The following is a 57039-nucleotide window of genomic DNA, read 5'->3' as shown; positions in this document are numbered from 1 at the left end:
TTTCAACCGCACCACCGAGCACCGCAAGGCGATGTTCGCCAACATGTCCGCCGCGCTGATCAAGCACGAGCAGATCGTCACCACCCTGCCGAAGGCCAAGGACCTGCGTCCGGTCATCGAGAAGCTGATCACGCTGGGCAAGACCGACAGCCTGCATGCCCGCCGTCTCGCCATGTCGCAGATCCGCGACGAGGCCATGGTCCGCAAGCTCTTCGCCGTGATCGGCCCGCGCTACAACACCCGTCCGGGCGGCTATTGCCGCATCATGAAGGCCGGCTTCCGCTACGGCGACAACGCCCCCCTGGCGGTCATCGAGTTCGTCGACCGTGACGTCGACGCACGCGGCAAGGATTCCGGGCGGGTGCTGGTGGACGACGCGGCGTAAGAAACGCTTCTCTCCAGAGATCCAGAAGGCGGCCTCCGGGCCGCCTTTTTCGTTGCGCGATACGCTGCCTCAGGCGGCCCGGTCGAGGAGGCGCGAGACCTCCGCCGCGAGATCGGCCGATTCGAAGGGCTTGCGCAGCACCGGCAGGTCGGCCGGGATCGGAATCGCCTCGGCATGCCCGGTCACGATGAGCACGGGCACGTCCGACCAGCGCGCGCGCACGATCTCGGCGAACTCGACGCCGGTCATTCCCGGCATCGCCAGATCGGCCACGACGAGGTCGAACCGGCCCTGCTCCATCAGCGACAGGGCGGTCGAACCGTCGCTGGCCTCGCGCTCGCTGTAGCCGAAGCTCGACAGGAAGGAGGCCGTCACGTGCCGGACCTCGGGGTCGTCGTCGACGACGAGGATGCGCGCGCTCCGGCCGGGGGCGATGGCTGCGCCGGGCCGCGCCGCCTCGCTCGGGCTCGCCGCCTCGACCCGCGGCAGGATGATCTGCACGCGGGTGCCTTCCCCGGGCACGCTCTCGATCCGCAGGCGCCCATGGGATTGCTGGGCGAGGCCGAACACCATGGCGAGGCCGAGGCCCGTGCCCTGGCCCACGGCCTTCGTCGTGAAGAACGGCTCGCAGACCCGGGCGAGGATCTCCGGGGCGATGCCGCTGCCCGCATCGGTGATCTCGACGGACAGGTAGGCCCCGGCCGGCAGGTCGGGATCGTCCTCGAGGGCGAGGCTGCGGGTGGCCACGACGATCCGGCCGCCCTCGGGCATCGCGTCCCGGGCGTTGATACAGAGGTTCAGGACCGCGAGTTCGAGCTGGTCCGGATCGACGCAGGCGGCGGGCGCCTCGGGCGCCAGGATCGTCTCGACGGTGACGAGGCCGCCGAGGCTGCCGGCGAGGAGGTCGTTCATCCCGGTGATGAGGTCGTTCACGTCGACGGCGCGGGGGCGCAGGTCGCGGGAGCGGCTGAAGCTGAGGAGGCGCTTGGTGAGGGAGGCGCCGCGCTGGGCCGCCTGCATCGCGTTGCCCACCAGGCGCTGGACCCGCGGCTGGTCGGCGACCTTCGGCGCGACGAGTTCGAGGCTGCCGAGGATCGCCATCAGCAGGTTGTTGAAATCATGGGCGATGCCGCCGGCCAGGGTGCCCAGCGCCTGCATCTTGTCCGACTGGCGCAGGCGCGCCTCCAGGGTCTTCTGCTCGGTGACGTCCCGCTCGATGGTGGCGAGGTGGGTGATCTCCCCGGCCGCGTCGCGGATCGGCACGCGGATGACGTGGCGCCAGTGCTCGGCGCCGATCGCCCCTTCGGCGACCAGGCTTTCGCTGGGTTCCCCGGCGGCGATGGCGGCGTCGTCCGCGCTGCGGATCGCCTCGCCATCACCCAGGATCGCGCCCTCGGTGCGTCCGAGGCAGCCGGCGACCTCGTCGCCGAGGCCCGCGGCCTTGCGGGCGTTGAGGCGCACGAAGCGCCCCTCGGCATCCTTGAAGGAGATCGCGTCCTCGGCGTTGTCGAGGAGGCCGCGCAGGAGCGCCCGCTCGGTGGCGAGGTCGCGGCCGAGCTGGTGGCGCTCATAGGCCTGCCGCACGGTGTTGCGCAGCAGGTTCGCGTCCCAGGGCTTCGTCGCGTAGCCGGTGATGCCGCCCTGGTTCAGGGCCGCCACCACCGCGCTCATGTCGGCGTACCCGGTCAGCAGGATCGCCTGGGCGTCATGGCGCTTGCGCGCCTCAGCCAGCATGGCGTCGCCGGTCATGCCGGGCATGCGCTGGTCCGAGAGGATCACGGCGATGTCCGGGTTGTCGGCCAGGATCTGCAGCGCCTCAACCGGCTTGGTGGTCGTGAGGACGCGGTACTGGTCTTCGAACAGGTCCTCGAGGGCGATGAGGATGTCCGGTTCGTCGTCGACGGCGAGGATTGTGCCCTGTGACATGCTCAACCCGCCTGCCGTGGAATGCCGATCACGAAACAGGCCCCGCCTCCGGGGGCGGCCTCGACACTGAGCGTGCCGCTATGCGCCTGCACGACACTGTAGGCAATCGCGAGGCCGAGGCCCGTCCCCGAACCGACGGGTTTCGTGGTGAAGAACGGTTCGAAGATCTTCTCCCGCAGCGTTTCGGGAATGCCGGGTCCGGTATCGCTGATCCGGATGATGTCGGTGTCGGGGAGACTGCGCGTCTCGATGGTGATGGTGCCGGGCTCGGGCATCGCGTCCGCGGCGTTTCCGAGGATGTTCATGACGACCTGGTTCAGCAGGGCGGGCGTGCAGTGGATCTCCGGTCGGCCGGCGAAATCCCGGACCACCGCGATCCGTTCGCCGAGCTTGTGCTGGATCAGGGCAAGCACGGTCTCGATCGCCTCCGGCACGTGCACCAGGGTGCGCTCGCCCTCGTCCAGGCGGGAGAACTTGCGCAGGTTCAGGACGAGGTCCTGGATGCGGGTCAGGCCCATGCGCATCGCCCCGACGCGGTCGCCGCATTTCTTGAGCCGGCGCGGGCTGTCGGGAGAATCCGGGGCGGCGGCGACCTCGCCGAGGATGCGCTCCACGGTACCCTGGTGGGCGAGGATGAAGGCCAGGGGGTTGTTGATCTCGTGGGCGATGCCGGCCACCAACTCGCCGAGGGAGGCCATCTTGGCGGCCTGGACGAGCTTGGCCTGTGCATCGGTGAGCTTGCGGTTGGCGGTGGCGAGGTCGGCATTGGCCTGTTCGAGGGCCCCGGCGAGCGCCGCCCGCGCCTCGGCGGCCTCGGCCTCCGCCCGGGCGCGCTCCAGGGCCCGCTCGCGGGCGCCGAATTCCCCGGCGATCCGCCGGTTGTCCTCCTCGAGGAGCTTGCGGCGCACGAGGCTGCGGACCCGCATCACCAGGATCTCGCCATCGGATTTCGAGACGACGTCGTCGGCACCAGCCGCGAAGGCCTCGACGAGGAAGTCCTTGGTCGGGTTCGAGCCGGCAATGCCCACGACCTGGAAGGTCGGCGCGCCGGCCTCGCGGCCCGCCAGACCGGCGTTGCGATGGTCGCTGATCGCCCGGCACAGGGCGAGGCCGTCATAGGTCGTGGCGAGGAGGTCGATCGTCACGCAGTCGAAGGCGGCACCTTCCGCCGCGAGGGCTGCCAGAGCTGTGGCGTGGCTGTCCGCGGTGGTGACCTCCTGGCCCTCGTGGGCGAGCAGGCCGGCGAGGAAGGTCCGGTAGGTGGCGCTGGCATCGACCACGAGGACGCGGCCGCGGCGGAAGGCGGAGATGCCCGGTCCGTCGGTGCCGCCCATGCGCTCGCGCAGAAGGGCGCGGATGCGCAGCACGAGGAGATCCCGGTCGGCCGACTTCGCCACGTAGGCGTCGGCGCCGCTCTCCAGGCCCTGGCGCTCGCCGTCGCGGGCGCCGGTGAGCATCAGGAGGGGCAGAGCGCGGGTGCGCAGGGACAGCCGGAGCTGGCGGGCGAACTCGTCGCCGTTCATGCCGGGGAGATGGTGGTCGGCCACCACCAGATCGGGCAGGCGGGTGTTGAGGTGATCGAGGGCGGCCTCGGCGGTGGCGCAGCGCTCCACCGCGAAGCCCTTGGATTCGAGCAGCAGCCGCAATTCCAGCGCCTGGGTCTCGGAATCCTCGACCAGGAGGAGGCGGGGCGGGACGGCCTCGGTCACGGCGCGGCCTCCGCGACGCGGGCGAGATGGGCGGCGATCCGGTCCAGGGGCAGGACGGTCCCGGCGGCCGACAGGCGGATGGCGGCGGCCGGCATGCCGAACACCACCGCGGTGCTCTCGTCCTCGGCCACGGTGAGGCCCCCGGCCCGGCGCAGGTCGAGCAAGCCGAGGGCGCCGTCCTCACCCATGCCGGTGAGCAGCACGCCGATGCCGCGCGCGCCGGCGTGCCGCGCGACCGAGCGGAACAGGGCCGTGGCGGCCGGGCGCTGCCCCCCCACCGGGGCAGCGTCGGTGATCCGCAGGTGACCGCCGCCGCCGAGTTCGAGGTGCCGGTCCCCCGGCGCGACGTAGACGCGGCCGGCCTCGGCGCGCTCGCCGTCGCGGGCGAGGCTCACCGACAGGCCGACGACTCCATTCAGCCAGCTGGCGAAGCCCTCCATGAAGGCGGGGCCCATGTGCTGGACCACGAGGACCGGCAGGGGAAACCGCGCCGGCAGAGCTCCGATGACGCGGGCGAGGGCAGGCGGCCCGCCGGTCGAGGCCGCGATCGCCAGCACGCTGGCGGCCTCCGGCACCTTGAGCGCGGCCGCCACGGGCGGTGGGCTGGCGAGGCGGCCGGCCCATTCGGAGCCGATCGGCCGGCGCCGGATCACCGGCACGGCGGCCATGATGCGCAGCTGCGTGCAGATCTCGCTGGCCGCGGCGTCGTAGCCGGCATTGGTGGTCGCCACCGGCTTCTCCACCACCGAGAGGGCGCCGGCGCGCAGGGCATTCATCGAGATCCGCAGGGACGAATCCTCGATCGCGTCGGCGATGACCACGATGGGCGTCGGCCGCTCGGCCATGATCCGCCGAGTCGTCTCCAGGCCGTCGATGCCGGGTAGGCGGATGTCCATCGACACGACGTCGGGCCGGACCTGCCCGATCGTCGCCAGCGCCTCCTCGCCCGAGGCCACGGCCGCGACGACCTCGAGGCGCGGATCCCGGCCGACGATGTGGATGAGGAGCTGGCGCACCACCAGGGAATCCTCGACCAGCATCACCCGTATCCGCGCGGGCGCCCCCGGCGTCGATCCGTCCCGCTCGTGTCCGATCACAGCAATTGCCCGATGGTGTCGAGGAGCTTGCGCTGGTCGAAGGTCTGCTTCGTCAGGTAGGCGTCCGCGCCGAGGTCGAGGCCGCGCGCCACGTCCTCCGCGTCGCCGCGCGACGTCATCAGGATGATCGGGAGATGCGCGAAGGCCTCCTCGGCACGCAGAGCCTTGAGCAGGCCGAAGCCGTCGAGGCGCGGCATCTCGACGTCGGCGACGACGAGATCCACCGGTTCGATGCCCGCGCGCAGGCGGTCGAGTGCATCCTGGCCGTCGACGCAGACGACGACGCGGTACCCTGCCGCTTCCAAGATACCCTTCTCCAAGGTTCGCGTGGTGATGGAGTCGTCCACGACGAGGATCGTCGAACGTGGCGCCTGGGCGATCGTTCCGCGGTGGCCTGTGGGTTGCGGCGCCGCAGTCCCGCCGGTCTCGGCCGCCCGGGCGATCAGGCCGTCGGCATCGAGGACCAGGGCGGGCCGGTCCCCCGGCAGGATCACCGTTCCGGTGATCAGGCGCGGATCGGTCCCGATCGGCGGCGCCGGCAGCACGCGCAGGGTCGTCACGTCGGACAGCGCCTCGACGGCGAGCACGCAGCGGCGCCCGTTGCCCCGGAGCAGGATCGCCGGGCAGGGCTCCCCGGCTTCCCGAGCGCTCTCCGAAAGGCCGAGGAGGCCCGCGAGGTCGAGGACCGGCAGGCTGACGGAACTGCCCTCGATTTCCACCTGTGCCACGGTCCGGCCCATGACCTGGGCGAGGGCGCTCCGGTCCAGGCGCAGTAGCCGCTCGGCCGAGGCGCTCGGGATCGCGTAGGTGATCGCCCCGGCCTGCACGAGAAGCATCGCCCGGCGCGCGGCCGAGAGGGGCAGCGTCATGACGAGTTCGGTGCCGAAGGGCTCGCGCGGCGCGAGCCGGACGGTGCCGCCGAGGCGGCGCGCCGCATCCGCCACCACCGAGAGGCCGATGCCCCGGCCCGAGAGGGTGTCGATCGCGGTGGCGGTGGAGAAGCCCGGCTCGAAGACCAGGGCGAGGAGCGCCTCCGGCCCCGGATCGGCATCGGCGTCGAGCAGGCCGCGGCGGCGGGCGGTCTCGGCGATGGCGACGAGGTCCGGTCCGCGCCCGTCGTCGTGGATGCGGACGACGAGGCGCCCGCCCTGGACCTCGACGTCGAGACCGATGGCCTGGGCGTCCGGCTTGCCGAGGCGCCGGCGCGCCTCCGGCGGTTCGGCCCCATGGCTCAGGGCGTTGCGCAAGGCGTGCAGGACCGGGTCCTTGAGGACCTGGAGCATGCCCCGGTCCAGGGGGAGGTCGAGGCCGCGCACGGTCACCTCGATGGGGCGGTCGGCCTCGCGGGCCTGGTCGCGCAGCGCCCGCGCGAACCCGCCGAAGGCACTTTCGGCGGGGACGAGGGCCAGTCGCTCGGCCTCGCCGGCAACCCGGTTCATGGCGCCGTCCACGGAGGAGGCGAGAGCGCTGCGGACCCGGACGAGGTCGGCGGCGTCGCGCGCCAGGGCGAGGAGCCCGGTCTCCAGGCTGCGCGTATCCGCTTCCGGCTCCGATCCGCGGGCGCCGCGTCGGCGCTCGGCGAGGCGGACGAGGTCGGTGGCCCGCCGGCCGAGACGGGCGATGCCCTCCGCCAGCACGGCCTCGCCACCGAGGGCGCTGGCCAGTTCGTGCGTCGCCCGCGTCAGGGCCTCGATCGCATCGGCCGGGACCCGCAGGAGCGTCTGCGCGGCCTCGGCGGGCGCCTCCGCCTGAGCGGGCTTCGGCGGCAGGGCAACGGCCGGGGGCGGGGCGGCAGCCGGAGCCGGAGCCGGATCCGACGCCTGCGGATCGAGGGCGCGATCGAGTGCCGCGAGGGCGTCGGCCGGCATGTCCGGTCCCGCCCCGTCGGTCAATCCGGCGACGTAGGCCTCGATCCGGTCGAGGGCGAGGTGCACGGCTGCGGCGGCCGGGCGGGTCAGGCCGCCCTCCTGCGCCACGATGCGCTCGAACAGGGTCTCCAGGCGATGGGCGACGGCCTCCACCGCCGGCAGGTCGACGGCCCGGGACGCGCCCTTGAGGCTGTGCGCCCTCCGGAAGACGTCGTTCCAGTCGGGCGCATGCTCGCCGGCTTCGCCCACGAGGGCGGCGCGGATCGCATCGATGTGCTCGCGGTGCTCGACCTCGAACGCCGCGAGAAGAAGCTGGCGAATGTCCATCCGTCGCCTAAGGCCGCCCCAGGGTTGCGGCGGTTTCCCTACCTTCGGAAACCGCGCGAAGCCATTCGTGAACCGTGCGCTTTCGGCTTTTCCCAGATAGCCGGACGCCGTGTCAGTGTCGGTAGCGCTCGGCCAGCGTCATCAGGGCCTGGGCGAGCTCGGTGAGGTTGGCGGACGCGGCCTCGACCTCGCGCGTGCCGGCCGCCGTCTGCTGGCTCGCCTGGCGGATGTTCTGCAGGGCGCCCATCACCTGCTCGATGCCGAGCTGCTGCTGGTTCGTCGAGGCGACGATCTGCTGGAAGGTCTGGACGCTCTCCTCGACCCGGGCGGTGATCTCCTCGATGGTCCGCTGCGTGGTGTCGGAGCGGGCCTTGCCGGTGGCGGCGCGCTTGACCGCCTCCTCGGTGAGCATGACCGAGGTGTTGATGCCGCGCTGGATCTCGCCGAGGATCGTGCGGACCTGCCCGGTGGCCGCCTTGGCCTGGTCGGCCAGGATTTTCATCTCCGAGGCGACCACGGCGAAGCTGCGCCCGCTCTCGCCGGCCGCCGCGGCCTCGATGGCGGCGTTCAGCGCCAGGAGGTGGGTGCGCTCGGAGATGTCGTTGACCGTGGTGATGATGTCGCCGATCGCCTGGGTCTTCTCGGAGAGGGCGACGATGTTGCCGGCGACCGCCTCGGCCTGCTCGCGAATCGAATCCATCGCCCGCGCGGTGTCGGCCACCGCGCGCAGGCCGGCCCGGGAGGTCTGGGCGGTGGACTGCGCGGTGGCGATGACCTCGCCGGCGCGCTTGCCGATCTGGGCGCCCGAATGGGTGATCTCGTCGACGGTGGCGGCGGTCTCCTGCACGGCGGCGAACTGCTCCTCGACGCTGGCCGCCTGCTCCTGGGCTGAGGCGCGGATCTCGGCCGCCGCGGCGTTGAGGTCGGAGGTCGCGGCCCGGTTCGTCCGGGCGAGGTCGGCGAGGCCCGCCACCATCCGGTTGAGGGTGCGCCCGAGCCGTCCGATCTCGTCCTTGCCGCGGGCGTCGAGGGTGCCCGAGAGGTCGCCCTCGCCGACGCGCTCGGCGAAGGCCATCACGGCCTCCAGGGGGCGCACCACGGCGCGACTGATCAGCAGGGTGATGAGGATGCTGAGCAGGATGCAGGCGCCCAGCGTCAGCAGGATCGAGAGCCGGCTGCGCTCGTAGAGGTCGGCGACGCTGCGCTGCCCGGCGGCGATGCCCTCGTCGAGGGCGTTGCGGGTCCGCTCGATGTCGTTGAGGAACATCTCCTGGCTGCGGTTGAGCGCGTCGTTGCGCGCCTCGACCCCGTCGACGTCCTTGGCGGCGACGGCGGCGAGCTGCGCCTCGCTCGCGCTGCGCAGCTCGCGCAGCTCGGCCATGGCCTCGATGGCGATGCCGTTGATCTTGCGCCAGGCGAGGGCGCGTTCCTCGGAGACCGATCGAGCCCGGTAGGCGTCCGTCGCGCGGACGAGTTCGGTCAGGATCGCGTCGGCTTCCGTGGCGGTCCGGCGCCAGGAGGTGGAGCCGTCCTCCCGCTCCGGCCCGCCCCGCGCCCGCATCAGCAGCGCGATGATCGCGTTGCGGCGCTGCAGGCCCATGTCGCGGGCCTTGTTGGCGAGGTCGTCGAGCTGGCGCGCCACCGTGAGGTCGCGGGTGACGATGCCATCGGTGGTGTCGCGCACCACGCCGATCTGCCCGAGGGCATAGAAGCCGAGCGCCACGATGACGATGGTGATGGCGACGAAGCCGAGGAGGATGCGTTTTCCGATCGAGATCGACACGTGGGGCTCCAGGCTCCGGGAATTCGGCCGAGACCGGGGCGGGGGTACCCCGGGTCAAGGCATCGCGAGACGTCTCACCGCCGGAGCGGCATCGGGGCAGGCGCGGTCACGGCAGGTACCGGCGCAGCAGGCGCGGCACGTCAACGACGACGAAGCCGGGTTCCCCGTCCGGGCCGGCACCGGGCGGGGCATAGCCCGAAACCGCCTCGGTGCTCAAACCGGCCTCGCCGAGAGCCGGAGCATCCGCCGCCAGGGTGATCTCGGCCACGCCAAGGACGCGGTCGACCGCCAAGGCCACCGGGACCCCGGCACCTCGCAGCAGGACCACGTGGCCTTCGCCGCTCGCCACCTCGGCGCCGCGCCCGAGGGCGCGGGCGAGGGCGATCAGGCTGACGACGCGGCCGGAGATGGCGATGAGACCGAGCACGGCCGGCGGGGCGCCGGGCAGGGGGGTGACGGGCCGGGCCGGCAGCACCTGGGCCACCTGCGCAAGGGCGAGGGCGAAGCGGTCGCCGCCGCAGTCGCAGACGAGGAAGGCGCGGGTCGGCCGCGCGACCTCGGTGGTCGCGCGGACCCGCCGGGCGAGCAGGCGGGAACGTTCGGCGCGCAGGGCCTGCAGGCGGGCGGCGGGGGCTTCGACCCGGGTCTGCGTCACGGCCCTTCTCCTGTCACGCCGGCGCGGGCGAGGGCGGCGCTGCGCGCGAGCTCGCGCGGGCCGAGCCCGTCGCCCTCCGCCACCACCGCATCCGGCGCCAGGGATTGGGCCAGACGGATCGCGTTGTCGAGGGCCCGCACGGCCTCCATGCGTCGGCCGAGGCCGATCATCAGCAGGCCGAGCTGGTAATGCGCCATGACGAAGGCCCGGTCGAGGTAGAGCGCGCCGCGCCAGGCCCGCTCGGCCTCCGCCTCGCGCCCGAGGCTGCGCGCGAGAAGGCCGTCATAGTAATGCAGGGCGGCGTCGGTCGGCGCGGTCCGGATCGCGGCCCGCACCGCCCGCCAGGCCTCGGCCGTCTCGCCGGCATCGGCCAACGCCCGGATACGCGCCAGTTCGTTCGCCGGCCCGACGGGCTCCGGGGCGGCCGGCCCCGCCTCTTCGGGCGATCCGATCTCCACCGGAGCCGAAGCGGGCGTCGCGACGACGACGGGGGTGGAGGCGGGAGCGGGGGCGGGGGCGCTGTCGGGGAGCAGCACCGGCACCCAGGGCGGCGTGACGATCGCCGGGACCGCGCCGCGCGGACGGTAGGCGACCGTCCCGGGCAGGTTCACGGGCTCCAGCATCGCCGCGATGGCGGGGTTCGGCTCGGCATGCCCGATGAGGAGCCAGCCCTCCGGCGTCAGGCGCCGGCCGAGGGCGCGCACGATGCCCAGGACGGTGTCGGCCTCGAAATAGATGAGCACGTTGCGGCAGAGGATGAGGTCGAACTCCGCCAGGGGCGGGGTGCCCCGGACGTCCAGGAGGTCCATCAGGTTGCGCCGCTCGAAGCGCACCATGCGTCGGAATTCCGGTCGCAGGGCGTAGGTGCCGTCCCGACCCGGCCCCGCGACGGCCGGGCCGGGCACGAAGTAGCGCAGGCGCTCGCCCGGCGGCAGGGTGCGCAGGGCCCAGCGGCCGTAGATCCCCGCTCGCGCGGTCGCCAGGGCGGCGGTGCTGATGTCGGTGCCGAGGATCGAGACCCGCCACTCGGGCAGGGCGGTCCCCAGGAGTTCGTGCAGCAGGATGGCGATCGAATAGGGCTCGGCCCCGGTGGAGCAGCCGGCGCTCCAGACACGGAGCGTGCGCTCGGCCGCGCGGCCGGCGAGGAGGGCCGGCAGGATGGTGGTGCGCAGGGCCGTGAACTGCTCGGCGTAGCGGAAGAAGAACGTCTCGCCGATGGTGATCTCGGCCTCCAGGGCCGCCCATTCCGGGCCGCCGGTCAGGCGATCGTCGAGGCAGGCGCCGTAGGCCGTCGCATCGGCGACCCCGAGGGCCCGGAAGCGCTTGCGCAGGCGGTCGAACAGCAGGTCGTCCTTGTCGGCATAGTAATGGTGGCCGGTGCGGGCGATGATCCGGGCCTTGAGGGCCGGGAAGCCCGGATCGACCTCCGGGCCGGAGCGCGGCGGACGGGTCATGGGCGCTGCGTGCCGGGTCGCGATCGGGCTCAGGCCATCGGCAGTGCGGCGAGGCGCTCGGCCGCCGCATCGGCCAGGGCCGAGAGCCGCGCCCGCTCTTCCGCCGTGAGGAGGTGGGCCAAGCCGAGCACGTGGATCAGCCCGTCGTCCCGGGCGATCTCGCCGACGACACAGCCGTTCAGGGTCCGCTCGGCCGCGACCGGACGGAGCGCGGCGGTCTCGACCGTGATCAGGTCCTCGACGCGGTCGACCAGGAATCCGGTGGTCCCCGGCGCATCGAGCAGAATGTGCCGGTAGGCCTCGATTTCCGGGCGGACGGCCTGCGCCCCCAGGCCGAGGAGACGAGCGAGGTCGACCACCGGGACGGGGCTTCCGCCGAGATTGAGGAACCCGGCGAGCGGGCCGCCCCCGGCCGGCGGCGCGTGCAGCTCCGGCAGCGGCAGCACCTCGCTCATGGACGTCCGCGCCAGCGCACAGGTCACGCCTGCGACGTCGAGGAGGAGGAAGTCGCTGGTCTCGGACAGGGGCGGGGTCCTCGCAGGCGGGGCGGGACCGGAGAGGGCGGCCCAGGCTTCCTGTCGTGATAGGACGGCGATGCCCGGCTGGGCAAACACGAATCCGTGCCCCAATCTCGCCCGTGCCCTCGCGGGCGCCACCACGCATACTCAGAGATCTTCAGAGCCCAGCGCCCCTGCGCCGGGACGACCCGCCCCAGGAGTTTCCGCATGTCCCGACCCGCCCACGCCCTCCTCGCCGCCCTGACCGTCGCCCTGCTCGCCGTCCCGGGCGCGGCGTCGGCCGAGACACCCGGCGCGGACTGGCTCACGCCGGCCCAGACCAGACAGGCCCTGAAGAGCGCGGGCTACAGCGAGATCACCAAGCTCGAAGCCGATGACGGTCATTGGGACGGTGAGGGGATCAAGGACGGACGACGCATGCGATTCGATGCGGACCCGAAGACCGGCGCCATCCTCGGCGAAGTTCCCGTCGAGTAATTCGGCCTGCAACCGTCGCCCGTTGCCCGGTAGTCTGCGACGCCGGAACCGGCAAGATCGTGCGCCTCGGCGTTGACCGGTGTCGCCACCTTCGGTAAGACACCCCTCACGATTTTTCGATTCGCCCGGTCGGGCGGACGAACGAGGCGAACGAAGACGCGATGCGTGCCATCCTTATCGTAACGGAAGCGCCACCGACGGGGCGGACCTGACAACAGGGTCCGCGATCCGAACGGTGGCGCATGCAGGGTCCCTCGGGGCCCTTTTTTATTGCCGCGACGCGCCGGACGACACGAGCAGCACAGACAGTTTCAAGGAGCAGGACGATGGGCGGCGAGGTCATGACCGGGGCCGAAATGGTCATCCGGGCGTTTCAGGATCAGGGTGTCGACACGCTGTTCGGCTATCCCGGCGGCGCGGTGCTGCCGATTTACGACGCGCTCTTCCACCAGGAGACCCTGAAGCACATCCTCGTGCGCCACGAGCAGGGGGCGGTCCACGCGGCTGAAGGCTATGCCCGCTCGTCCGGCAAGGTCGGCTGCGTCCTGGTCACCTCGGGGCCCGGGGCTACCAACATCATCACCGGCCTGACCGACGCGCTGCTCGATTCGATCCCGCTCGTCTGCATCACCGGCCAGGTCCCGACGCACCTGATCGGTACGGACGCCTTCCAGGAATGCGACACGGTCGGCATCACCCGCCACTGCACGAAGCACAACTACCTGGTCAAATCGATCGACGACCTGCCGCGCATCCTGCACGAGGCCTTCTACGTCGCCGCCAACGGCCGCCCCGGCCCGGTCGTCATCGACCTGCCGAAGGACGTCCAGTTCGCGTCCGGCGTCTACGAGCGCCCGACCCAGAATGGCCACAAGACCTACAAGCCGGCCTTCAAGGGCGATGCGGCGCAGATCCAGGCGGCGATCGAGCTGATGGCCTCGGCCCGCCGTCCGATCCTCTACACCGGCGGCGGCGTCATCAATGCCGGCCCGCACGCCTCGACCCTGCTGCGCAGGCTGGCGGCCGAGACGGGTTTTCCCGTCACCTCGACCCTGATGGGCCTGGGCGCCTTCCCGGCCTCGGACGACCAGTTCCTCGGCATGCTCGGCATGCACGGGACCTACGAGGCCAACCTGGCGATGCATGATTGCGACGTCATGGTCTGCATCGGCGCCCGCTTCGACGACCGCATCACCGGCCGCCTCGACGCCTTCGCGCCGTTCTCGAAGAAGATCCACGTCGACATCGACGCCTCCTCGATCAACAAGGTCGTCAAGGTCGATGTCGGGATCGTCGGCGATTGCGGCTCGGTGCTCGAGGACATGCTGGCCGCCTGGAAGGCGCAGCCGCGCCAGCCGGACAAGGGCCGCCTGGAGGATTGGTGGACCAAGATCCGCACCTGGAAGGCGCGCGACTGCCTCGCCTACTGGCCGTCGGGCACGATCATCAAGCCGCAATACGCCGTCCAGCGCCTCTACGAGGCCTGCAAGGACCGGGAAACCTACGTCACCACCGAGGTCGGGCAGCACCAGATGTGGGCGGCCCAGTACTTCAAGTTCGACGAGCCGAACCGCTGGATGACCTCCGGCGGCCTCGGCACCATGGGCTACGGCCTGCCGGCGGCCATCGGCACGCAGCTCGCCCACCCGGAGGGTCTCGTCATCGACATCGCCGGCGAGGCCTCGATCCTGATGAACATGCAGGAGCTGTCGACGGCGGTGCAGTACCGCCTGCCGGTCAAGATCTTCATCCTGAACAACGAGTACATGGGCATGGTGCGCCAGTGGCAGGAACTGCTGCACGGCTCGCGCTACTCGCAGAGCTATTCCGAGAGCCTGCCCGACTTCGTCAAGCTGGCCGAGGCCTACGGCGCCAAGGGCATCCGCTGCGAGAAGCCGGGCGACCTCGATGCCGCGATCGCCGAGATGCTCGACTATGACGGTCCGGTCGTCTTCGACTGCATCGTCGACAAGAAGGAGAACTGCTTCCCGATGATCCCGTCGGGCAAGGCGCACAACGAGATGCTGCTGTCGGACTACCTCGGCGAGACCGGGGTCGAGCTCGGCGACGTCATCTCGGAAGAGGGCAAGATGCTGGTCTGAGCCTCCGGACCCATCCAGACGCAACCGGACCGGGCGCCGCCGCGCCTGGTCCTTTTCCGATCGGCCCACCGGGCCACCGAAGACACGCGATCGCAGACGAAGATCCGGGGCACGCCATGAACGCCATGAACACGCACTATCCCGATGCCGGCCGGGTCGAGCCGATCAACCGGCACACCCTGGCGGTGATCGTCGACAACGAGCCCGGCGTGCTCGCCCGGATCTCGGGCATGTTTTCGGGCCGCGGCTACAACATCGAGAGCCTGACGGTGTCGGAGACCGAGGTGGCGCGTCACCTCTCCCGCATCACCATCGTCACCGCCGGCACCGACGCGGTGATCCAGCAGATCAAGGCGCAGCTCGACCGCCTCGTGCCCGTGCACCGGGTCGTCGACCTCACCCTCCAGGGCAAGGCCCTCGAGCGCGAGCTCTGCCTCGTGAAGGTGGCGGGCACCGGCGAGCACCGTACCGAATCGCTCACCCTCGCGGCGGCCTTCGGCGCCAAGACCCTCGACGCCACCCTGAACTCCTTCGTGTTCGAGGTCACCGGCACCACCGAGGAGATCGACCGCTTCATCGGCCTGATGACGGTGATCGGCCTCGTGGAGATCTCCCGCACCGGCATCGCCGCCATGGGACGCGGCGCCGAGCCGATGTAGGGTTCGGGGCCTCGTAGACCCAGGTAGGCCTTGGCCGCGGGATCGCGCTATGATGGCGGTGATCCGCGGCGGAGGAGAGCCATGGAAGCCAAGCTGGAGCGGGCAGGCGCGGATTACGCGGTTCGCCTGTCCGCGGATGAGGTCCGCAGCCTCGGTTTGTCCGAAGGACAGACCGTGGAAGTTTTGCCGAAGGCCATGCGCGGAAACCCGGCGAGCCCCGTCGCTCCCGAACAGGGGCGACGCATCGTGAACGGGCTGCCCGTCTACACGATGGCCGAGATGGTGGCCGAGGCACGCCGCCTGGGCCCCGATTTCGAGCCGCCGACCGTGGATTGGGGGGCCGACGTCGGCTCCGAAATCATCGATGACGACGCTCCGTACTGACCGCGCACGCCAGCCGGGCGAGATCCTCCTCGTCGATCTCGAGCCGGTCCTCGGTACCGAGCAGAACGGACGCCGGCCCGCCCTCGTGATCTCGAACGAGGCCATGCATCTTCTGGCACCGCGCGTCATCGTCTGTCCGATCACGCGCAGCCGCAATCCCTGGCCGACCAAGGTCCTGCTGCCCGACGGCCTGCCCGTCGAAGGCGCCGTCCTGGTCGATCAGGTCCGCTCCATTGACAGGAACGTCCGCATCCTCAGGTCACTCGGCTTCGTCCCGAATGCCATCCTCGCCGAGGTCCGGGGCAAGCTCGCGACCCTGATCGGCATCACCTGGAACGATCCGGAGACACCATGACCACCCTCTACTACGCTCCCGGCGCCTGCTCGCTCGCCTCCCACATCGCCCTGGAGGAGACGGGCGTGCCCTACGAGACCGTGCGGCTCGACCTCGCCAAGGGCGACCAGCGGGCGCCCGAGTACCTCGCCGTCAACGAGCGCGGCCGGATGCCGGCGCTGGTGGAGGGGGACTGGGTGCTCACCGAGAACACCGCGATCCTGCGCCACATCGCCCGCACGCATCCGCGGGCCGGGCTCTGGCCGGAGGCGCCGCGCGACCAGGCCCGGGTCGACGAGTGGCTCGGCTGGCTCTCCACCGGCCATCACATCGCCTATGCGCATATCCGCCGGGCCGAGCGCTACACCGGCGATGAATCCGCGTTTCCCGGCATCCAGGCCAAGGGCGCGGAGACCTGCGGCGACCTGTTCACGATGACCGAGGTCAAGCTGTCCAACGGCGGCTGGGCCCTGGGCGAGGCCTACAGCGTCGCCGATCCCTACCTGCTGCTGTTCTGGACCTGGGGCCGCGGCCCGGCGCTGCGCTTCGACATGGCCGAGCGCTTCCCCGCCTGGACGCGCCACGCCCGCGCCATGGCCGCGCGCCCGGCCGTGCGCACCGTGTTCGCCCGCGAAGGCCTGACGCTGCCCGAATAGGCAGTCGGTGCGGCCGCTCCCCCTTGTCCGGGGCACCGAATCGGACTAGGACACCGCGTACCGTACGGTACGGTACTGGTTTTCGGATCGGCATGAGCGCGACGGCCACACGCGACGAGACGGTGCAGGAGGCGCCTTCGGCCCGCCAGAAGGCGGTGCTCGATGCCGTGCTCGCTCTCCTCGTCGAGGAGGGGGACCAGCTCACCATGGACGCGGTAGCGCGCCGGGCGAGCTGCTCGAAGGAGACCCTCTACAAGTGGTTCGGCGACCGCGACGGCCTCCTCACCGCCACGGTGCGCTGGCAGGCCTCGCGGGTCCATGCCGGCCGCGACGCGGACGGGGCCCTCGACGCCGAAACCCTGCGTGAGCGCCTGCTCGACTTCGCCGTGAGCTGGCTCGACGTCATCGCGGGCCGCACCTCGGTGGTGCTCAACCGCATCGCCATCGCGCATGCCGGCTCGCGCAAGGGAAACCTCGGCGCCATCGTGCTGGCGAACGGCCGCCTCGCCATCGGCGCGCGGGTCAAGCCCGTGCTGGAGGCGGGACGCGCGGCCGGGCTCCTGGCGTTCGAGGACAGCGAGACCGCCTTCCGAACCTTCTTCGGCCTGGTCGGCCGCGATATCCAGATTCGACTCCTCCTCGGCGACGCGCTCGACCTCGACGCCGCCGAGATCCGACGCGACGCGGCCCGCGCCGTCGACCAGTTCCTGGCCCTGTACGGCCGGGCCCGTTCCTGACACCCCAAGAGAAGAGGATACATTCCATGCGGGTCTATTACGATCGCGACGCCGACCTCAACCTGATCAAGGGCAAGAAGGTCGTCATCGTCGGCTACGGCAGCCAGGGCCATGCCCACGCGCTCAACCTGCGCGATTCGGGCGTCAAGGACATCGTCATCGCGCTCCGCGAGGGCTCGGCCACCGCCAAGAAGGCGGAGCACGAGGGCTTCAAGGTGATGTCGGTCGCCGAGGCCGCCCGCCAGGCCGACGTCGTCATGATGCTGACCCCGGACGAGCTCCAGGGCGACATCTACAAGGAGTCCCTTGAGCCGAACATGAAGCAGGGCGCCGCCCTCCTGTTCGCCCACGGCCTCAACGTGCACTTCAACCTGATCGAGCCCCGCAAGGACCTCGACGTGCTCATGGTCGCCCCGAAGGGCCCCGGCCACACCGTGCGCGGCGAGTACCTCAAGGGCGGCGGCGTGCCGACCCTGATCGCCATCGCGCAGGACGCCTCGGGCAACGCCCACGACCTCGGCCTGTCCTACGCTTCGGCGAACGGTGGCGGCCGCGCCGGCATCATCGAGACCACCTTCAAGGAAGAGTGCGAGACCGACCTGTTCGGCGAGCAGGCCGTGCTCTGCGGCGGCCTCGTCGAGCTGATCAAGGCCGGCTTCGAGACTCTGGTCGAGGGCGGCTACGCCCCCGAGATGGCCTATTTCGAGTGCCTGCACGAGGTGAAGCTCATCGTCGACCTCATCTACGAGGGCGGCATCGCCAACATGAACTACTCGATCTCGAACACCGCCGAGTACGGCGAGTACGTCACGGGTCCCCGCATCGTCACGCCCGAGACCAAGGCCGAGATGAAGCGCGTCCTCAACGACATCCAGTCGGGCAAGTTCACCCGCGACTGGATGCTCGAGAACAAGGTCGGCCAGACCTCGTTCAAGGCCACCCGCGCCAAGCTCGCCGCTCACCCGATCGAGGAAGTCGGCGCCAAGCTGCGCGGCATGATGCCGTGGATCTCCGAGAAGGCCCTCGTCGACAAGGCCAAGAACTGAGACAAGGCCTAGAACTGATTTTTGCACGTTGCAGCCGGGCTTCGCTCGGCTGCGCGTCGCGGAGGAAGCCGGCGTCGCGCGAGCGGCGCCGGCTTTTTCGTGCGCGGACGACAGGTCGCCTCGCCCTCACCATGGCGAGAGATGAAGGGATCGAATGTTGTGCTCGGAGAGGTTTCCCGCGATCATCGCCGCCAACGGCTGCCCGGTTGAGAGCGGCCGAAACGCAGAGGAACCCATGGCATCGCTCTATTACGATGAGCATCGCGCGCTTCAGGAAGAGTTCAACACCGTCAAGCTCGCGCAGCGCCTGGACACCGGATGGGTTCAGGAGCAGATCGGCGAGACCGAGGCCGCCTTCATCGGCAGCCGGGACATGTTCTTCCTGTCCACCGTCGACCCCGACGGCATGCCCACCGTCTCCTACAAGGGTGGCAGCCCCGGCTTCGTGAAGGTGCTCGACGGCAACACGCTGGTGTTCCCGGGCTTCGACGGCAACGGCATGTGGTACTCGATGGGCAACATCGAGGGGCAGTCCAAGGTCGGCCTGCTGTTCATCGACTTCGAGACCCCGCACCGGGTCCGCGTCCAGGGCCATGCCCGGATGCTGCGCGACGATCCCCTGATGGCCGAGTACACGGAAGCCAAGTACCTCGTACGCGTCGAGGTCACGAAGGCCTGGGTCAACTGCCCGCGCTATATCCACAAGTACCAGAAGGTCTCGCAGAACCGCTACGTGCCGACTCCCGACAAGGAAACGCCGCTCGCCCTCTGGAAGCGCCTCGACATGGTCGCCGACGTCATCCCGGAAGAGGACAAGGCCCGCGTCGCGAAGGAGGGCCCGATCGAGCTGCCCGAGTACGAGGCCCGGGTCGCGCGCGGCGAGAGCTGACGGCCCCGGAGCGGCCATCTCCCGCACTCGAGGAGGGCCGCTCCTTCCGCCTCAGACCATCCGCAGGCGCGGCCCGCGCCGGACGAAGCCGACGATGTCCTTGACCGCGTCGAGGGTGGGGGCCGCGATGGCCTCGGCCCGCTCGGCGCCGTCGGCCAGCACCGCGTCGATCTCGGCCGGATCGGCCACGAGGCGCTTCATCTCGGCCCCCAGCGGCGCCAGGGTCTCGACGGCGAGTTCGACGAGCGCGCCCTTGAAGGCCGAGAACTGCGCGCCGCCGAAGTCGTGCAGGACCTCCTCGCGCGAGACGTCCTTCAGGGCCGCGAAGATACCCACGAGGTTGTCGGCCTCGGGGCGGCCGGAGAGCCCCGCCACCTCGGAGGGGAGGGCGTCCGGGTCGGTCTTGGCTTTCCGCACCTTCGCCGCGATGGCGTCGGCGTCGTCCGTGAGGTTGATCCGCGAATTGTCGGAGGCGTCTGACTTCGACATCTTCTTGGTGCCGTCGCGCAGGCTCATGACGCGCGCCGCCGGCCCGCCGATCAGCGGTTCGGTGACGGGGAAGAACCCTTCACCGGCGTCGTGTCCATGCGCGGCGATCGAGTCCGCGAAGTCGTTGTTGAACTTCTGGGCGATGTCGCGGGTCAGTTCGAGGTGCTGCTTCTGGTCCTCGCCCACGGGCACGTGGGTGGCCCGGTAGGCCAGGATGTCGGCCGCCATCAGCACGGGATAGTCGTAGAGCCCGATCGAGGCGTTCTCCCGGTCCTTGCCGGCCTTGTCCTTGAACTGGGTCATGCGGTTGAGCCAGCCCAGCCGCGCCACGCAGTTGAAGATCCAGGCGAGTTCGGCGTGCTGGGGCACCTGGCTCTGGTTGAAGACGATCGAGCGCCTGGGGTCGATACCGGCGGCCAGGAACGCGGCGGTGACCTCGCGGATCTGACCCTTGAGCGCCGCCGGGTCCTGCCACAGGGTGATGGCGTGCAGGTCGACCACGCAGTACAGGCACTGCGCATCCCGCGCCTGCATCTCCACGAACCGCTTGATGGCGCCGAGATAATTGCCGAGATGCAGGTTCCCGGTCGGCTGTACGCCCGAGAACACCAGTTCCTTGAACGCGGTCATCGCGGCGGGGTCCTCGTGCGGATTGGGTGAGGCGGCCGCCAGCGAACATCCGCCCGGCCAAGCGCCGGTTTCTGGACGCCGGGCCGGGACCGGTCAAGGCTTGTCGATCAGGGCTCGCGGATCGTGCCCCCGGCGCCCATGCGGGCCTGTCCTTCAGGGCAGAGGTCGAGCAGGACGCAGCGGCCGCAGGCGGGGTTGCGGTGATGGCAGACCTTCTGCCCGTGCAACATCAGCACTTCGTGGTTGTCGTAGAGGGCCTGCGCGCTCCAGTCGGCGGGCAGTTGCGCCCGCAGTATCGGGTGCGACGGCCCGACATCGACGCGAGGGCCGATGAGCCCGGTGCGCTGGGCGACACGGTGATGATGGCTGTCCACCGGCAGGGCCGGCATCCGCAGGACGCTGAAGGAGAGCACCGCCGCGCTAGTCTTCGGCCCCACTCCGGGGATCGCCTCCAGCCAGGCCCGGGCCTCCTCCACCGCCATGTCCTTGAGGAAATCGAGGGTGAGGGCGCCCTGGCGCGCTTTCACGGCAGAGAGGATGGCCTGGAGCCGCGGCGCCTTCAGTTCCGGCCAGGTCACCCCGGCAATGGTGGCCTCGATCTCGGCGACGGGGGCCGCCAGCATCCCGTCCCAGTCGGGGTAGCGGGCCCGCAAAGCCTTGAAGGCGCGGCCGGATTCTGCGTTGCGCGTCCGGTGAGAGAGGAGCGAGGAGACCAGTTCGCTCAACGGGTCGAGGCTGTGGAAGTACGGGATCGGGCAGCCATAGACCGGGCAGAGCCGGGCGTGGATCGCCCGCGCCTTGTCGCTGAGGGCAGGATCGACGACCGGGGTCGCAGCGGGCTTCGCGGGTCGGGTCCGGCGGGGGCGGGGGCCGGCGAGGTCGTGCCCTGATGCGATCGGCATGCTGGATGAATCCGCCCGAGTCGTCGCGGTTCCCGGATGCGGCGCCGGCTCACCTCCGGGCTGACGGATTCGGCAAAGCGTAACGCCCAGCCCCGGCGGGGCGCCTTGCATGACGCAGTGCAATGTGAAACCCTGGAACGGTCATCAAAGACGGTACGGGAGAGCCCAGGTCGAGCGTTTCACGCGAGCGAAGCCTTCGAACCATGGCGCCGACGGAGCAACCACCCCCGGAAACTCTCAGGCACAATCACCGTACCGTTGGACAATCTGGAGAGAGGCGCCTGACGGCGTCCACCGAAGGAGAAATCCCGGACCGCATTGGCGGTCGGGGAGAAGCTCTCAGGTAACCGCGACAGATGGGGGCAGCCGGAAACGCTCAGCCGAGCTTCCGGAAGCTGTTTGTCGTGGAGTGATCCGATGTCCCCCGATGTTGCCCGCACGCCCCTGCATGCCTTCCATCTGCGCCATGGCGGCCGCCTGGTGCCGTTCGCGGGCTACGCCATGCCGGTGCAGTACCCGGCGGGCCTGCTGAAGGAGCACCTCCATACGCGGGCCGCGGCCGGCCTGTTCGACGTGTCGCATATGGGCCAGATCCGGCTCACCCCGCGCTCGGGCGACGTCGACGACGCGGCGCGCGCGCTCGAAACCCTGCTGCCCATCGACGTGCTCGGCTTGAAGCCGGGCCGGCAGCGCTACGGGCTCCTTCTCGACCCGGCGGGCGGCATCCGCGACGACCTCATGGTCGCCCATTGCGGCGACAGCCTCTTCCTCGTGGTCAATGCCGCTAACAAGGTCGCCGACGAGGCGTATCTGCGGGCGCATCTCTCCGACATCTGCGAGGTGACGGTGCTGGCCCGCGCCCTCGTCGCCCTGCAGGGGCCCGGCGCGGAGGCCGCCCTGGCGCGGCTCGCGCCGGAGGTGGCCGAGATGCGCTTCATGGACGTGCGGATGCTCGGGCTGCTGGGCGCCTCCGCCATCGTCACCCGCTCCGGCTATACCGGCGAGGACGGCTTCGAGGTCTCCGTGCCCGAGGACCGGGCCGAGGCCCTGGCCGAAGCGCTGCTGGCCGATCCCGCGGTGCTGCCGATCGGACTCGGCGCCCGCGATTCCCTGCGCCTCGAAGCCGGGCTCTGCCTGCACGGCAACGACATCGATCCCGGCACCGACCCGGTGGAGGCCGGCCTGTCCTGGGCGATTTCCGGCGTGCGCCGGCGGGGCGGGGCCCGAGCCGGCGGCTTTCCGGGTGCCGCCCGCATCCTCGACGCGCTGGAGGCCGGCCCCGCCCGCAGGCGGGTCGGCCTGCGTCCGGAGGGGCCCGCCCCGGTGCGGGCGGAGGCACCCCTCTTCGCCGACGAGACCGGGGACGCCGTCGGTCAGGTCACCTCCGGCGGTTTCGGGCCGAGCCTGCAGGCCCCCATCGCCATGGGCTACCTGCCGGCGGCGCTCGGCGCCCCCGGCACGCGCGTCTTCGCCGGGGTGCGCGGCAAGCGCCTGCCCTTGGTGGTGTCGGGACTGCCCTTCGTTCCGGCGGGCTTCAAGCGCGCCTGACCCCCTTCCATCCAACACCCAGGAGAGAGCGATGCGGAAGTTCACGGACGAGCACGAGTGGCTGGACTGCGCCGGCGACGTCGCCACGGTGGGCATCACCGCCCACGCGGCCGAGCAGCTCGGCGACCTCGTCTTCATCGAGTTGCCGAAGGTCGGCGCCAAGCTGACCAAGGGCGAGGCCGCGGCCGTGGTCGAATCGGTCAAGGCCGCCTCCGACGTCTACGCCCCGGTCTCCGGCGAGGTGACCGAGGTCAACGAGGCGGCGGTGGCCGACCCGTCCAGCGTCGGGGCCGACCCGCAGGGTGCCGGCTGGCTCTACCGCATCCGCCTCGACGATCCGGCCAGCCTCGACGGGCTGATGGACGAGGCCGCCTACGCGGCGTTCGCGAAGTAGCGCCGGCCCGAACCCTCCCTCCTCTGCGGGGGAGGGACGCGTCGGCGTAGTCCAGACACCTTTCCATCGCGAGGAGGCCCCCATGCCCCACGACCGCTACGACCCCTACGACTTCGCCAACCGGCGCCACATCGGCCCGACGACGCAGGAAATCGAGGCGATGCTCGGCGTCGTCGGCGCCGAGAGCCTGCATGCCCTGATGGACGAGACCCTGCCGGCCGACATCCGCCAGACGGAGCGCCTCGACTTCGGGGTCGCCATGACCGAGCGCCGGGTGATCGAGCACATGCGCGGCATCGCCGACAAGAACCGGCTCCTCGTCTCGCTGATCGGGCAGGGCTACCACGGCACCACCATGCCGCCGGTGATCCAGCGCAACATCTTCGAGAACCCGGCCTGGTACACCGCCTACTCGCCCTACCAGCCCGAGATCAGCCAGGGCCGGCTCGAGGCGCTTCTGAACTTCCAGACGCTGGTCTGCGACCTGACCGGCCTCGACATCGCCAACGCCTCGCTCCTCGACGAGGCCACCGCCGCAGCGGAGGCCATGGGCATGGCCCAGCGCATCTCCGGCAACGGACAGACCGCCTTCTTCGTGGATTCGGAGTGCCTGCCCCAGACCATCGCGGTGCTGCGCACCCGCGCCGCGCCGCTGGGCTGGACCATCGTGGTCGGCGATCCGGCCACCGACCTCGATCCGGCCGAAGTCTTCGGCGCGATCTTCCAGTATCCCGGCGTCTGCGGCGGCATCCGCGACCTGACCCGGCCCATCGCCGACCTGCACGCGGCCGGCGCGGTCGCGGTGGTGGCGGCCGATCCCCTGGCCCTGACGCTGCTCACCTCGCCCGGCGAGATGGGCGCCGACATCGCCATCGGCTCGATGCAGCGCTACGGCGTGCCGATGGGCTATGGCGGCCCGCACGCCGCCTACATGGCCACCCGCGACGCGCACAAGCGCACCTTGCCGGGGCGCCTCGTCGGGGTCTCGGTGGATGCCCGCGGCAACCGCGCCTACCGCCTCGCGCTGCAGACGCGCGAGCAGCACATCCGCCGCGAGAAGGCGACCTCGAACATCTGCACCGCGCAGGTGCTGCTCGCGGTCATCGCCGGCATGTACGCGGTGTTCCACGGCCCGCGCGGGCTGAGGGCGATCGCGGCCCGGGTCCATCGCGACGCCGTGCGCCTCGCCGGCGGGCTGGAAGCCCTCGGCTTCACGGTGGAGCCGGAGCACTTCTTCGACACGATCACCGTGCGGGTCGGGGCCTTCCAGGGCCTGATCCTGGCGCAGGCGGTCGCCAACGGCGTCAACCTGCGGAAAGTCGGCGCGGACCGCATCGGCATCACGGTGGACGAGCGCACCCGGCCCGACATCCTGCAGGCCGTCTGGCGCGCCTTCGGGGCGGCGGACCCGGTCTATGACGAGGCCTGGCCCGAGAGCCGCCTGCCCGCCGGGCTGGTGCGGACCTCACCCTACCTGACCCATCCGATCTTCCACATGAACCGGGCCGAGAGCGAGATGACGCGCTACATGCGCCGGCTCGCCGACCGGGACCTGGCGCTGGACCGGGCGATGATCCCCCTCGGCTCCTGCACCATGAAGCTCAACGCCACCGCCGAGATGCTCCCCGTCTCCTGGCCGGAATTCGCCGAGATTCACCCCTTCGTCCCGGCGGACCAGGCGCTGGGCTACCGCACGCTGATCGACGACCTGTCCGACAAGCTCTGCGCCATCACCGGCTACGACGCGATCTCGATGCAGCCGAATTCCGGCGCGCAGGGCGAATATGCCGGGCTCCTGGCCATCCGCGCCTACCACCTCTCGCGGGGGGACGGGCACCGCACCGTCTGCCTGATCCCGTCCTCGGCCCACGGCACAAACCCGGCCTCGGCGCAGATGTGCGGGATGAGCGTGGTCGTGGTCGGCGCGGATGCCCAGGGCAACGTGGATCTCGACGACTTCCGCAAGAAGGCGGAGCTGCACGGCGAAAACCTCGCCGCCTGCATGATCACCTATCCGTCGACCCACGGGGTGTTCGAGGTGCAGGTCCGCGAGATCTGCGCCATCGTCCACGGCCATGGCGGACAGGTCTATCTCGACGGGGCCAACCTCAACGCCCTGGTGGGCCTCGCCCGCCCCGGCGACATCGGCGCCGACGTCAGCCACCTCAACCTGCACAAGACCTTCTGCATCCCGCATGGCGGCGGCGGACCCGGCATGGGCCCGATCGGCGTCAAGGCGCACCTGATCCCGTTCCTGCCCTCCGACCCGCGTAACGGCGAGGCGGGCGCCGTCTCGGCCGCGCCCTACGGATCGGCCTCGATCCTGCCGATCTCCTGGAGCTACTGCCTGCTCATGGGCGGGCGCGGCCTGACCCAGGCGACCCGCATCGCCATTCTCAACGCCAACTACATCGCTGCCCGCCTGGAGGGGGCCTTCCCGGTGCTGTATTCCGGCGCCAACGGCCGCGTGGCGCACGAGTGCATCATCGACGTGCGGCCGTTCCAGAAGAGCGCGGGCGTCAGCGTCGACGACATCGCCAAGCGCCTGATCGATTGCGGCTTCCATCCGCCGACCATGTCCTGGCCGGTGGCCGGCACCCTGATGATCGAGCCCACCGAATCCGAGACCAGGGGCGAGATCGACCGCTTCTGCGACGCCATGCTGGCGATCCGCGAGGAGATCCGCGCCATCGAGGAGGGGCGGATGGACAAGGCGAACAATCCGCTGAAGCACGCGCCCCACACGGTGCGGGACCTCGTCGGAAGCTGGGAGCGTCCCTATTCCCGCGAGGCGGCCTGCTTCCCCAGCGGGAGCCTGGGGATGGACAAGTACTGGCCGCCGATCAACCGGGTCGACAACGCTTACGGCGACCGCAACCTCGTCTGTGCCTGCCCGCCGGTGGAATCCTACAGCGAGGCGGCGGAGTAGCCCTCGCCCCCCGGCGCGCTCCCGTCCCCCGGAGCGGGAGCGCGGCCTGCGAGTTCGGCTCGCCCGGCACGTCCCTGGATCACGCCGCGAGCCCCCCTGTCACGCGACAGGCCCCGGCTAGCGCCAGTCGGGCAGCGTGATGGTCACCATTTTTCCGGTCAGAGGATCAAAGATCGTCACTGTCATAACAGCCTCCGCTGAAACAGCCGGACTTGTAGTCTTCGCCTAGATTGTGGCTGGAACTTGGCCTTATGAAAAATCCACAGGCAACGATGCTGTTGACGCCGATGGAATACATTCCAAACACCTGATCGAATACCGGGCAAGATTCGTTTCACACGCCCCGATCCGGAGTTCGCCGGGCTGCATGTTCCCGGACTCTCCGCAACGCCCTCGCGGTCCGCAGACCGACGACCGTGATCCGGCGGCACGTCGCCGATCCACGCGGCTTTGACGAGCGTCTCGCCGGCGCCTAGATTCAGGGCGTCGTCGGCATGTTGCGACGATGACATGCTGCGAAGACCCGTCGACGAAATGTGCGAGCGTCGATGCGGTGGAGTCCCGGGATTCCGTCCTGTTCGCTCGTCGAAGACACCGCTGGGAAGACGAGCGCGCCGAGAACGGACGAACCCGCTGAGAACTGGAGGACACGCCATGACCCTGTCTCCGTTCCGCCTTCTCGATCTGGTCCGCCTGCCCGATGGCCGCGTCGGTGCCGTCGTCGGCGTCTGGAACCTGGGCGAGGCCTTCGAGGTCGATGTCGGCAACGTCCGTGAAACCTGGTCCGCGGACGACCTGACGCAGACCGACTAGGGAGCGGCTGTCCCGTGCTCCGATCGCGTCCTGTCCGACCCTTTTGGGGACGCGCTTGGCAAGCCCGATCGCGTTACAGCGGCCGCCCCGGCTCGGGAGCGGGATGTGCCGCGTTCGCCTTCCGCAGCGGCCCGAGGGACCCGGTCCCGGCCTGGCCCCCCTTCGCCACCGCGACCGTCCCGTCGTCGAGGGTGAGGAAGCGAATTCCGCCGCCCTGCAGGGTCTCGACCATGAGACGATAGCTGCGCCGGGTGACGTCCTGCGGCAGCGTCTCGGCACGCTTGATCGTCGAGACGGAGAGCCCGCTTTCGAGGGCCAGATCCGACATCGACCAGTTGAGGAGCGCCCGCGCGGCCCGCAGGTGGTCGGCGGTGAGGATCTCCGCCTCGGCGCGGCCGAGGATCGGGGTCAGTTTCGGCCGGCCGAGCTTCTCGCAGAGGGTGGAGAAGACAACCTGACCGAGGCGCCTCTGCAGTTCGTCGTCGAGCGTGAGGTCGGCAGGCGCGGGACTGGCAGGAGCGGAACTGGCAGGAGCGAGGCCGGTGTCAGCGGGATCGGCCGAAGATGGCGCGCGGACCGGCGCCGGTGCGGCCGGACCAGCGGGGACGGCATCGGCGCCCCCTGGGCGCGCGACCGATTCACGTCGATAGAGGATTTCCAGCCAGGCAAGCGTGGGGTCGGTATACGGCATCAGATGACACGTATGGCTTGAACATTGGGTAAGCCCCTGCAGCGCGGCCCGACAGCAGATGCAACCGGTTCTATAACGACAGAGCGACTAGATAGCATCTGCACTTCCGGATATGATCACGAGAACCAGCTCTGGAGAAGCGTAGCTATCTTTTATCAAGTAAATTCTTCGCTCTGTCAAACATTCGCAATACTGATATTGCCTCGCGCAATCCTGATAAGCCGTATCAGTTTCCGTCATGCCGACCGTGGTCGCGGCGCGTCTCGGTGGGCGTGCAGCCATATCTGCGACGATACCGCTGGGCGAAATCGCCCATGTGGACGAAGCCCCAGCGCCGCGCGATCGCGGCGATCGAAAGCCCTTCGCGCCCGGGGGAGATCAGGTCCGCATGGGCGCGGGCGAGGCGCTGCTCGATGATGAACTGAACGGGCGTGCGTTCCTTCTCCTGCCGGAACCTGTCCTGGAGCGAGCGGACGCTGACATCCGCCACGGCGGCGATCTCCGCGAGGGTCAGGGGTTCCGACAGATGCGCTTCGATGTACTCCACCGCGGCCCGCAGGCTGCGTGAGGCGATTGTCGTCGTCCCCGGCCGGGCGGCGGCAGCGCACTGGGGCCAAGCCGAAAGCAACTGGTAGCTGAGGACCTCCTGGATCAGGGGGAAGATCAGGTCGTCGTGGCGGTCGACATCCTGAATCCGAAGCCGGGCCTGCCGCAGCGACAGGAACAGCGCCCTCATGCCGGGCATCGACAACGCGGCGGTGGGTGCCAGCGACGGCACGGCAGTGACCGCGTAGCCCGTGAGGGCCGCCTGCGCCGCGCGCAGATCATCGGCTCCGAACGTGCCGCTGACCGCGCTGAACGCATCCGAGGCCTCGACCTCGAGCAGATCGTCGAAATCGACGAGGGTGGCATGCGTCGGCAGCCCCTCGACCGTGCCGCACCGACGCCGGTAGACGGTGCGCCCGCTCGTCACGAATCGAACCGTGACCAGGCGGGCGTCGAATTTCGGCTGGGTGATGAAGCCGCTGGGCGAGTGGGTCTCCCACAGGCTCAGGGTCTCACTCTGGCTGCCGGTGAGCACGATGTTCGGCGCGGCCGAGCGCAGGGTGTCGAAGTTGACCGAGATCCCGCCGCGATCGTTGAAGAGCTGGAGTTGTCGCCGCGAGGTGATCGTCGCGGCGAACCGGCTCTGGGGACGCCAGACGGCCGGGTCGCGTGGCGGGTAACCCGTCATCGTATCCACCTGTGATCCTGCCGATCGCCGACCCGCCCGATGTCGGCCTCATCTCAAGATGGCAAAATCAATTCTTGCCCCAACGCAAGACGACGTTTTCTTCCAAACACGATACTTTTTGCAGAACAATCGAGAAAATTCAAGCTCAATCGGCCATCAGCATCAAACAATACACAGTACAGTCTCTAACCTTAGGTTGGTTTCGTCCGGTCTTGGTTGCAAGCCGGTGCTCAAGATCGAGACCTCGGCGCCTTCTCAGCCGACGCGCATGACGAATCAGGCTCTCCCACGCATCCCAGTCGCAACCAAGACGGTCTCCCCATGACACGGCGCTGCCCCCGGGAGAGCCCACGGTACCAGGACCGCGATGCCAGGACTGCACTACAGGTTTCGACCGACACCCATCGACTCCCCCGTCCTCGCCGGCGCGGACGAAGGGCCTGACGTGCATCGGCTTTCCAATCGGCGAGGGGCGGTGACGCCGGGGCTGGACTGGCTTCGGGACGATGCAGCCTTCCCGGAGGCACGGACTCAGCTCGGTGCCTATTTCGATGGGCGCTTGACCCATTTCGACCTCGCGCTGGCGCCGCGGGGTCCGCCGTTCCGGCACGCGGTCTGGCAGGCGCCCACCGAGATCCCACCGGGCGAGACGATCAGCTACGGCAAACTCGCCCACCGGATCGGGCGCCCGAGCGTCAAGCCGGGCCGTCGGAGCAGCCAACAGCGCCAACCCGCTGCCCATCGTAGCGCCATGCCACGGGGTCATCGGCGCCGGCGGACGCGCGATGAAACGCTCCCCGCTGGCGCTGGAACGAGGCCGACGCGGCCAGCAAACCCCGCAGGCCCGTCTGCTCCGAGGTGAGCGCCGCAGCATGGTGTGCCTTCGGCGGCCCGCCGGAAGGGCCCATTCCCGACACGTCCACGCATACGCTCCCCGGCATGCAACCCAGCGTTCGCCTTCACCGACTCATCCGGGATGCGGTGCGACTCCTGCATCCAATCTGGCCGCCGGCGGCGTCTCCGACACCGTGCTGTCCGGGTTCGTCCTGGCGCTGCTCTTCGTGGGAAGGCCGTTCGGTCCTGGTCCTGGACGGGTGGACCGCCGAGCAGGACCCGACGTTCCAGCGCCTGTTCGACACGGCAGTCGCTGCCCGACCCAGCGCGCGCGGGACGGACCCTGATCGGCTCCAGCCATGACGGCCGCTACTTCGATGCGGCGGACCGCGTGATCCACCCCGAAGGCGGGAGGCCGCGGGGAGGCCGCCCCGGACGCGCCGCGAACCTGACCGGCGGCTATTTCGACAGGGCGTAGATGTTGACGTCGAGCTTCTCGTCGGCCTTGTCGTTCAGGTCGGTGACGTATTCCTCGATGAAGCGGTCCTGCACCACGATATCCTTGGCGTCGAGATAGGCGGTCAGGGTCTCATAGGTGCCGTCGATCTCGTCGTAGGAGCCCTTGTGCGGGAAGCGCAGGGCGCGTCCGCTCGGCGTGGTGCCGAAGCGCAGGCCGTCGGCCTCGGCGGGCTTGGGATCGGGCATCGCGGCGATCGGGATCATCGCGTCGTACTGGAACCCGTCATCGTCGGTCTTGGCGAAGACCGCGATCGGCCGGCCCACGGCCTGGATGCCGGCCTTGGCGAGGTCGGCCTCGATCCGCTGGAAGGCGGCCTTCAGGCTCGGCACGGCCTCTTCCCACTTGGCCCGCCCGGCGAGGATCGCCGCGGGCTTGGCGGGCAGCGAGACCTCGTCGACGTCGTTCGCGTCGCCGGGCGTCGCCACCAGGGTCTGGCGCGGGCCGGCCGGCGGCGTGGCGGAGGGGGCCGCGCCCGCCTGGGCCGGCACCGGGATGTCGGCCGTGCCGGGTGTCTTCGGATCGGGATTGGTGGTGGTCGGCAGCGGGTTGGCCGCCGCCGGCGGCGTGACCGGCTGAGCCGAGACAGGGGCCGGGGTGGCCGAGAGGGCGAGGCACCCGGCGAGCAACGTGGCCAGCGACGTGAAGCTTGGGCGGATCAAGGCGGTGGCTCCGGATCGGCGCGGGACACGTCGAATCGCATGCCCCCGGGCCCGTCCGCAGAAACTAGGCGCGATCCCCGCGCCCGGCGAGGTGTCCCGGGTGTCCCTCCGCACGAAGCCGGCGGAGCGCGGCGCTTCTGCAACGCAGCCGCGCCGCCAGGGCCCCGTGCGTGCGCGTTCGCTTTGGCCTATAGCCCCCACGGGGACCCGCGAGCCCCGGCAGGGCCCGGAGGCCCGGTCGATCGAACATTCCGGACAAGGCACAGAGACGAGGCGGCATGAGCGAGCTTGCCCATCGACGGTTCCTGAAGATGCACGGAGCCGGCAATCGGATCGTGGTCCTGGATCTGCGCGGGACGCAGACGCAGGTCACGGCCGCGGAGGCGCGCGCCATCGCGGCCTATCCGCGCTCGGCCTTCGACCAGCTCATGGTGATCCACGACGCCCACTCGCCCGGCACCGACGCTGCGCTGCGGATCTACAACACCGACGGGTCCGAAGCCGGGGCCTGCGGCAACGGCACGCGCTGCGTCGCCTACGCGATGCTCGACGACCCCGCCATGGCGCGGCCCGCCGAGAGCGGCCGGCTCCTCCTCGAGACCCGCGGCGGCCTCGTGGGCGTGAAGCGCGTCGCCGAGCGCTCCTTCACCGTCGACATGGGCCGGCCGAAGCTGGCCTGGAGCGAGATCCCCCTGGCCGAGCCCTTCCAGGACACCCGCCGCATCGAGCTCCAGATCGGACCGATCGACGATCCGGTGCTGCATTCCCCCGGCGTCGTGAACATGGGCAACCCGCACGCGGTGTTCTTCGTGGAGCGCGATCCCGACAGCTACGACCTCGCCCGCATCGGCCCGATGCTCGAGAACCACCCGATCTTCCCGGACCGCGCCAACATCTCCGTCGCCCAGATCCTGGGGCCGGACCGGATCAAGCTGCGGGTCTGGGAGCGCGGCGCCGGGCTGACCCTGGCCTGCGGCACCGCCGCCTGCGCCACCGTGGTGGCCGCCTCGCGTCTGCGCATGATCGGGCGCGGCGCCACCGTCAGCCTGCCGGGCGGCGACCTCGTCATCGAGTGGCGCGCCGACGACCACGTGCTGATGACCGGCCCCGTGGCGCTGGAATGGGACGGCAGCTTCCCGCCCGAGATCTTTTCCGCCGACGGCGGCGCGGCCTGAGATGGCGGTCGAGACCCTGACCTTCGGCTGCCGCCTCAACACCGTCGAGTCCGAGGTGATGCGCGGACACGCGGAGGCGGGGGCGTCTTCCGCGGACCTCGTCATCGTCAACACCTGCGCGGTGACCGCCGAGGCCGGACGGCAGGCCCGCAAGGCCATCCGCAAGCTCGGCCGCGAGCGGCCGGGCGCCGAGATCGTGGTCACCGGCTGCGGCGCCCAGGTCGAGACCGACGCCTACGCGGCGATGCCGGAGGTCGCGCGCCTCGTCGGCAACGACGCGAAGGGCCGGGCCGAGACCTGGGCCCGGCCGGTCGTACCCGAAGCGCGGACCAGCGTCGACGACATCATGGCAGTGCGCCGGGCCAGCCCGACCCGGATCGCCGGCATCGCCGGACAGACCCGCGCCTTCGTGCCCGTCCAGAACGGCTGCGACCATCGCTGCACCTTCTGCGTCATCCCGTTCGGGCGCGGAAACTCGCGTTCCGTCCCCCTGCCGGACGTGGTCGACCAGGTCGCACGCATCGTCGAAGCCGGCGGATGCGAAGTCGTGCTCACGGGGGTCGACCTGACCGCCTATGGCCGTGACCTCGACGCGACCCCGACGCTGGGATACCTGATACGGAGCATCCTGGCGCAGGTCCCCGGCCTCGCCCGGCTGCGCCTGTCCTCGATCGATTCCATCGAGGCGGACGCGGCACTGATGGCGGCGATCGCCGACGAACCACGGCTGATGCCGCACTTCCACCTCTCCCTCCAGGCCGGCGACGACCTCATCCTGAAGCGGATGAAGCGGCGCCATGCCCGCGCCGACGCGATCCGATTCTGCAATACGGTCAGGACCTTGCGCCCCGACGCCGCCTTCGGGGCCGACCTCATCGCGGGATTCCCCACCGAAACCGAGGCGCAGTTCGCCCGCTCCCTCGACCTCGTCGCCGAATGCGGTCTGACGCATCTCCACGTCTTTCCGTACTCGTCCCGCCCTGGCACCCCTGCCGCTCGGATGCCACCGGTGCCCGGCGACGTCGTCCGGGCCCGCGCCGCCCGTCTCCGGGCCGCCGGCGACGCCGCCCTAGCCACGCACCTCGCGAGCGAAGTGGGCCGCACCCGCCGGGTCCTTACCGAGCGCGGCGGGCTCGGGCGCACGGAAGCCTTCACCCCCGTCCGTCTGCCGCCGGAGACGCGGCCCGGGATCTTCGTCGACGTGGTGATCGCCGACCACGACGGCCGGGCGCTGATCGCAGCCTGAGCGCGCCTCGGCAGGCGACCCGTCGTAGCTTCAGGCTGCGCCCGAGGCCGCGTTCCCGCAGGCCGCGAGCCCCGCTCGCATGTGCTCGGGCGCCGGTGCTTCGACCCGGATCGGTGCCTTCTTGGGGTAGAGCGGCAGGGTGAGAGCCCGGGCGTGCAGCTGAAGGCCCGGGCCTCCGGTCCGCAGTGCGGTGCCGTAGATCGGATCGCCCAGGATCGGAAAGCCCATCGCGGCGCAATGGACCCGCAACTGATGCGTCCGGCCGGTGACGGGCGAGAGGGCGAGCCAGGTCAGACCGCCGCCACGTCCGAGGACGGAGAAGCGGGTGAGGGCCGGGTCACCCGCCGGGTCGGCCTTCATCCACCAGGAGCGCGGATCGTCGGAGCGCCGCGCCAGCGCCAGGTCGATCTCGCCCGCCTCCGCCTCGGGGCCGCCCTCGACAAGCGCCCAGTAGGTCTTCTCCACCGTACCGCTGGCGGCGAAGAGCCTGTTCAGGCGGGCGAGAGCCTTGGCGTGTCGCCCCAAGGCAAGGCAGCCGGAAGTGTCGCGGTCGAGCCGGTGGGCCGCCTCTGGGCGGCGCGGCAGGCCGAAGCGCAGGGCATCGAGATGGTCGGTGAGGGTTTCTCCGCCCTTTGGGCCGGGATGGACGGGTAAACCCGGTGGCTTGTCGATGACGAGCACAAGGGCATCGCGGTAGAGGAGGCGCGCGCCTATGTCTGTTACGAGGGCATCGGCTGGGGGCATGGCCCTGCGCTAACCATGCCGGGTCCGGGGAGCAAGCGGGAATGAGCGAAGACAAGAGGCCGGGCTGGCTGCTCCGCAAGATGTTCGGCACGAAGGAGGAGGAGCGGCCCGCTCCGGTGCCGGTGCAGCCGCCGGATCCGAAGCCGGCCCGCTCGCTCCCTCCGTCGCCCGCCCCCCAAACGGCGCCGGAGCCTGTCGCCGCACCGGTGGCGCCGCCGGTGGAATCCCCGGCTTCGTTCTCCGAGGGCCAGCCGGACTTTGCCACCGCTGCCACGGACGTCTCCCACGTGCCACCGCCGCCAAGCGAGCCGGGGCAGGGCACGCCCGACAAGAACGCCGTCCCCGACGAACTCGAAGGTGCCGACCTCCAGCCGGTGGAGGGTGCCGTGGAACGCCCGCCCGCCGGAACGGCCGGCGACGATCCGGCGCGGGGGGCCGAGGCGGCTGATACCACCAGTCAATCCTTCGCACCCGAGCCTGTGCAGGCGCCGTTTACCGACCCCGCAACTGAGGTCTCGACCCAGATCTTCATGCCGGAGCCCGAGGCTGCTGACGAGGAGACGAAGCGCGGCTGGTGGAGCCGCCTCACGGGGGGGATGAAGCGCACCTCCACGGCCCTGACCGAGCGCGTCACCGGTCTTTTCACCAAGCGCAAGCTCGACGCCGACACGCTGGAGGAACTCGAGGACGCGCTGATACAGGCCGATTTCGGCATCGAGACTGCGACACGGATCTCCGAAGCCGTCGGCAGGGGCCGCTACGAGAAGGGCATCTCACCCGACGCGGTGCGCGAGATCCTGGCGGCCGAGGTGGAGCGTGCGCTCACCCCCGTCGCGATCCCGTTTCGCATCGACACTTCGAAGAAGCCCTTCGTGATCCTGATGATCGGCGTTAACGGAGCCGGTAAGACCACCACCATCGGCAAGCTCGCGCTGAAACTGAAGGCGGAGGGGCATTCCTTGATGCTGGCAGCCGGCGACACGTTCCGGGCGGCGGCGATCGAGCAGTTGAAGGTCTGGGGGCAGCGCACGCAGACCCCGGTGATCGCCCGCGCGCAGGGCGCGGACGCAGCGGGCCTCGCCTTCGATGCCTACGAGGCCGCGAAAACCCAGGGCACCGACGTGCTCCTCATCGACACCGCCGGCCGGCTCCAGAACAAGGCCGGCCTGATGGCGGAGTTGGAGAAGATCCTGCGGGTAATCCGAAAAATCGACCCGCAGGCCCCCCATGCCGTGCTCCTCGTTCTGGACGCCACGGTGGGCCAAAACGCGCTGAGCCAAGTCGAACTGTTCTCCAAGGCGGCCAACGTCACCGGCCTCGTCATGACCAAGCTCGACGGCACGGCACGCGGCGGCATCCTGGTCGCGCTGGCTGCCAAGTTCGGCCTGCCGGTGCACTTCATCGGCGTCGGCGAGGGCGTGGAGGATCTAGAACCCTTCGCAGCTCGCGACTTCGCCCGCGCCATCGCCGGATTGGACGCCGGCTGAGGCCGGCGCTCGCCCCTGACACGCCGTGTCGCGGCGGGCCGTCGCCTGGAACCCACTATGATGGACCTCATGCAGATCGAAGCCATCCCCCCGCACCGCCACCTTCCGCCGCTCCTGAAGCTCGCCCTTGAGCTCGGGCCGCTCATGGTCTTCTTCTTCGGGAACGCCTATGCTGAGCGGCTCGGCGTCCATCCCGACCAGAAGCTGTTCGTGGCCACCGGCGTCTTCATCGTCGCCACCGTGGTGGCGCTGGGCATCCACTACGCACTGATGCGGCGCCTTCCCATCATGCCGCTGGTATCAGGCGTGGTGGTCGTCGTCTTCGGGGGCCTCACCCTGGCCCTTCAGGACAAGACCTTCATCATGATGAAACCGACCATCGTGAACACGCTCTTCGGCCTCGTGCTGCTGGGCGGCCTCGCCTTCGGCAAATCGCTGCTGTCCGTCGTACTGGATTCGATGTTCGCCCTCACTGAAGAAGGTTGGCGCAAGCTCACCTTCCGCTGGGGGGTGTTCTTCCTCGTCCTGGCGGCGATCAACGAGGTGGTATGGCGCACCCAGACGGAGGATTTCTGGGTCAGCTTCAAGGTCTTCGGCATCATGCCGCTCACGATCGCCTTCGCGCTGGCCCAGACGCCGCTCCTGATGCGCCACGAGCGCAAGGTACCGGATGCGAAAACAGGTCCGACCTGAGAACAAGGTTGTAAAGCGCGCCTCGGGCGTCGCCGAGAATGCGGGCGTACTCCACCTCGGGAACGACATGGGACGCTCCCGCGATCGTCATCAGCACAGTGCGATCGTGGATCCCGATCCCGCCATGGCCCATCTTCAGGCCGCCGCCGAGCTCAAGCGCCCGCAACTCTATCAGAGCACCGGCGCGACGCACGCCGAGTCGCAGGGACAGCAACGCGTGCGTCAGCGGCAGGTCCTCGCGGTCAGCGCGGACCGGACTGCGTTCACGCCAATCCGTGAGGTTCCGAAAGGTCCTTGGTCGATAGCGGTATGCGGCGAGACTTCGACCCCCTTCAGCAGAGCGTCGCCGACCATACCCTCCGGCCCGACGATCCCGGCCCCGCCTTGGGCTACGACCGGCGTATGAGCGACGATGATTATCATGCCCGGCTCGGGGCAATGCGCAACCGCTATCGGTTCGCCCGGGTTTTCGAGAAGTCCAGCCTGCTCGAAGAAGCATCGAACCAGGGACGGGCTGAGGCGCTCGAACTCACGAGGCGGCAACCCTCGAAGGATGCGATTACAAACCTCTGTTCGCATGATAGTTGATGCAACACCCCCCGCAATTGCTAGGCGGCAGCGCGAACGCAGTGTTACCCGCAGCCCAGATCATCCTTGGGCGCCACGGCGGACATGACACGGCGCTTCGTTCCGGGAAGAAAGTATTAGCCCGCACTTCCGTTGGACACTCAACAAACGGTGCAATTAGTGGTTCATATTGTCAATATAATTTGCTTTTTTATATCTATTTCTTGTCCGAATAAGGCGCCGTTGGCTATAGATACATACGATCGTACCGCCTGATCACGCCGTGGATCGCATTTCCGGGCATCTGTTTCGAATTAGAGATCCAAGCTCGGCCCGCGCATCAAGGTGCGGTGCCGTACCGTGGGTCTCGCATTGTCCGAGTTGATGGCGTCAGGACTTGAGACGGCGGCTCAAGAGGTCGACACTCGGATCCGAGAACACGCACCTCGCGGCGGCGTTCGACCCTCGTGAGGTGTGAGGATACTCGGGTCATCACCGGACGGAACCACCATGCCTCGGTACTTCCTGAACATCCGGGATCGAGACACTTTGATCCTCGATCCCGAAGGGGATGACCTTCAGGACTTGCAGGACGCACGCGATCTGGTCGAGCAGACCGTTCGGGATATTCGCCAGCGTCCCGAAAGCTACGGCGATACGGATCTTTGGGAGCGGAGAACCTTCGAAGTCACCGACCAGTCCGGCCAGATTCGCCTGACAATCGCGTTCTCGACTGTGCGATAACGTACAGAAAATTGCCGGAGTCAGACATAGTTTATCATTGCAAATTGTACGACATAGTACAGACGGGCCCCGGTGCGGTTCCTTAGGAGCACGATCCGGCTATGAGAGACCTCTGTCCCCCTGTCCGAGCAGCAAGACGTTCAAAGGCTGCTCTATCGAGCCGCTACGTTTCATGCCGGTGCCGTCACAGCGATACGTTCGAAATCATCTCCTCAGCATCCTCAGCCCTGACGATTATGAGGCGATCCAAGCTGTCGCGGAAGGGGTGGCACTCGGGCGCCGGGACATCCTGATCGCTGCGAACAAACCGATCACGCACGTCTATTTCCTGGAGTCGGGAATTGCCTCCGAGGTCGCGGCCACGCCGGAGGGACGTCGCATCGAAGTCTGCATCACAGGGCCGGAGGGTATGGTCGGGGTCCCGCTTCTGCTCGACGTCGACCAGACACCCCACGAGACCTTCGTGCAGATCGAAGGGGAAACCGTGCGGATCGAAGCTGCGGCCTTCCGTGGCCTCATAGAAGAGCGCCGGAACCTCCGTCGGACCTTCGCGCACTACGCCTATGTAGCCCATCTCCAGACCGCCGGTACCGCTCTCTCCAATGGCAGTCATACCTTAGAGGAGCGCCTCGCCCGCTGGCTGCTGATGTGCCATGATCGGGTCGACGGAGACGAGTTCCCGGTCACGCACGAATTCCTCTCGACGATGCTCGGTGTGCGTCGTCCCGGCGTGACCACAGCGATCCATAGTCTTGAGGGTGCGGGCATGATCAAGGCCCGCCGTTCCCATGTGCAGGTGATCGACCGGACCAAGCTGAAGGCCGCGGCGGGCGACAGCTACGGCGTACCCGAAACCGAATATCGCCGACTGATTCAGTCCGGGCGCTGAGAGCCCTCAGCTCAGCGAGATGCGGCAGCGGGCGCTCCAAGGGAGCGAATCTTGTCGAGAACGCCCGGATAGCTTTCGGGCGTGAGAATCCCCACCAGCTTGTCGCGGATGGTGCCGTCCGGCCCAATGATGAACGTTTCGGGAACGCCGTAGACACCGAAATCGATCCCGGTGCGTCCCTCGGTATCCATGCCGACAGCCTGGAACGGCACCCCGTTCCGGGTCAAGAAGCGGCGCCCGTTCTCGGCCGTGTCCTTGTAATCGATGCCGACGAGTCGGACGCCGGGCTCGCGCGCCAGACGCATGAGTTGCGGGTGCTCGATCTGGCAGGGTGCGCACCATGAAGCCCAGAAGTTGACCACCGTGACTTTACCCAGGAGGTCGGCGCGCGACAGGCCGGGGACGGGCGATCCATCGGCGGTCAGGCCCGGCATGCCCGGGAGCGTGAAAGCCGGCGCCGGCTTGCCGATCAACGCCGAGGGGATGGCAGCCGGATCGGCACCCGAGCGCAAGCGCAGGAAGAAGATGCTGGCAAGCACCGCGAACGTGACGAGCGGCAGGATCACCAGGAGCGAGCGCCGGGCCGACTCCGGAGCCTGGGCTGCGGGCTCGGGCGTCGTCACGACCGCACTCCCGCACCATCCCCCACGTCACCCTGCAGGCGCTCCAGCGACCGCTTCTGAGATCTGTGATCGCGCAAGCCATGGACGATCAACCCACCGATCACCAGTACGGTGAAAGCGTAGGCGCCCAGGATGTAGCCGGCATGTTGGCCGAGATTCATGATCGGGACTTCAACCACGGGGTTCCAGGATGCCCGGATCACGGGCGTCGGCCGATGGGAGACTCACAGCCCCTCGACCACGCGGCCGATCGACGGTTGACCCATCGAGACGCTGCGACCCGGGGCCGGTCCGGCATCGAGGCGCTCTGCCTCGCGCAGGGTCAGAGCGCGGACGCGGCGGCGCAGGATCTCGGTACGCATGGCGTAGAGGTGCAGGGTGATGCCCAGGAGAGTGAAAGCCAGGATCATCTCGAGCAGCGGGTAGAGCATGCTCGGATCGATGGACGAGCCGCCCATGCGCATAATCGAGGCAGGCTGATGCAGGGTCGACCACCAGTTCACCGAGAACTTGATGATCGGCAGGTTCACCGCACCGACCAGCGTCAGGATGGCGATGGCGCGCGCGGCCCGGTTCGGATCCTCGATCGTCCGCCACAGGGCGATGATTCCGCAATAGATCAGGAACAGCACGAGCATCGAGGTCAGGCGCGCATCCCAGACCCAGTAGGTGCCCCACATCGGCTTGCCCCACAGCGATCCGGTGACGAGGCAAATGAGGGTGAAGGCCGCCCCGATCGGTGCCGCCGCGCGCTGGGCGACGTCCGCGAGAGGGTGGCGCCAGACCAAGGTTCCGATGGCGGAGACCGCCATGGCGCCGTAGAAGAACACGCCGAGCCAAGCCGCCGGTACGTGGATGTACATGATCCGCACCGTCTCGCCCTGCTGATAGTCCGGCGGCACCACGAACCAAGTCAGATAGAGGCCGACGACGAGAAGCAGGCCCGACAACCCGGCGAGCCAGGGCATCACGGGCTGGGTCCAGCGCAGAAAGTGACCGGGATGGGCGAGACGTGTCCACATGGTTTCGCCCTCTAGCCCAGGGTGCGGTGCAGCAGCAATGCGTGGGTTACGCGCAGGAGATGCGAACCCGGTCCCATTCTTCCGGTCGCGGCCCCTCACTCATTGGCCTGGAAACCGTCGAGCGGTGCCTCCACACGGCAGACGAGGCCGGTCGGACGATAATCCAGGCTGATCGTGCCACCGACGGCGCCGACGAGACCGCGTTCGATCAGCCGCGAGCCGAATCCCTTGTGCATCGGCGGCGTGACCACGGGACCATTCGTCTCCGACCAGGTCAGCCGTACGGTCGCACCACCCGCGTTCCCCGCGTCGCCGAGGCTCCAGCACAGCGAGACCCGGCCCTCGGGGACCGAGAGCGCGCCGTACTTGGCGGCATTGGTCGCGAGTTCGTGCAGCATCAGCGCGAGGGCCAGGGCCGCCTTCGATCCGAGGAGGACCGGCGGTCCCGCGATCCGGAAGCGTCCGGGCTGCCGGTCGTCGTGGATCGAGAGGGCGCTGCGCATCACCGCTTCCATCTCGGCGCTCTCGTGCACGCCGGCCAGCAGGATGTCGTGCGCCTTGCCCAGCGCGATCAGGCGGGCGGCGAGGGCCTCCTTGGCCGCCTCGACGTCGGTGACGCTGCGCAGGGTCTGCGAGGCGATGGCCTGGACCATGGCGAGGGTGTTCTTGAGGCGGTGGCTGAGCTCCCGGTTGAGGGTGCGTTGCTGCTCGTCCGCCTCGACCCGGGTCAGGCCGCTCCAGGCGCGCTCGGCCACCTCGCGGGCGAAGGCGATCTCGCCGGCACTCCAGTCGCGCGGATGGCGGTCGAGGACGTAGAGGATGCCGACGAGCCGTCCGCGGCGCAGGACCGGCACCTTGATGACCGCCCGCATCCCGAGCCGGGCATAGCCCTCCGGATCGTCGACCCGCTCGGGCGTCGCGGCGATGTCGGCGACGCTGATGACGTCGCCGCGACGCAGGCGCTCGACGCTCGCGTCGAGCGTCGAGCGGGACGCGGTCGGCAGGCCGAGAGCGACGTTCGGGTCCGCGCCGCCCTCGGCGGTCCAGTCGGGATTGAGCGACGCGATGTGGCCGCCGGGATCGACCTGGGCGTAGCCGGCGCGGGCGACGACGAGGGTCCGGCCCAGGCTCTCGGCCGTGGCCGCCACGACATCGGCATGGGTATGCAGGTCGCGCAGGCGGTCGCCGAGGGCGATCAGCGCCTCACGACGGGCATCGGCCCGCTTCTCCTCGGTGATGTCCTCGATCATCGCCGTGGCGTGGACGTCGCCGCCGAGACGCTGTGAGACGAGGTTGACCCGGGCCCAGATGATGCGCCCGTCCATGCGGCGGTAGCGCTTCTCCAGGCGGAGCTGCAGCGTTTCCCCGCTGGCGAGGCGCTCGTGCAAGGTCGCCCGGGCGTCGTCATCCTCGGGCGGGGTCCAGCGCGCGAGGGAATGCCCCAGGATTTCCGCTTCCGGCGCGCCCCAGATCTCGCAGAGCTTGGCGTTGACCGCGAAGGCACGGACGGTGCGCGGATCGAACTGGACGATGCCGATATTCGCGCCCTGGAACACCGCCCGGAACTGGGCGCCGACGCGGTTGCGCTCGGTGAGGTCGAGCATCGCGGCGATCATCCGCCGGGCATTTCCGCCTGCGTCGCGGATCAGGTAGCCGCGGTCGAGGATGTCGGCGTAGCGGCCGTCGGCCCGCCGGAAGCGGTATTCGTGGGTCCAGGTCTCGCCGTCGCCGGCGAGGGCGGAGCGCAGGCTGGCCTCGACGCCGGGCCGGTCGTCGGGATGGATCTGGGCGAGCCACCAGGCGCTGGTGGGCGCGACCGCGTCCGGCGCCCAGCCGTGGGCGGCGGCGAGGGCGGTGTTCCACAGGACGGTGCCGGTGGCGAGGTCCCAGTCGCGCAGGGCGTCGTGGCTGGCGCGGAGGGCGATCTCGGCCGTCTTGGCCTCGCCGACGTCCTGCATCGTGCCGACGAGGCGGACGTGGTCGACCACGCGTCGCGCGCGCGCCCGTATCCAGCGGGGTCGCGTCGAGGTCGCGCCCCGGAACGTGCAGTCCAGCGTCCCCGGCCCGGCCGGGTCGAGGGCGGCGGCGACCGCCGCGTCCACGACGGCGCGATCCTCCGGATGGACCGCCGGCAGGAGTCCGTCCGCGTAGGCGACGGGTCCGGCGGCCGGGAGGTCGAGCAGGGTCCGGAGGCGGGCGTCGCAGCGGAGGGTCCGGGCGGCGGGGTCGTAGGCGAAGAGGCCGAGGCCGGCCGAATCCGCAGTCAGGTCGAGGAGCAGGGCCGCGTCGGCGGGATCGACGGCGACCGCGACGGCGGCCGTCCCGCTCCCGTCGGCCGGGGGCGGCACGTCCGAGGGCTGGCCCGGCTGCGGGACCTGACCGGCCTGCTTGTCTGCGGCGCGCTTCGTCATCGGGGGCGGGCGGGGGGTGGGATCGGTGCGAGAGCGGAGCGGGCGAGGGGCAGGGAGCGAGAAGTAGAGGGCAGGAAGAGCGTCAGGCCGGCTCGGGTGCCGCGAGTTCGCGCGGCGCCTCGGTCACCCGGCGGTCGAGGGGCGGCTCGACCGCCACGAGGGTGCCGCCGGCATCGTAGACCGCGCCCAGCACCGTCTGGTAATGGCTCCGGACGACGCCGTGGCACTCGCAGGCGGCCATCTCCGCCAGCGCCCGGCTGCGGACGATGATGCGGCCGCGCCCGACCTCGACCAGGCCCTGCTGCTGCAGGGCCCGCAGGATGCGGGTCAGGTAGGTCCGCTGCACGCCGAGCATGGCCGCCAGCAGTTCGTGGGTCACCGGCAGGACGTCGGTGCCGATGCGGTCCTGCAGGGTCAGGAGCCAGCGCAGGCAGCGCGCCTCGATCGGGTGCAGGGCGTTGCAGGCCACCGATTGCAGGACCTGGGCGAGCAGGCAGTCGGCGTAGCGGGTGAACAGGTTGCGCAGGGCCGGGGAGTGCCGCTTGGCCTCCTGGAGGCGCAGCGCATCCAGGCGCAGGATCGGGCCGCCGATCTGGACCACGGCGTTCGTGGAGGCCGGCAGGAAGCCGCTGCTGACGACGCCGCCGACCGCGCCCTCCCGGCCCACCGTGGCGACCTCGGCGCTGCGCCCGTCCCGCATGGCCACGATGAGGGTGACCACCGTCTGCCCGCAGGGGAACGCGATGGTGGTGACGTCGGTGCCGGCCTGGAACAGCGATTCGCCGCGCTCCCGCGGCAGGTGGTCGAGGTGCGGTTCGAGCAGCGCGCGGTCCTCGGGCCGGAGACCGTCGAGGAGAAGATTGCCCGTGAGTCGATCGGAGGCCGGGCCCATCGTGCAATGCGCTGTGTTCACCGTCTGTCTCTCCGGCGTCTAGACCACAGCCGCCGCGTCCGTCTGTCTACTAGTAGACCTTTGGTGAGACAAATTTGTCGTTTTGATGGGAAAGCCGGTAAAATTGCACCACGGCGCCCTCCGGCGGAACCGATCGACGGGCAATCCCGCCCGGAGCGGCGATCGTCTTCGGCGCGTCAGCGCGCCTGTCCGGCCTCGTCGCCCTCGCCGATGCAGTCGAGGGCCCGCTCCACCGCCGTCACGGCGTCGAGGAGGTTCTGGACCGTGCGCTCGACCTCGCGGGCCGGGCGTCCCATGGCGGCGGCCCGGGCGCTCACGAGCTCCAGCTGCTCCAGCAGCGCGAACAGGTCGTCGGCGACGGCCACCACGTCGGTGACCGTGACCGGCGGAGCGGCGGGGCGGCGGAGGAAGGGGACGACGTTGCTCATCGGCATCATGTCTCGCGTGTTCGCGGGCAAAGCGCCAGCCTGAGAGACCCCGGATTCCCCACCTTCATCCCCCGAACCGCCGCTTCCTTGCCGAGGTGGTGAGCATTTTCGTGGCGCGGCGACATCAGTGCGGCAGGAACCGGCGACGATTCGTTAGCCTTGCGCTTGACGGGTACGGGCGCCGGGCGGCACCACGGTGGCCGAACCCGCCACAGGATGTCCCCGATGCGCCTCGCCTCCCTCGCCCTCGCCACCGCCCTCCTCGGCGGTCTCTGCGCCTGCAACAGCGACAGCCCGAGCGGACGCAGCGGCATCTCGGATGCCTTCGACACCAGCAACTACCGGCAGTCCAGCGACACCAACGGGACCCAGACCCGGCGCGACGTCAACCGCCAGTACACCCAGCCCTCGATCCCCTCGATCGCCTTCCGCGGCAACTGAGCCGGCGGTTTCCCCCGGCGCGCCCTTCCCCCTCGTGGGGGAGGGGGCATGGCGGTCGCGCCGTCCTCGGCGCGAGGCCTGGAGCGACGGGGCCCGACTCCGTCCAGCCGGGGCGATCGCGGATGCCGGCACCCCGTCATCCCGGGGCCGCGCAGCGGAACCCGGCGACTGCCTTACGGGTCAAGGGTTTTTGGCGGGCCGTAGGGGGTTTTGGTCTTGAGGACGGCGTTGGCAGTGACGAGGATGCGGCGTGCGATGGCGACGAGGGCGACCTTGGCGGGTTTTCCCTGGGCCCGCAGGCCGAGATAGGCGTCCTTGAGGGTGCGGTCGTGGCGCACGGCGACGAGGGCGCTCATGTAGAGAGCGGTGCGCACGCAGGGGCGTCCGCCGCCGATCATGGCCCGGGGCGGTGCGTTGCCGGACTGGCTCACGTGAGGCGCGAGCCCGGCCAGGCTGGCGATGCTCTTGCGGTCGCGGTGTCCCAGTTCGGGCAGGTCGCAGATCAGGACCCCGGCGACGCGCGGGCCGATGCCCGGCAGGGTGACGAGGAGGCGCTGGGCCTGGGCGCGCTCGGCATCGGCGGCGATGCGGGCGGCCAGTTCGGCCTCGACGGCGGCGCAGGCCGCGTCGAGGGCGGCGATGGTGGCCCGGTGGCTCTGGACGACGGCAGGTTCGTGGGCCTGCTTGAGCCGGGTCTTCTCCATGGCCCGCATGGTGACGAGCTGCTGGCGGCGGGTGGAGAGGGCCTTGAGCGCGCGGGCGGCGGCATCGGGCAGGGGACGGACGGCGTCGGACATCAGCAGAGCAAAGCGGGCGATGAGCTGCGCGTCCAGCCGGTCGGTCTTGGCCCGCCCGCCTTGGCCTCGCGAAACGCCTTGATCCGACGCGGATTGACCACCCCGACGCTGAGACCGGCCTCCACCAGGGCGCTGACCAGGGGCTGGGCGAAGGAGCCCACGGCCTCCAGCACGACCCGCACGACGCCCGTCCGGGTCAGGTGCGTCACCAGCCGGGCGATGTCGCCCGGTTCGTTCTTGTAACGCCGGGTCTCCCCGGTGGGGGCGAGGCCGAGATCGAGGAAGCGTTGGCCGGCATCGATGCCGGCGGCCAGAAGAGCTGCCATGGGACCGGTCCTGTATTCGGGCTGCCGGCGCCAGACCGTGGGAAGGCTTGGCCGGTGCCCAAGCGACTGTTCGATCGAAAAGGCTATCGAGCAGGCGCGCCCGTGCCGGGGCTACGATCTTGCCGTGATCGGGGATCCAACGGACTGCGCCTGCTCGCGCCACTCTACAGCAGCCGGTTCAAGATACAGGGATCCAGACGCGCAGGTGGTGCAAGGAATTACTCGGTCGGCGGCTCTAGATTGCACGCCGCTGGCGCGCCCCTGCGGGTCCGGGCTCGCCTGCGGCGCCCCGGAATGACGGTGTGGACTTTTCGGCGATCAAATCGGCCGCGACATGTCGGGAGAAGATGGAGGTTTGAATGGCCCCCTGCCTTCCGCCCGTCTAACCCCGTTTCCCGGGGCCGCGTAGCGGAGCCTGGGATCCAGACGCGCAGGTGGCGCAAGGCCTTGCACAGTCGGCGGCTCCGGATTGTACGCCGCTGGCGCGCCCTTTCGAGTCCGGGCTCGCCTACGGCGCCCCGGAATCACGATGTGGTGCCGACTGCGATCGTACGGCCTGGGCGCAGGGCGCGTTCCTCTCCCCCTCCCGGCGAGCGGTTCGATGTCGGTATGACTGGGTGACTCTCGGGCTGCGGAGGCTCGGGTCAAAACCCGATCCGCTTGACCCTGCGAAGGGCTGCTGCGGGCGGACAGCAGTCCTTGGCCTTCCGGCCCGAAACGGACGTTCCGCAACCGACCGAGGCCGTGTCAGAACGCATTGATCGTGGTCGCCAGCGCTGGTCGGCAGGATGATGACGGCGGCGCGGTGGACCGCTTCAGGCTCGAATGGCCTGCATGAGCCAGGTTGCGCCGAACAGGCGGATCATCCGCTTCATGTTGTAGGCGAGGATCGCGAGGCTCATCTCGGTCCGCACGCCTTTCAGGCCCTTCGTCAGGAACGGCGTACTACCCATCCAGGCTTTCAGCGTCCCGAAGACATGCTCGACCGTGGCGCGCCGGATCGCCATGGCGTCAGGCATGGCGTCGAGCCGTCTCTGCATAGCTTCCAGTACCGCCTCGTGCTTCCAGCGCTTGAAGCGTTTGAACTTCTCGGTCGTACAGCGCACCCGCATCGCGCAGGCATGACAGGCGTCCAGGTTGCGATAATGATCGATGTCACCGTGTCGATCGGAGCGGGCGTTAGATTTCGTCAGCACAGCGCCGGCGGGACAGACGTAGTGATCGGCCGCCGCGTCGTAGACGAAGTCGGCGCGTACGAAGAGTCCCTTCTTGGCTCGACCCGACGTGTCGGCCCGCGGCATGGCCGGCAGGACGCCCGTGCCTTCGCAGGCCAGAACCTCGTCGCCGCTGTAGTAGCCGCGATCGGCCAGGACCGTGACCTCCTCCGCGCCAATGGCCTGCTTGGCCCGACCGCCCATCGGCACGAGCTGGGTGCGATCGTGGCCCTCGTTGACGACCTCATGGGCGACGACGAGATGATGCTCGGGATCGACTGCGATCTGGACGTTGTAGCCGACGATACCGGTGCCGCGCCCGCTCGTCGCCATCGAGCGCGCGTCCGGGTCGGTCAGCGAGACCTGTCCGTCGTCCGCGGCCTCTACCTGCCCCTGCATCTCGCGCAGGAAGGCCATCTGGCGGCGTAGGGCGGCGATCTTCTCACCGATCCGCTGCGTCCGTGCCTCGGGCACGTCGTTGCCCTCCCGATCCGCTCGGTCAAGCGCCGCGAGGTAGCGGGCGATGCTGGCCTCCACCTGTTCCAGGCGCTTGGCGACCTTGGCCACGGTGTAGTTGCGGTCCCGGTTGTTGACCGCCTTAAACTTCGAGCCGTCCACGGCGACGGTTGCACCGGCGAAGAGCTGCAGATCCCGGCACAGCACCACGAACTGGCGGCAGGCCACCTGGATCGCAGGCCCGTTGTCGCGCCTGAAGTTGGCGATCGTCTTGTGATCGGGCGCCAAGCGACCGGTCAGCCACATCACCTCGATGTTGCGCTGTGCCTCCCGCTCAAGCCGCCGGCTCGACGGCACCCGGTTGAGATAGCCGTAGAGGTAGAGCTTCAGAAGCGTGGCCGGATCATACGCAGGCCGCCCCGTCGCTGCGGGCTCAAAGCGCGTGAAGCCGAGGGCGCCCAGATCGAGTTCGTCGATGAAGACCTCGACCACGCGAACCGGATTGTCCGCGGTGACATAATCGTCCAGCGAACTGGGCAGCAACCAGGACTGCCGACGGTCCTGCCCTTCGACGAACCGACCCATGCTAGCCTCCGCAGATCAGGCCTCAAGTCTATCTCAGACCGGACTTTTGACACAGCCTCGACCCAACCTGGCCATTGATGCTCATATTTGGGCGTCTCGAAAGCGGTCGTTCGTCGATGGGCTTCGTTTGGATCGGAATGCCGATGTATCGTCGACGGGACCCGAACCTGCGTCTTGGTGGTCGAGGACAACCGCAACATCGGCACCTTCTCGACCAGGACGCTGGAGAAGCTCGGATACGGCACGCACTAGGTCACGAACGCCGACGAAGCCTTCTCCGCCCTGGCCAAGAAATCGGGCAGCTTTGACGTTATTTCTCCGACATCGTGATGCCGGGCATGAACGGGGTCGAACTCGGGCGCAAGGTGCGGCGGCTGTATCCCGGCCTGCGGTGGCGCTGACCAGCCACTAGAGCCATATCCTCGCCGAGGACAGCGACTAAGGCTTCGAACTGATGCGGAAGCCCTACTCGGTCGAGGCCATGTCCCACATCTTCCGCCGGGCCGCCGCGAAACGTCAAGGTCGCAGCGAGGCCGCCGAATAGGAAGCCGACCCTGGATGGGCCGCCTACCCGTCCGATGTCGGATCTCTCGACTCGAAGAGAGTAAAAGTGCGCATCCCCGAGCCAGATTTCGGAATCAACGTTTCGTTAACCATGTGATTTCAATGTCACGCCTGGGCGGCGTTGACGCAGAAGATGCAACCCAACCACCACGAACTTACTTAAGTCTCACGTCCTGCTACCTGAAGGCCGGACACGATAATCGCTGGTCCGCTGATACTGGCGTGGGCCAGGTGTTTCGAAACGTTCACGAGGACGAAGGTCGCCAGATATAAGAGACGGTCCCGACACGGTGTAGGATGCGGAGTGGGACCGTGGTGGTCCAAAGCCAGCCGGTCAGGTCACATAGTGCCGGCATCCGAGCTATGCCGCCAACAGCATTCGGAATGCTGCAAGTACTACCCGGGCTTCGCTTGCGCGGAGTGTAAAGTGTTCAGGGATGGACGAATTCTTCGCCGGCTTAAAACTCAATTGTGCCGTCCGGAAGCGTCACCACGACGCGCGGCTTAATCGGTCGGATGTCCCAAAGATTAGCTTCCGCATAACGAATAATCCGCGTCCCGTCGTTTGCAATGGGATGAAGATAGCAATGATCGAGCGCCAAGACCAAGCTCGGCATGCTGGCGCCACGCGAAGGATCGGCATTCAAAGTGAGCTGCACGACATCCTGAAAGCCAGTCGGGACCCACGCCAGCACGGCAATGAATTGATCGACCGCTTCAAAATCCAGGCCGAGGGACAGTCTCAGCCGCCTAATCGGCTCTGCTGCCGGATGGTCGGGCGCCGTTCGAAGCAGCGTTAGCTTGAACTGCGCTTGCCCGCTTTTTGGCATCTCCCAATGATGGGCCGTCGGAATTCCGAACAGCGGGGGGATCGTCCGTGGCATGAGCTTCGAATGATCGGCGATGCGAAGTTCGGGCCGGCCGTTTTCGCGATAGTGTAGTAGCGGGTTGACCTTGCTGCCCACCACGTCCGGATAGCGTCCAAGATAGCTCAACGTGTTAAAATGCGGATGCGGATCGAGACCTTTCCCAGCACCGACCTTGAGGTAGTGTCGCAAGGGATTTTGCCGGGCCCTCGTCTGAAGCCGATAAAATGCAGTGTCGAAGTCAGCGTTCGGGTCGTAACCCCGGCGCCCGCCAATCAGGCTGTAATGCAGGTAGGGATCGAGGGCGGAGGCTGCCGCATCAGGATGGCTGCGCAGGTAATAAGCACTGTCGAACAACTTCGGCACCCGGCCAAAAACGAAGCGGCGCAAAATACCGGTGAGCCTTCGGCCGAGGCGAGGTGCGGCAGTGTCGATCATGAGGCAATCGGTCGTGCGCGGCTCGGTCATGCGAAAGTCGAGGCCTCACAGATCCGGCGCAGATGTTCGCGGTAGGTCTCCGGCGCGCATTCCGAGCGGATGCGTGCTAGTCCCGCGGACTGTACCCGGCGCCAGAGGTCGGCGGTCTCGTGCAGGCGCACGAGCCCCTCGGCGAAGGCCTCCGGATCTAGCCAGTCGCAGCTCTCGAAGCCGACGCCTTCCTCCCAGCCGATCTGCGCGGCCAGGATCGGCGTGACGAAGCACGGAAGCCCGTGCCGTACCGCTTCGTGCACCTTGTGCGGGATGCCGGCGGCGAAGCGTGTCGGAGCGAGGCAGACGCGGGCTGCATCGAAGAACGGTCCCGCCTCGGGCACCCGGCCCATCACCATGACACCAGGCCTCGTGTAGCGGGCGCGGATCGCGGGCGCGATGGTGCCGACGATCCGCAGCGTCGTGTCGGGCATTCGCGCCCGCAGGCGAGGCCAAACCGCGTCGAAAAACCAATCCAGCGAATCGACGTTCGGCTGCCCGTCCTGCCCCAACGCGCCAATGAACAGGAAACCAGCCCGATCGGCGAATCGTGGGACCGAGGCCTCTGGCAGCTCCATGGCATGACCGAGGACCGTCGCGTTGACGCGGGCGTAGTTCCCAAGCAGACTCACCTCGGCCTCCGAGACGCAGACTACCTGATCGGCAATCGCGTAATATCGCGTCTCGGAGATTGCATCCCTCGCAAGATCGGCCGCGGTGCCTGAGCCCTGCTCCATCACGGCGCCGACGAAGGCGCGGGAGGCAAAAAGGGCTTCGGAATCGAACACGACGCGGGATTTGACGAATGCGCGCGGATTCAATCCGGCATCGAGCAGAAGCTGCATCATAAGAGCGATGTTGTGCGGCCGGCTGACCCAGAGGACGTCGAAATAGCCCGGCCGCTCGCCGATTAGCCGGGCGAGGCCGTCGGGTCCCTCGGAGGCAAGGATTTCGACCCGCTGGTCGATGTCACGGCAGCGCTGGGCCTGCTCCGCATCCGCTCGGTAGATCGGATAGAGCGTCACGCCGTAGCCGAGTTCGGCCATCGTGTTCACGATGTGGTTGGCGCGCGGATAGCCGGCGCCCATGTCGAGATGCGGGACGGTGTCGTCGACCATCAGCACACGCAACGCCCACGGGTCGTGGTCGCGGGCAGCGAGGCCCGTGTGCCGCGGCCCCTGGTGGAACAGCCAGTTGCGATGCCGCTCTAGGAACAGCGCCCGATTGCGGTCGAGCAGCACCTCCACGTCGGCGCGCTTGGCGCTGGTGGCATTCTCGAAATGCACCGCAGTGGCGCGCGCCTGGTAGATTACGCGCCGCCCTGCCTGATGGCAGCGCACGCAGAGGTCGGTATCCTCGAAATAGGCCGGCGCGTAGGCATCGTCGAAGCCGCCGAGCGTCCCGAACAGTGCCCGCTCGATCATCAACACGGCGCCGGAGACGTAGCCGACCTCGCGGGTGAAACCGGCCTCCGGCGCAAACGGGTCGGGGACGCCTCTAAGATAGGGGTGGGTGATCTGCGCGTCGGCGTGAAAGTTCGCGCCTGCCTCCTGCAGGATGCCGCCGGGGAACACGAGGCGCGCGCCGACGATCCCGACATGGTCGAGGTCGGTGAAGGTCCGCGCCATCGCCCGCATCGCGCCCGGCATCAGGTCAACGTCAGGGTTGAGGAACAGGACGAAACGGCCCCGCGCGCGTGCCGCGCCGTCGTTGCAGGCCGGCCCAAACCCACCGTTATCCGCGTTGCGGACAATGGTCGCCCCGTCGATGCGGTCGAACAGGGCACAGGTCTCGGGTGCGGACGCGTTGTCGACGACGATCACCTCGAACGTCACGCCCGCGAGCGCCTGATGCGCCGCTAGGCGCCACAGGGTGAGCGCTAGGATGTGGCGGGCGTTCAGCGAGACGATGACGATCGAGACGAGCGGCGCGTCCTCCAGCCGGAAGGCGATCCTCACGTCGTTGAGGAATAGAGCGTCCCAGATCAGGCGCGCCTCGGCGATCACCACCCGGCGCCCTAGGCCGGCATCGACAGCGTCGAAGGGCTCGGCCACGGCGGCATCGCTTTTGATCGCGTCAACCTTGGACACGCCGCTTTCGGCGCCGCCAGCCCCAGCGACCCCAGCTTTGCCGGCGTCGCTCTCGCTCAGATCGGTCTTGGACATGTTTCTCATGGCCGGATTGTCCCGCTGGCGCGCGCAGGTGCGATCGCGATCTGGCCGATCAGGTCGTCGGTGAGGAAGAGCACCGTCCCGTTCGGGGCGATCGGAGCCGGTCCGATGCCCGACAGGCTGACGACCGCCGGCACCGGCGTCAGGTCAGGGCGCGGCGCCTCGAAGGCGAAGCCAGGCGACAGGCCGAGCGGTGCGATCCCGTCGAGGATCAGTTCGTGCGCGCGGCCCCCATCGGGCTCGACGAGGAACGCGGCGACCGCACGGGTACTGTTGAGCAGATGGCTTGGCAGGATCAGTGCGAGGGCGAACCCGTTTGCGCTGGCGCCCACGCACCGCGCGGCGGTCGCCCAGTCGGGCCGCGCCTCGCGAAACGCGCGGGCGGCGGCCTCGCGGATCTCCCGCGGAAGGCGTTTCTCGCGGACCCATTCCGGCGATAACGCCACAGTGACTGGACCAAGCGACTGCGTGGTCTCCGGTGCCGGCGTGAATCCGGCAAACCAGCGGCGGCGCTCCGGCGCGTATCGGATCGCACGCGCCGCATCCTCGCTTAGGCGCTCCGTCGCCAGCAACCGTCCGAAGGCCGGATCGTCTTGGAGCGCAGAGTTCGCCGAACGGACGCCGATCGGCCAGGACTGCGCTATCGGCTCGACGATCGCGGCAACCGGCGCGCCAGCACCGGGCCGCCCGCGGATCGCGGCAACCGGCGCGCCAGCACCGGGCCGCCCGCGGATCGCGGCGCGGATCACGTCGGCGAGTTCTGCCTCGGCTTGCTGCGAGATCGAGTTGAAGCGCGCGAACAGCGTGGCGCAAGCCTCCGTCAACGCCGCGAGCCCAGCAGGGTCCGAGCGCAACGCTAGGATCGCCGCCTTAACCGCGGAGACGTCCTCGCAGCGGTGGGCCGATGCCTCGGCGCCGAACCCCTCGAAACCGATCGCGGTGCCGACCACCGGCACCCCATAGGACAAGGCCTCGGCGACCTTCATCTTGAGGCCGCTGCCCATCAGCATCGGCGCCACGATCACGTCGGTCTCGGCATAGAACGCAGCGAGATCATCGACGTAGCCGAGAAGCTTCACCCCCGGCAGGTCGAGACCGCCGAGCGCGTTGCAGATCTCGCCGGCGATACGCAGTTCCGGCCTGTCCGGCGTCCAGCCCGCGGCCCAGGCGTGGGCGAACTTACCGATCGAGAAGAGGTTGGGGTCGTTACCGTGCCCGACGAAGCCGATCCGTGCGATCGTGTTTGGTGCCGAGAACAGTGCGCGGACCGGAAACACTGGCGGCAGCAGCAGCACCCGGCGGGCGGTCGCCACGGCGAAATAAGCCGCCTCCTCCGACTGAATCGCCAACACCACGTCGGCGCGGTCGAGCGCCGCCGCTTCGCTCGCGCGATCGGTGTAGTAGAAGTTCGGCTCGGCCCGGAACGGTCGGTACTGCAGTTGCCGGTCGGCGAAGCGGTCGTGTGTGTCGATAAGCTTGAGCATGTCTGGTGCGTGATCGAGGCAACGCGACAAGAACACGTAGTTGACGAGGATCGCCACGGTGTCAGGGTGTTCACCCTCATACCATGCCACGAACCGGTCGAGCGCCGCCGAGCCCCATTCGTCGATTCCGAAGGCGGGGGAGCGCGTCTTCAGTGAGATCGTCTCGTACGCTTCGATCAGAAATGTGCGCTGGAAGTCCGCCTGCATCGCCGCGAGATCGGTGGGCGGGTGTTGGCCGAAGCGGCGGTAGATTTGATCCTCGTGAGCGAAATAGGCGAAATCGATCGCGAAGCCCGCCCGCTGCAACGCCGAGCAGGTCAGCGCGAGGCGCTTCCGGTTGCCGGCGCTGGCAGGTGCTGCGGGCATCGGCGCGACGACGAGAATCGTCGGCACCGGACCGCTAGAAGCGCGCTTAAGGCTCACGCTGCGGCCGCGCGGAGGCGCGCGGTAGCGAAGCGCCCGTCCGCAACGAGGAACGTGCGGTTGGGCGGCCCGGCCTCCGGACCCCAGAGCGGTTCGAGGTTGAGATCCATCCGCGGCGTCGGCGAGAAGGTCAGCCGCGCTGTCGCAACGCGGGCGCAGCGCAGCCCGGCCTCGGCATCGAACAGAACGTAATTGGGCACGTCCGTGCCCGACACGGTGCAGGCCGCGGATCGATCGGCCGCGAGCGTGATTTCCGGCGCGTCCTTCGGCACAGGCAGGACACGGAGCGCAGGCGCCAGCAGGGTGATCGGATCGGCAAGCGCCGCGGCGTTCCGGGGCGTCATCGCCGACAGAACGGCCCGCGCCATCACAGCACGATCGCCCGGTGGCAGGCCGTCGGCTGTCTCGGCCGGGCCGGTGGTGACGGCGATCGGGTGGAAATGCGTGTCGACCACGAGATGCGTGCCTTGCTCCATCGCGATTCGGGCTACGGCTCCCTGTACCCGCATCAACAGCAGGCAGGTCGGTCGATCCGCCCGCGCCGCCATGCCGGTGAACGCCCAGGTCTCGAGCGCGATATCCCCGGGCGCGACCAAGGCAAGCGGGATCGGCATCGAGGTGGAAAGGCGAAAGCTGCACAGGGCCCAATCGGGACCAAGGCGGAAGACGCGGCCGTCGTAGCAGGAAGAGAGGCTATCACGCTCGACCGAGGTGGTCATCCGGTGTCTTTCGAAACGATCGCATCGCCGTACTCAGCGATTCGATCTGTTGATCCAGTTTATATGCGTCGAAGCCGGGCGTCGGTCGGGTGACGCGCGCCGCGCTCGATCCAACCGCCAAAGATGGGCTTGGTATGGGAGTGGTAATTCTCACGCAACCCTGCGGGCGGAGAGCTTTTAGTCGCGAGAACGCGCCGGCTTCATGCCGAACGGGAGCCCACATGACATTTCCTTTTATATGTCGCTAACCTGACACAGCCAACGATTTTGTCGAACGATCGGAATTCGGTCCAATTACGGGCCAAGGAATCACTGTAGGCTATCAGCGGACAGGATCGGCAACGGAGGGCGACGTATGCAGACGAACGCCGATACGCCCGCCATCCAGGGCGAGACGCTCGGGGAGTTCCTCCGGCGGCGGCGCGGCCTCGCGACGGTGCCGGCTCCGGCGCGCGTCAATGGCGGAGCGGCCGAGGCAATCTGGCGAGGCGGCACGGTCTCGGCGGTCGATCTCGCCGACGCGGTCGCCGCCTTCCACGGCATACCGCGGGCGGACCGCGACGCGATCGCCCTCTTGCCCCATGCGCTGAACGACCTCTCCCGCGACTTTCTGCGCGAGGCCTATCTCTATCCAGTCGCGCGCGATGGGAGGACGCTGCTGGTCACCGCCGATCCAGGCCATCTTGAACCGATCCGCGCCGTCGCGCTCGCGCTCGGCGGGCCGGTGCCGCTGGCGGTGCTCTCGTTCGAGGAGATAGAGGAGCTGTTCGAGCGCAGTCGCCCGGCCGATGCGCCGCGCGACGAAGCTGGGAGCGAGACCGGGGCCGACTACGCCCTCTCCGACGACATCGAGACGCTGCAGGATCTCGCCCGGGGCGCACCGATCGTGCGCGTCATCGACGGGCTGTTGGAGCGTGCGATCCAAGCCGGCGCCACCGACATCCACATCGAGACCGGGCGCGAGGAGCTGAAGGTCCGGTTCCGCGTCGACGGACACCTGCGGGCGCAGCAGACCATGCCGCGCCACATGGCAGCCGCGGTGATCTCGCGGGTGAAGATCCTCGCCGGCCTCGACATCGCCGAGCGCCGCCTGCCGCAGGACGGGCGCACCAACGTCAAGGTCGGCAACACCGAGGCGGATCTGCGCGTTGCGATCATGCCGACGCTCTACGGCGAGACGGCGGTGTTGCGCATCTTGCTGAAGGACACCCGACTGCTCGATTTCAAGCGCGTCGGCCTGTCCGACCGCGACCGCGACGCGGTGGTCAGGCTGCTCGCCGAGCCGCACGGCATCATCATCGTCACTGGCCCCACCGGCAGCGGCAAGACCACGACGCTCGCTACCGCGATCTCGCTGCTGAACGACCCGGCGCGCAAGATCGTCACCGTCGAGGACCCGGTGGAGTACCAGCTCCCCGGCATCCACCAGACCCAGATCAAACCGGCGATCGGCCTGACTTTCGCGACCGCCCTGCGCTCGTTCCTGCGCCACGACCCCGACGTGATCATGGTCGGCGAGATGCGCGACCGCGAGACCGCGGCGATTGGCATCCAGGCCGCGCTCACCGGCCACCTCGTGTTGACGACACTGCACACCAACAGTGCGGTCGACGCGGTGGTGCGCCTCGTCGACATGGGCGTCGAGCCGTACCTTATTGCATCAAGCCTGCGCGGGGTGATCGGTCAGCGGCTGGTGCGCCGCCTGTGCGAGCGCTGCCGGGTTCCCGATCCGAATGGCCTCACCGTCGCCCGCGACCTGCGCGCCCGGCGCGGCGGCCCCGAGGCGACAGGCCGCAATTTTCACGAGGCGACCGGTTGCGCCCACTGCAACGACAGCGGTTATCGCGGGCGCATCGGGGTGTTCGAGGCGCTGGCCGTCGGTGACGACCTGCGCGATCTGATCCGCGGGCAGCCCGATCCCCGCATCCTGCTCCAGGCGGCGCGCGCAGTCGGCATGACCACGATGCTCGACGACGGGATCGAGAAGGCGAGCCTCGGACTCACCTCCCTCGACGAGATCATGCGGATTTCGGGATGATGCTCTCCACCGGGACGATGCCGGCCGCGGTCCGGCTCGCCGTGACCGCGGTGCAGGCGATCGGCGCAGCTTTGCTCGACGCCTTCGTCGCAACCCTCCGGCCGCTCGTGGCCCGCCTCGCGACGGGCGTGAGCCACGTCGTCGCGATCGCGCCGGACGGGCTCGTGCTCTACACCCTGAAGAAGGATCGCCTCGGCCCGCCGCTGCATCTGGCCGGCGGCGTGCGCGCGCCGGAAGCCTTCCACACGGGCACGGTGCAGCTGCGACTGCCGCCGGAGGTGTTCCTCACGCGGGCGCTGCGCCTCCCTGATGCCGGGCGGAGCTATCTCCAGCCGATCATCGCGCATCGCCTGGAGCGCCTGACACCCTGGCGGGTGGACCAGGTCCTCTACGCCTACAGCGTCGTGGACGGCATTTCCGAGGACGGTACGATCGGCGTCGATCTGCTTGCGACCTCTGTCGATCTCGTGGCGCCGTTCCTGGCACGCCTCGCCGATGCGGGGCTTACGGCGACGGCCCTGGGCAGTGCCGCCGACCCCCTTGATGCGCCCCTGCGTTTCGATCTCTATAAGGGGCGAACGCAGGAAGTCGACGGACGACTTCGGGCGCGTATCGGCCGCGGCCTCGCGATCCTGCTCGGCGGGCTCTCGGTCGCCTGCCTACTCTCGGCGATGCTCGCGGGCTCGGCCGTGTCGGACGCGGAGGATGTCCGGCAGCGGTTGACAGCGCTGCGCACGAAGCTCGCGCTGCGCGGCGGCCATGGCACATCGCGTGAACGCGTCCTGATCGAGGGCAAGCGCGCCGACACCGCGACGATCGTGCTCATCGACAAGCTGAGCCGCGCGCTGCCCGACGGCACGGTGCTGCGCGAACTCGACATCGATCCGGCCCGGATC

The 57039-nt window shown here is 69.2% G+C and carries 50 protein-coding genes, 2 pseudogenes and 1 riboswitch (2 of these 53 cut by a window edge); of the genes and pseudogenes, 26 read left to right on the top strand and 26 right to left on the bottom strand.

Annotated features, from left to right (window positions below; translation table 11 throughout):
• On the top strand, positions 1-385 hold the 3' portion of the coding sequence (gene rplQ / locus ACXJY8_RS10905) for a 50S ribosomal protein L17 (protein ID WP_463779956.1). 26 nt of this gene lie to the left of the window's left edge; 385 of the gene's 411 nt are visible here — the last part of the coding sequence; its start codon lies off the left edge, out of view; it ends in the stop codon at positions 383-385.
• Between the two features lie 69 nt (positions 386-454).
• Here the strand turns inward: rplQ and ACXJY8_RS10900 are convergent, their stop codons facing one another.
• From ACXJY8_RS10900 to ACXJY8_RS10865, 8 genes are all read right to left on the bottom strand, one after another.
• Entirely contained in the window at positions 455-2311 is a 1857-nt protein-coding gene (locus ACXJY8_RS10900; RefSeq protein WP_463779952.1) for a response regulator, read from the bottom strand.
• A gap of 2 nt (positions 2312-2313) precedes the next feature.
• Positions 2314-4020: a response regulator gene (locus tag ACXJY8_RS10895; protein WP_463779950.1), complete on the bottom strand. Its 1707-nt coding sequence runs from the start codon at positions 4018-4020 to the stop codon at positions 2314-2316.
• Positions 4017-5060 (bottom strand): chemotaxis-specific protein-glutamate methyltransferase CheB, encoded by a 1044-nt coding sequence (gene cheB / locus ACXJY8_RS10890; RefSeq protein WP_463779946.1) that lies wholly within the window; start codon positions 5058-5060, stop codon positions 4017-4019. The genes ACXJY8_RS10895 and cheB overlap by 4 nt, the downstream gene beginning before the upstream one ends.
• 53 nt (positions 5061-5113) lie before the next feature.
• A complete protein-coding gene (locus tag ACXJY8_RS10885) occupies positions 5114-7312 on the bottom strand; it encodes a hybrid sensor histidine kinase/response regulator (protein ID WP_463779944.1) in 2199 nt (732 codons plus the stop codon).
• A gap of 112 nt (positions 7313-7424) precedes the next feature.
• The gene (locus ACXJY8_RS10880) at positions 7425-9095 is read right to left on the bottom strand and encodes a methyl-accepting chemotaxis protein (RefSeq protein ID WP_463779940.1); all 1671 of its coding nucleotides are present in this window, start codon (positions 9093-9095) and stop codon (positions 7425-7427) included.
• Between the two features lie 106 nt (positions 9096-9201).
• Positions 9202-9750, bottom strand: coding sequence for a chemotaxis protein CheW (locus ACXJY8_RS10875; protein WP_463779935.1), 549 nt, complete (start codon positions 9748-9750; stop codon positions 9202-9204).
• A complete protein-coding gene (locus ACXJY8_RS10870) occupies positions 9747-11204 on the bottom strand; it encodes a CheR family methyltransferase (RefSeq protein WP_463779932.1) in 1458 nt (485 codons plus the stop codon). The genes ACXJY8_RS10875 and ACXJY8_RS10870 overlap by 4 nt, the downstream gene beginning before the upstream one ends.
• 29 nt (positions 11205-11233) lie before the next feature.
• Positions 11234-11818, bottom strand: coding sequence for a chemotaxis protein CheW (locus ACXJY8_RS10865; protein WP_463779926.1), 585 nt, complete (start codon positions 11816-11818; stop codon positions 11234-11236).
• Between the two features lie 111 nt (positions 11819-11929).
• On the opposite strand from ACXJY8_RS10865, the gene ACXJY8_RS10860 reads away from it, so the two are divergent.
• From ACXJY8_RS10860 to ACXJY8_RS10820, 9 genes are all read left to right on the top strand, one after another.
• Complete coding sequence (locus tag ACXJY8_RS10860; protein WP_463779923.1) at positions 11930-12199, top strand: PepSY domain-containing protein; 270 nt, start codon at positions 11930-11932, stop codon at positions 12197-12199.
• A gap of 326 nt (positions 12200-12525) precedes the next feature.
• On the top strand, positions 12526-14301 hold the full coding sequence (locus ACXJY8_RS10855) for an acetolactate synthase 3 large subunit (RefSeq protein WP_463779918.1): 1776 nt from the start codon (positions 12526-12528) through the stop codon (positions 14299-14301).
• Positions 14302-14417: 116 nt separating this feature from the next.
• Positions 14418-14960 (top strand): acetolactate synthase small subunit, encoded by a 543-nt coding sequence (gene ilvN / locus ACXJY8_RS10850; RefSeq protein WP_056183565.1) that lies wholly within the window; start codon positions 14418-14420, stop codon positions 14958-14960.
• Positions 14961-15041: 81 nt separating this feature from the next.
• Positions 15042-15344, top strand: a complete 303-nt coding sequence (locus ACXJY8_RS10845; RefSeq protein ID WP_463779915.1) for an AbrB/MazE/SpoVT family DNA-binding domain-containing protein — start codon at positions 15042-15044, stop codon at positions 15342-15344.
• Positions 15325-15699 carry a type II toxin-antitoxin system PemK/MazF family toxin gene (locus ACXJY8_RS10840; protein ID WP_463779913.1) on the top strand — a complete coding sequence of 125 codons (375 nt, stop codon included), beginning with the start codon at positions 15325-15327 and terminating at the stop codon, positions 15697-15699. Before ACXJY8_RS10845 ends, ACXJY8_RS10840 begins: the two co-directional genes overlap by 20 nt.
• The gene (locus ACXJY8_RS10835) at positions 15696-16334 is read left to right on the top strand and encodes a glutathione S-transferase family protein (protein ID WP_463779911.1); all 639 of its coding nucleotides are present in this window, start codon (positions 15696-15698) and stop codon (positions 16332-16334) included. Before ACXJY8_RS10840 ends, ACXJY8_RS10835 begins: the two co-directional genes overlap by 4 nt.
• A gap of 92 nt (positions 16335-16426) precedes the next feature.
• Positions 16427-17071: a TetR/AcrR family transcriptional regulator C-terminal domain-containing protein gene (locus tag ACXJY8_RS10830; RefSeq protein ID WP_463779909.1), complete on the top strand. Its 645-nt coding sequence runs from the start codon at positions 16427-16429 to the stop codon at positions 17069-17071.
• 26 nt (positions 17072-17097) lie between these two features.
• Positions 17098-18117: a ketol-acid reductoisomerase gene (gene ilvC / locus ACXJY8_RS10825; RefSeq protein ID WP_463779907.1), complete on the top strand. Its 1020-nt coding sequence runs from the start codon at positions 17098-17100 to the stop codon at positions 18115-18117.
• Between the two features lie 235 nt (positions 18118-18352).
• A complete protein-coding gene (locus ACXJY8_RS10820) occupies positions 18353-19006 on the top strand; it encodes a pyridoxamine 5'-phosphate oxidase family protein (protein WP_463779905.1) in 654 nt (217 codons plus the stop codon).
• Between the two features lie 51 nt (positions 19007-19057).
• Here ACXJY8_RS10820 and trpS read toward each other — a convergent pair whose 3' ends face one another.
• Positions 19058-20125, bottom strand: coding sequence for a tryptophan--tRNA ligase (gene trpS / locus ACXJY8_RS10815; protein ID WP_463779902.1), 1068 nt, complete (start codon positions 20123-20125; stop codon positions 19058-19060).
• 107 nt (positions 20126-20232) lie between these two features.
• The gene (locus tag ACXJY8_RS10810; protein WP_463779899.1) at positions 20233-21027 is read right to left on the bottom strand and encodes an endonuclease III domain-containing protein; all 795 of its coding nucleotides are present in this window, start codon (positions 21025-21027) and stop codon (positions 20233-20235) included.
• A gap of 257 nt (positions 21028-21284) precedes the next feature.
• Positions 21285-21393: riboswitch (glycine riboswitch) on the top strand.
• 51 nt (positions 21394-21444) lie between these two features.
• On the opposite strand from ACXJY8_RS10810, the gene gcvT reads away from it, so the two are divergent.
• The 4 genes from gcvT to ACXJY8_RS10790 all read left to right on the top strand — a co-directional run bounded on the left by gcvT (position 21445) and on the right by ACXJY8_RS10790 (position 26711).
• Positions 21445-22575 (top strand): glycine cleavage system aminomethyltransferase GcvT, encoded by a 1131-nt coding sequence (gcvT, locus tag ACXJY8_RS10805; protein WP_463779897.1) that lies wholly within the window; start codon positions 21445-21447, stop codon positions 22573-22575.
• Between the two features lie 31 nt (positions 22576-22606).
• Positions 22607-22969 (top strand): glycine cleavage system protein GcvH, encoded by a 363-nt coding sequence (gcvH, locus tag ACXJY8_RS10800; RefSeq protein ID WP_463779894.1) that lies wholly within the window; start codon positions 22607-22609, stop codon positions 22967-22969.
• An 82-nt stretch (positions 22970-23051) separates the two neighbouring features.
• Complete coding sequence (gcvP, locus tag ACXJY8_RS10795) at positions 23052-25898, top strand: aminomethyl-transferring glycine dehydrogenase (protein WP_463779891.1); 2847 nt, start codon at positions 23052-23054, stop codon at positions 25896-25898.
• 654 nt (positions 25899-26552) lie between these two features.
• Positions 26553-26711 carry a hypothetical protein gene (locus tag ACXJY8_RS10790; RefSeq protein WP_463779888.1) on the top strand — a complete coding sequence of 53 codons (159 nt, stop codon included), beginning with the start codon at positions 26553-26555 and terminating at the stop codon, positions 26709-26711.
• Between the two features lie 73 nt (positions 26712-26784).
• Here the strand turns inward: ACXJY8_RS10790 and ACXJY8_RS10785 are convergent, their stop codons facing one another.
• Both ACXJY8_RS10785 and ACXJY8_RS10780 read right to left on the bottom strand, forming a co-directional pair.
• Positions 26785-27402, bottom strand: a complete 618-nt coding sequence (locus tag ACXJY8_RS10785) for a helix-turn-helix domain-containing protein (RefSeq protein WP_463779884.1) — start codon at positions 27400-27402, stop codon at positions 26785-26787.
• A 226-nt stretch (positions 27403-27628) separates the two neighbouring features.
• Positions 27629-28636: a helix-turn-helix domain-containing protein gene (locus ACXJY8_RS10780; protein WP_463780532.1), complete on the bottom strand. Its 1008-nt coding sequence runs from the start codon at positions 28634-28636 to the stop codon at positions 27629-27631.
• A 367-nt stretch (positions 28637-29003) separates the two neighbouring features.
• Here ACXJY8_RS10780 and ACXJY8_RS10775 point away from each other — a divergent pair.
• Positions 29004-29285: pseudogene (locus tag ACXJY8_RS10775) on the top strand (methylated-DNA--[protein]-cysteine S-methyltransferase); the annotation flags it as partial.
• Positions 29203-29817 carry an MGMT family protein gene (locus ACXJY8_RS10770; protein ID WP_463780527.1) on the top strand — a complete coding sequence of 205 codons (615 nt, stop codon included), beginning with the start codon at positions 29203-29205 and terminating at the stop codon, positions 29815-29817. The pseudogene ACXJY8_RS10775 and the gene ACXJY8_RS10770, both read left to right, overlap by 83 nt.
• Positions 29818-29929: 112 nt before the next feature.
• Here ACXJY8_RS10770 and ACXJY8_RS10765 read toward each other — a convergent pair whose 3' ends face one another.
• The gene (locus ACXJY8_RS10765; RefSeq protein ID WP_463779880.1) at positions 29930-30649 is read right to left on the bottom strand and encodes a GyrI-like domain-containing protein; all 720 of its coding nucleotides are present in this window, start codon (positions 30647-30649) and stop codon (positions 29930-29932) included.
• Between the two features lie 278 nt (positions 30650-30927).
• Between ACXJY8_RS10765 and dapF the strand changes: the two genes are divergently transcribed.
• Together dapF and mtaB are read left to right on the top strand one after the other, a co-directional pair.
• Positions 30928-31824, top strand: a complete 897-nt coding sequence (dapF, locus tag ACXJY8_RS10760) for a diaminopimelate epimerase (RefSeq protein WP_463779877.1) — start codon at positions 30928-30930, stop codon at positions 31822-31824.
• Position 31825: 1 nt separating this feature from the next.
• Entirely contained in the window at positions 31826-33070 is a 1245-nt protein-coding gene (gene mtaB / locus ACXJY8_RS10755; protein WP_463779875.1) for a tRNA (N(6)-L-threonylcarbamoyladenosine(37)-C(2))-methylthiotransferase MtaB, read from the top strand.
• Positions 33071-33100: 30 nt separating this feature from the next.
• Here mtaB and ACXJY8_RS10750 read toward each other — a convergent pair whose 3' ends face one another.
• Positions 33101-33814, bottom strand: a complete 714-nt coding sequence (locus ACXJY8_RS10750; protein ID WP_463779872.1) for an RluA family pseudouridine synthase — start codon at positions 33812-33814, stop codon at positions 33101-33103.
• A 41-nt stretch (positions 33815-33855) separates the two neighbouring features.
• Between ACXJY8_RS10750 and ftsY the strand changes: the two genes are divergently transcribed.
• The 5 genes from ftsY to ACXJY8_RS10725 all read left to right on the top strand — a co-directional run bounded on the left by ftsY (position 33856) and on the right by ACXJY8_RS10725 (position 38194).
• Entirely contained in the window at positions 33856-35301 is a 1446-nt protein-coding gene (gene ftsY, locus ACXJY8_RS10745) for a signal recognition particle-docking protein FtsY (RefSeq protein WP_463779869.1), read from the top strand.
• A 69-nt stretch (positions 35302-35370) separates the two neighbouring features.
• The gene (locus ACXJY8_RS10740) at positions 35371-35994 is read left to right on the top strand and encodes a septation protein A (protein ID WP_463779867.1); all 624 of its coding nucleotides are present in this window, start codon (positions 35371-35373) and stop codon (positions 35992-35994) included.
• A gap of 309 nt (positions 35995-36303) precedes the next feature.
• Positions 36304-36582: a hypothetical protein gene (locus ACXJY8_RS10735; protein ID WP_463779863.1), complete on the top strand. Its 279-nt coding sequence runs from the start codon at positions 36304-36306 to the stop codon at positions 36580-36582.
• 489 nt (positions 36583-37071) lie between these two features.
• Entirely contained in the window at positions 37072-37305 is a 234-nt protein-coding gene (locus tag ACXJY8_RS10730) for a DUF6894 family protein (protein WP_463779860.1), read from the top strand.
• 172 nt (positions 37306-37477) lie between these two features.
• The gene (locus ACXJY8_RS10725; protein WP_463779857.1) at positions 37478-38194 is read left to right on the top strand and encodes a Crp/Fnr family transcriptional regulator; all 717 of its coding nucleotides are present in this window, start codon (positions 37478-37480) and stop codon (positions 38192-38194) included.
• 11 nt (positions 38195-38205) lie between these two features.
• On the opposite strand, the gene ACXJY8_RS10720 is transcribed toward ACXJY8_RS10725, so the two are convergent.
• The 6 genes from ACXJY8_RS10720 to ACXJY8_RS10695 form a co-directional block, all read right to left on the bottom strand.
• Positions 38206-38817, bottom strand: coding sequence for a DsbE family thiol:disulfide interchange protein (locus ACXJY8_RS10720; protein WP_463779853.1), 612 nt, complete (start codon positions 38815-38817; stop codon positions 38206-38208).
• A complete protein-coding gene (gene ccmD / locus ACXJY8_RS10715; protein WP_463779849.1) occupies positions 38814-38978 on the bottom strand; it encodes a heme exporter protein CcmD in 165 nt (54 codons plus the stop codon). The genes ACXJY8_RS10720 and ccmD overlap by 4 nt, the downstream gene beginning before the upstream one ends.
• Before the next feature lie 63 nt (positions 38979-39041).
• Positions 39042-39839 (bottom strand): heme ABC transporter permease, encoded by a 798-nt coding sequence (locus tag ACXJY8_RS10710; protein ID WP_463779846.1) that lies wholly within the window; start codon positions 39837-39839, stop codon positions 39042-39044.
• Between the two features lie 95 nt (positions 39840-39934).
• Positions 39935-42250, bottom strand: a complete 2316-nt coding sequence (locus tag ACXJY8_RS10705; protein WP_463779843.1) for a PAS domain-containing sensor histidine kinase — start codon at positions 42248-42250, stop codon at positions 39935-39937.
• A gap of 82 nt (positions 42251-42332) precedes the next feature.
• Positions 42333-43142 (bottom strand): Crp/Fnr family transcriptional regulator, encoded by an 810-nt coding sequence (locus ACXJY8_RS10700; RefSeq protein ID WP_463780525.1) that lies wholly within the window; start codon positions 43140-43142, stop codon positions 42333-42335.
• Positions 43143-43339: 197 nt separating this feature from the next.
• On the bottom strand, positions 43340-43591 hold the full coding sequence (locus ACXJY8_RS10695) for a hypothetical protein (protein ID WP_463779839.1): 252 nt from the start codon (positions 43589-43591) through the stop codon (positions 43340-43342).
• Positions 43592-43816: 225 nt separating this feature from the next.
• Here ACXJY8_RS10695 and ACXJY8_RS10690 point away from each other — a divergent pair, with 225 nt between their 5' ends.
• Positions 43817-44032 (top strand): hypothetical protein, encoded by a 216-nt coding sequence (locus tag ACXJY8_RS10690; RefSeq protein ID WP_463779834.1) that lies wholly within the window; start codon positions 43817-43819, stop codon positions 44030-44032.
• A gap of 173 nt (positions 44033-44205) precedes the next feature.
• Here ACXJY8_RS10690 and ACXJY8_RS10685 read toward each other — a convergent pair.
• The 6 genes and pseudogenes from ACXJY8_RS10685 to ACXJY8_RS10660 form a co-directional block, all read right to left on the bottom strand.
• Positions 44206-45155: pseudogene (locus ACXJY8_RS10685) on the bottom strand (IS110 family RNA-guided transposase).
• An 815-nt stretch (positions 45156-45970) separates the two neighbouring features.
• Positions 45971-47410, bottom strand: a complete 1440-nt coding sequence (locus ACXJY8_RS10680) for an IS1182 family transposase (RefSeq protein WP_463779831.1) — start codon at positions 47408-47410, stop codon at positions 45971-45973.
• A 1022-nt stretch (positions 47411-48432) separates the two neighbouring features.
• A complete protein-coding gene (locus tag ACXJY8_RS10675) occupies positions 48433-49308 on the bottom strand; it encodes a hypothetical protein (RefSeq protein ID WP_463779825.1) in 876 nt (291 codons plus the stop codon).
• The gene (locus tag ACXJY8_RS10670; RefSeq protein WP_463779820.1) at positions 49305-51473 is read right to left on the bottom strand and encodes a glycosyltransferase; all 2169 of its coding nucleotides are present in this window, start codon (positions 51471-51473) and stop codon (positions 49305-49307) included. The genes ACXJY8_RS10675 and ACXJY8_RS10670 overlap by 4 nt, the downstream gene beginning before the upstream one ends.
• A gap of 5 nt (positions 51474-51478) precedes the next feature.
• On the bottom strand, positions 51479-53356 hold the full coding sequence (locus ACXJY8_RS10665) for a glycosyltransferase (RefSeq protein ID WP_463779816.1): 1878 nt from the start codon (positions 53354-53356) through the stop codon (positions 51479-51481).
• 26 nt (positions 53357-53382) lie between these two features.
• A complete protein-coding gene (locus ACXJY8_RS10660; protein WP_463779813.1) occupies positions 53383-54105 on the bottom strand; it encodes a hypothetical protein in 723 nt (240 codons plus the stop codon).
• 355 nt (positions 54106-54460) lie between these two features.
• Here ACXJY8_RS10660 and ACXJY8_RS10655 point away from each other — a divergent pair, with 355 nt between their 5' ends.
• Together ACXJY8_RS10655 and ACXJY8_RS10650 are read left to right on the top strand one after the other, a co-directional pair.
• Positions 54461-56143, top strand: a complete 1683-nt coding sequence (locus tag ACXJY8_RS10655; RefSeq protein ID WP_463779811.1) for a GspE/PulE family protein — start codon at positions 54461-54463, stop codon at positions 56141-56143.
• Positions 56140-57039 carry the 5' portion of a PilN domain-containing protein gene (locus ACXJY8_RS10650; protein ID WP_463779807.1) on the top strand. The gene runs 168 nt beyond the window's last position, so 900 of the gene's 1068 nt are visible here — the first part of the coding sequence; the start codon lies at positions 56140-56142; its stop codon lies off the right edge, out of view. The genes ACXJY8_RS10655 and ACXJY8_RS10650 overlap by 4 nt, the downstream gene beginning before the upstream one ends.

The sequence above is a fragment of the Methylobacterium sp. TK31 genome, assembly GCF_055361545.1.
Note: the sequence above shows the minus strand (reverse complement) of the source record. Positions and strands in the feature narration are given on the sequence as shown.

Excerpts from the sequence above, each read along its gene's own strand:
- ACXJY8_RS10900 (WP_463779952.1), bottom strand. The coding sequence starts at position 2,311 with ATGTCACAGGGCACAATCCTCGCCGTCGACGACGAACCGGACATCCTC.
- cheB (WP_463779946.1), bottom strand. The coding sequence starts at position 5,060 with ATGCTGGTCGAGGATTCCCTGGTGGTGCGCCAGCTCCTCATCCACATC.
- ACXJY8_RS10885 (WP_463779944.1), bottom strand. The coding sequence starts at position 7,312 with ATGGACATTCGCCAGCTTCTTCTCGCGGCGTTCGAGGTCGAGCACCGC.
- ACXJY8_RS10870 (WP_463779932.1), bottom strand. The coding sequence starts at position 11,204 with ATGACCCGTCCGCCGCGCTCCGGCCCGGAGGTCGATCCGGGCTTCCCG.
- ACXJY8_RS10860 (WP_463779923.1), top strand. The coding sequence starts at position 11,930 with ATGTCCCGACCCGCCCACGCCCTCCTCGCCGCCCTGACCGTCGCCCTG.
- ACXJY8_RS10855 (WP_463779918.1), top strand. The coding sequence starts at position 12,526 with ATGGGCGGCGAGGTCATGACCGGGGCCGAAATGGTCATCCGGGCGTTT.
- ilvN (WP_056183565.1), top strand. The coding sequence starts at position 14,418 with ATGAACGCCATGAACACGCACTATCCCGATGCCGGCCGGGTCGAGCCG.
- ACXJY8_RS10845 (WP_463779915.1), top strand. The coding sequence starts at position 15,042 with ATGGAAGCCAAGCTGGAGCGGGCAGGCGCGGATTACGCGGTTCGCCTG.
- ACXJY8_RS10840 (WP_463779913.1), top strand. The coding sequence starts at position 15,325 with ATGACGACGCTCCGTACTGACCGCGCACGCCAGCCGGGCGAGATCCTC.
- ACXJY8_RS10835 (WP_463779911.1), top strand. The coding sequence starts at position 15,696 with ATGACCACCCTCTACTACGCTCCCGGCGCCTGCTCGCTCGCCTCCCAC.
- ACXJY8_RS10830 (WP_463779909.1), top strand. The coding sequence starts at position 16,427 with ATGAGCGCGACGGCCACACGCGACGAGACGGTGCAGGAGGCGCCTTCG.
- ilvC (WP_463779907.1), top strand. The coding sequence starts at position 17,098 with ATGCGGGTCTATTACGATCGCGACGCCGACCTCAACCTGATCAAGGGC.
- ACXJY8_RS10820 (WP_463779905.1), top strand. The coding sequence starts at position 18,353 with ATGGCATCGCTCTATTACGATGAGCATCGCGCGCTTCAGGAAGAGTTC.
- trpS (WP_463779902.1), bottom strand. The coding sequence starts at position 20,125 with ATGACCGCGTTCAAGGAACTGGTGTTCTCGGGCGTACAGCCGACCGGG.
- ACXJY8_RS10810 (WP_463779899.1), bottom strand. The coding sequence starts at position 21,027 with ATGCCGATCGCATCAGGGCACGACCTCGCCGGCCCCCGCCCCCGCCGG.
- gcvT (WP_463779897.1), top strand. The coding sequence starts at position 21,445 with ATGTCCCCCGATGTTGCCCGCACGCCCCTGCATGCCTTCCATCTGCGC.
- gcvH (WP_463779894.1), top strand. The coding sequence starts at position 22,607 with ATGCGGAAGTTCACGGACGAGCACGAGTGGCTGGACTGCGCCGGCGAC.
- gcvP (WP_463779891.1), top strand. The coding sequence starts at position 23,052 with ATGCCCCACGACCGCTACGACCCCTACGACTTCGCCAACCGGCGCCAC.
- ACXJY8_RS10790 (WP_463779888.1), top strand. The coding sequence starts at position 26,553 with ATGACCCTGTCTCCGTTCCGCCTTCTCGATCTGGTCCGCCTGCCCGAT.
- ACXJY8_RS10785 (WP_463779884.1), bottom strand. The coding sequence starts at position 27,402 with ATGCCGTATACCGACCCCACGCTTGCCTGGCTGGAAATCCTCTATCGA.
- ACXJY8_RS10780 (WP_463780532.1), bottom strand. The coding sequence starts at position 28,636 with ATGACGGGTTACCCGCCACGCGACCCGGCCGTCTGGCGTCCCCAGAGC.
- dapF (WP_463779877.1), top strand. The coding sequence starts at position 30,928 with ATGAGCGAGCTTGCCCATCGACGGTTCCTGAAGATGCACGGAGCCGGC.
- mtaB (WP_463779875.1), top strand. The coding sequence starts at position 31,826 with ATGGCGGTCGAGACCCTGACCTTCGGCTGCCGCCTCAACACCGTCGAG.
- ACXJY8_RS10750 (WP_463779872.1), bottom strand. The coding sequence starts at position 33,814 with ATGCCCCCAGCCGATGCCCTCGTAACAGACATAGGCGCGCGCCTCCTC.
- ftsY (WP_463779869.1), top strand. The coding sequence starts at position 33,856 with ATGAGCGAAGACAAGAGGCCGGGCTGGCTGCTCCGCAAGATGTTCGGC.
- ACXJY8_RS10740 (WP_463779867.1), top strand. The coding sequence starts at position 35,371 with ATGCAGATCGAAGCCATCCCCCCGCACCGCCACCTTCCGCCGCTCCTG.
- ACXJY8_RS10735 (WP_463779863.1), top strand. The coding sequence starts at position 36,304 with ATGCGGCGAGACTTCGACCCCCTTCAGCAGAGCGTCGCCGACCATACC.
- ACXJY8_RS10730 (WP_463779860.1), top strand. The coding sequence starts at position 37,072 with ATGCCTCGGTACTTCCTGAACATCCGGGATCGAGACACTTTGATCCTC.
- ACXJY8_RS10725 (WP_463779857.1), top strand. The coding sequence starts at position 37,478 with ATGCCGGTGCCGTCACAGCGATACGTTCGAAATCATCTCCTCAGCATC.
- ccmD (WP_463779849.1), bottom strand. The coding sequence starts at position 38,978 with ATGAATCTCGGCCAACATGCCGGCTACATCCTGGGCGCCTACGCTTTC.
- ACXJY8_RS10710 (WP_463779846.1), bottom strand. The coding sequence starts at position 39,839 with ATGTGGACACGTCTCGCCCATCCCGGTCACTTTCTGCGCTGGACCCAG.
- ACXJY8_RS10705 (WP_463779843.1), bottom strand. The coding sequence starts at position 42,250 with ATGACGAAGCGCGCCGCAGACAAGCAGGCCGGTCAGGTCCCGCAGCCG.
- ACXJY8_RS10700 (WP_463780525.1), bottom strand. The coding sequence starts at position 43,142 with ATGGGCCCGGCCTCCGATCGACTCACGGGCAATCTTCTCCTCGACGGT.
- ACXJY8_RS10695 (WP_463779839.1), bottom strand. The coding sequence starts at position 43,591 with ATGAGCAACGTCGTCCCCTTCCTCCGCCGCCCCGCCGCTCCGCCGGTC.
- ACXJY8_RS10690 (WP_463779834.1), top strand. The coding sequence starts at position 43,817 with ATGCGCCTCGCCTCCCTCGCCCTCGCCACCGCCCTCCTCGGCGGTCTC.
- ACXJY8_RS10680 (WP_463779831.1), bottom strand. The coding sequence starts at position 47,410 with ATGGGTCGGTTCGTCGAAGGGCAGGACCGTCGGCAGTCCTGGTTGCTG.
- ACXJY8_RS10675 (WP_463779825.1), bottom strand. The coding sequence starts at position 49,308 with ATGACCGAGCCGCGCACGACCGATTGCCTCATGATCGACACTGCCGCA.
- ACXJY8_RS10670 (WP_463779820.1), bottom strand. The coding sequence starts at position 51,473 with ATGTCCAAGACCGATCTGAGCGAGAGCGACGCCGGCAAAGCTGGGGTC.
- ACXJY8_RS10660 (WP_463779813.1), bottom strand. The coding sequence starts at position 54,105 with ATGACCACCTCGGTCGAGCGTGATAGCCTCTCTTCCTGCTACGACGGC.
- ACXJY8_RS10655 (WP_463779811.1), top strand. The coding sequence starts at position 54,461 with ATGCAGACGAACGCCGATACGCCCGCCATCCAGGGCGAGACGCTCGGG.